This is a genomic window from Pseudohaliea sp., assembly GCF_040217025.1.
Lineage (GTDB): Bacteria > Pseudomonadota > Gammaproteobacteria > Pseudomonadales > Halieaceae > Pseudohaliea.
In genome coordinates, this window is the sequence record NZ_JAVJOA010000004.1 from 457024 (window position 1) to 504958 (window position 47935).

52 protein-coding genes (1 of these 52 cut by a window edge) are annotated in these 47935 nt (G+C 67.0%); 44 read left to right on the top strand and 8 right to left on the bottom strand.

The genetic code is table 11. The features are described from left to right. From rsmG to glmS, 15 genes are all read left to right on the top strand, one after another. Positions 1–329, top strand: partial view of a 16S rRNA (guanine(527)-N(7))-methyltransferase RsmG gene (gene rsmG / locus RKE50_RS03035; protein ID WP_350034311.1) — the 3' portion only. The gene continues 304 nt to the left of window position 1, outside the view; 329 of the gene's 633 nt are visible here — the last part of the coding sequence; its start codon lies beyond the left edge, outside the window; it ends in the stop codon at positions 327–329. Then, positions 326–1117: a ParA family protein gene (locus tag RKE50_RS03040; RefSeq protein ID WP_350034313.1), complete on the top strand. Its 792-nt coding sequence runs from the start codon at positions 326–328 to the stop codon at positions 1115–1117. The genes rsmG and RKE50_RS03040 overlap by 4 nt, the downstream gene beginning before the upstream one ends. Then, entirely contained in the window at positions 1117–1998 is an 882-nt protein-coding gene (locus tag RKE50_RS03045) for a ParB/RepB/Spo0J family partition protein (protein ID WP_350034315.1), read from the top strand. The genes RKE50_RS03040 and RKE50_RS03045 overlap by 1 nt, the downstream gene beginning before the upstream one ends. Positions 1999–2194: 196 nt before the next feature. Then, positions 2195–2623 (top strand): ATP synthase subunit I, encoded by a 429-nt coding sequence (locus tag RKE50_RS03050; protein WP_350034317.1) that lies wholly within the window; start codon positions 2195–2197, stop codon positions 2621–2623. Positions 2624–2664: 41 nt separating this feature from the next. Next, the gene (gene atpB, locus RKE50_RS03055; protein ID WP_350034319.1) at positions 2665–3543 is read left to right on the top strand and encodes a F0F1 ATP synthase subunit A; all 879 of its coding nucleotides are present in this window, start codon (positions 2665–2667) and stop codon (positions 3541–3543) included. Positions 3544–3584: 41 nt separating this feature from the next. After that, on the top strand, positions 3585–3812 hold the full coding sequence (atpE, locus tag RKE50_RS03060; protein WP_117319281.1) for a F0F1 ATP synthase subunit C: 228 nt from the start codon (positions 3585–3587) through the stop codon (positions 3810–3812). A 61-nt stretch (positions 3813–3873) separates the two neighbouring features. Beyond that, positions 3874–4344 (top strand): F0F1 ATP synthase subunit B, encoded by a 471-nt coding sequence (locus tag RKE50_RS03065; RefSeq protein ID WP_350034321.1) that lies wholly within the window; start codon positions 3874–3876, stop codon positions 4342–4344. Positions 4345–4356: 12 nt separating this feature from the next. Then, positions 4357–4893, top strand: a complete 537-nt coding sequence (locus RKE50_RS03070) for a F0F1 ATP synthase subunit delta (RefSeq protein ID WP_350034322.1) — start codon at positions 4357–4359, stop codon at positions 4891–4893. A 16-nt stretch (positions 4894–4909) separates the two neighbouring features. After that, positions 4910–6454, top strand: a complete 1545-nt coding sequence (gene atpA, locus RKE50_RS03075) for a F0F1 ATP synthase subunit alpha (protein WP_350034324.1) — start codon at positions 4910–4912, stop codon at positions 6452–6454. A gap of 15 nt (positions 6455–6469) precedes the next feature. Then, a complete protein-coding gene (atpG, locus tag RKE50_RS03080) occupies positions 6470–7333 on the top strand; it encodes a F0F1 ATP synthase subunit gamma (protein WP_350034326.1) in 864 nt (287 codons plus the stop codon). Positions 7334–7412: 79 nt separating this feature from the next. Beyond that, positions 7413–8810: a F0F1 ATP synthase subunit beta gene (gene atpD, locus RKE50_RS03085; protein ID WP_350034328.1), complete on the top strand. Its 1398-nt coding sequence runs from the start codon at positions 7413–7415 to the stop codon at positions 8808–8810. A gap of 28 nt (positions 8811–8838) precedes the next feature. Next, on the top strand, positions 8839–9267 hold the full coding sequence (locus RKE50_RS03090; protein ID WP_350034329.1) for a F0F1 ATP synthase subunit epsilon: 429 nt from the start codon (positions 8839–8841) through the stop codon (positions 9265–9267). A gap of 177 nt (positions 9268–9444) precedes the next feature. Then, the gene (locus RKE50_RS03095; protein ID WP_350034331.1) at positions 9445–10122 is read left to right on the top strand and encodes a TIGR00153 family protein; all 678 of its coding nucleotides are present in this window, start codon (positions 9445–9447) and stop codon (positions 10120–10122) included. Between the two features lie 129 nt (positions 10123–10251). Continuing rightward, positions 10252–11625: a bifunctional UDP-N-acetylglucosamine diphosphorylase/glucosamine-1-phosphate N-acetyltransferase GlmU gene (glmU, locus tag RKE50_RS03100; RefSeq protein WP_350034333.1), complete on the top strand. Its 1374-nt coding sequence runs from the start codon at positions 10252–10254 to the stop codon at positions 11623–11625. A 2-nt stretch (positions 11626–11627) separates the two neighbouring features. After that, positions 11628–13457, top strand: a complete 1830-nt coding sequence (gene glmS, locus RKE50_RS03105) for a glutamine--fructose-6-phosphate transaminase (isomerizing) (protein ID WP_350034335.1) — start codon at positions 11628–11630, stop codon at positions 13455–13457. A gap of 19 nt (positions 13458–13476) precedes the next feature. Here the strand turns inward: glmS and RKE50_RS03110 are convergent, their stop codons facing one another. Then, positions 13477–13827: a UrcA family protein gene (locus RKE50_RS03110; RefSeq protein ID WP_350034337.1), complete on the bottom strand. Its 351-nt coding sequence runs from the start codon at positions 13825–13827 to the stop codon at positions 13477–13479. 259 nt (positions 13828–14086) lie between these two features. Here RKE50_RS03110 and RKE50_RS03115 point away from each other — a divergent pair, with 259 nt between their 5' ends. The 16 genes from RKE50_RS03115 (at position 14087) to RKE50_RS03190 (ending at position 30350) form a co-directional block, all read left to right on the top strand. Continuing rightward, positions 14087–15745, top strand: a complete 1659-nt coding sequence (locus tag RKE50_RS03115) for a tetratricopeptide repeat protein (protein WP_350034339.1) — start codon at positions 14087–14089, stop codon at positions 15743–15745. 46 nt (positions 15746–15791) lie between these two features. Then, positions 15792–15977 (top strand): hypothetical protein, encoded by a 186-nt coding sequence (locus RKE50_RS03120; protein ID WP_502937861.1) that lies wholly within the window; start codon positions 15792–15794, stop codon positions 15975–15977. Then, positions 15968–16402: an RrF2 family transcriptional regulator gene (locus tag RKE50_RS03125; RefSeq protein WP_350034341.1), complete on the top strand. Its 435-nt coding sequence runs from the start codon at positions 15968–15970 to the stop codon at positions 16400–16402. The genes RKE50_RS03120 and RKE50_RS03125 overlap by 10 nt, the downstream gene beginning before the upstream one ends. Positions 16403–16692: 290 nt before the next feature. Continuing rightward, positions 16693–18999: a Sec-dependent nitrous-oxide reductase gene (gene nosZ / locus RKE50_RS03130; RefSeq protein ID WP_350034343.1), complete on the top strand. Its 2307-nt coding sequence runs from the start codon at positions 16693–16695 to the stop codon at positions 18997–18999. A 92-nt stretch (positions 19000–19091) separates the two neighbouring features. Further along, positions 19092–19415 carry a c-type cytochrome gene (locus RKE50_RS03135; RefSeq protein WP_350034344.1) on the top strand — a complete coding sequence of 108 codons (324 nt, stop codon included), beginning with the start codon at positions 19092–19094 and terminating at the stop codon, positions 19413–19415. A 166-nt stretch (positions 19416–19581) separates the two neighbouring features. After that, the gene (locus RKE50_RS03140; RefSeq protein ID WP_350034346.1) at positions 19582–20301 is read left to right on the top strand and encodes a c-type cytochrome; all 720 of its coding nucleotides are present in this window, start codon (positions 19582–19584) and stop codon (positions 20299–20301) included. A gap of 54 nt (positions 20302–20355) precedes the next feature. Continuing rightward, the gene (locus RKE50_RS03145; protein ID WP_350034348.1) at positions 20356–21534 is read left to right on the top strand and encodes a PilN family protein; all 1179 of its coding nucleotides are present in this window, start codon (positions 20356–20358) and stop codon (positions 21532–21534) included. A 6-nt stretch (positions 21535–21540) separates the two neighbouring features. Then, positions 21541–22884: a nitrous oxide reductase family maturation protein NosD gene (gene nosD / locus RKE50_RS03150; RefSeq protein WP_350034349.1), complete on the top strand. Its 1344-nt coding sequence runs from the start codon at positions 21541–21543 to the stop codon at positions 22882–22884. A gap of 6 nt (positions 22885–22890) precedes the next feature. Beyond that, positions 22891–23766 carry a 4Fe-4S dicluster domain-containing protein gene (locus tag RKE50_RS03155; protein ID WP_350034351.1) on the top strand — a complete coding sequence of 292 codons (876 nt, stop codon included), beginning with the start codon at positions 22891–22893 and terminating at the stop codon, positions 23764–23766. Then, a complete protein-coding gene (locus RKE50_RS03160; protein WP_350034352.1) occupies positions 23763–24740 on the top strand; it encodes a NapH/MauN family ferredoxin-type protein in 978 nt (325 codons plus the stop codon). The genes RKE50_RS03155 and RKE50_RS03160 overlap by 4 nt, the downstream gene beginning before the upstream one ends. After that, a complete protein-coding gene (locus RKE50_RS03165; protein ID WP_350034353.1) occupies positions 24733–25659 on the top strand; it encodes an ABC transporter ATP-binding protein in 927 nt (308 codons plus the stop codon). The genes RKE50_RS03160 and RKE50_RS03165 overlap by 8 nt, the downstream gene beginning before the upstream one ends. Continuing rightward, positions 25656–26216 (top strand): hypothetical protein, encoded by a 561-nt coding sequence (locus tag RKE50_RS03170; protein ID WP_350034355.1) that lies wholly within the window; start codon positions 25656–25658, stop codon positions 26214–26216. The genes RKE50_RS03165 and RKE50_RS03170 overlap by 4 nt, the downstream gene beginning before the upstream one ends. After that, on the top strand, positions 26213–27040 hold the full coding sequence (locus RKE50_RS03175; protein ID WP_350034356.1) for an ABC transporter permease: 828 nt from the start codon (positions 26213–26215) through the stop codon (positions 27038–27040). The genes RKE50_RS03170 and RKE50_RS03175 overlap by 4 nt, the downstream gene beginning before the upstream one ends. Next, on the top strand, positions 27037–27381 hold the full coding sequence (locus RKE50_RS03180; RefSeq protein ID WP_350034357.1) for a hypothetical protein: 345 nt from the start codon (positions 27037–27039) through the stop codon (positions 27379–27381). The genes RKE50_RS03175 and RKE50_RS03180 overlap by 4 nt, the downstream gene beginning before the upstream one ends. A gap of 3 nt (positions 27382–27384) precedes the next feature. Then, on the top strand, positions 27385–28887 hold the full coding sequence (locus RKE50_RS03185) for a metal ABC transporter solute-binding protein, Zn/Mn family (protein WP_350034358.1): 1503 nt from the start codon (positions 27385–27387) through the stop codon (positions 28885–28887). An 86-nt stretch (positions 28888–28973) separates the two neighbouring features. Continuing rightward, positions 28974–30350: a glycerophosphodiester phosphodiesterase family protein gene (locus RKE50_RS03190; RefSeq protein ID WP_350034359.1), complete on the top strand. Its 1377-nt coding sequence runs from the start codon at positions 28974–28976 to the stop codon at positions 30348–30350. A gap of 33 nt (positions 30351–30383) precedes the next feature. Here the strand turns inward: RKE50_RS03190 and RKE50_RS03195 are convergent, their stop codons facing one another. Next, the gene (locus tag RKE50_RS03195; RefSeq protein ID WP_350034361.1) at positions 30384–32501 is read right to left on the bottom strand and encodes a TonB-dependent copper receptor; all 2118 of its coding nucleotides are present in this window, start codon (positions 32499–32501) and stop codon (positions 30384–30386) included. A gap of 175 nt (positions 32502–32676) precedes the next feature. Here RKE50_RS03195 and RKE50_RS03200 point away from each other — a divergent pair, with 175 nt between their 5' ends. From RKE50_RS03200 to RKE50_RS03215, 4 genes are read left to right on the top strand one after another with little or no spacing between them, the layout of a single operon-like run. Further along, positions 32677–33693: an arginine N-succinyltransferase gene (locus RKE50_RS03200; RefSeq protein WP_350034362.1), complete on the top strand. Its 1017-nt coding sequence runs from the start codon at positions 32677–32679 to the stop codon at positions 33691–33693. A 2-nt stretch (positions 33694–33695) separates the two neighbouring features. Continuing rightward, a complete protein-coding gene (gene astB, locus RKE50_RS03205; protein ID WP_350034364.1) occupies positions 33696–35051 on the top strand; it encodes an N-succinylarginine dihydrolase in 1356 nt (451 codons plus the stop codon). Positions 35052–35071: 20 nt separating this feature from the next. Further along, complete coding sequence (locus RKE50_RS03210; RefSeq protein WP_350034366.1) at positions 35072–36469, top strand: hemolysin family protein; 1398 nt, start codon at positions 35072–35074, stop codon at positions 36467–36469. After that, the gene (locus RKE50_RS03215) at positions 36459–37727 is read left to right on the top strand and encodes a hemolysin family protein (protein ID WP_350034368.1); all 1269 of its coding nucleotides are present in this window, start codon (positions 36459–36461) and stop codon (positions 37725–37727) included. The genes RKE50_RS03210 and RKE50_RS03215 overlap by 11 nt, the downstream gene beginning before the upstream one ends. On the opposite strand, the gene RKE50_RS03220 is transcribed toward RKE50_RS03215, so the two are convergent. The 6 genes from RKE50_RS03220 to RKE50_RS03245 all read right to left on the bottom strand — a co-directional run bounded on the left by RKE50_RS03220 (position 37724) and on the right by RKE50_RS03245 (position 40523). Then, positions 37724–37999 carry a RidA family protein gene (locus tag RKE50_RS03220; RefSeq protein WP_350034369.1) on the bottom strand — a complete coding sequence of 92 codons (276 nt, stop codon included), beginning with the start codon at positions 37997–37999 and terminating at the stop codon, positions 37724–37726. The genes RKE50_RS03215 and RKE50_RS03220 overlap by 4 nt on opposite strands. After that, positions 37954–38544 carry a DODA-type extradiol aromatic ring-opening family dioxygenase gene (locus RKE50_RS03225; protein WP_350034371.1) on the bottom strand — a complete coding sequence of 197 codons (591 nt, stop codon included), beginning with the start codon at positions 38542–38544 and terminating at the stop codon, positions 37954–37956. Before RKE50_RS03225 ends, RKE50_RS03220 begins: the two co-directional genes overlap by 46 nt. Positions 38545–38557: 13 nt before the next feature. Further along, positions 38558–38683 (bottom strand): hypothetical protein, encoded by a 126-nt coding sequence (locus tag RKE50_RS03230; protein WP_502937862.1) that lies wholly within the window; start codon positions 38681–38683, stop codon positions 38558–38560. Between the two features lie 79 nt (positions 38684–38762). Beyond that, on the bottom strand, positions 38763–39359 hold the full coding sequence (locus RKE50_RS03235) for a Crp/Fnr family transcriptional regulator (protein WP_350034372.1): 597 nt from the start codon (positions 39357–39359) through the stop codon (positions 38763–38765). Positions 39360–39377: 18 nt separating this feature from the next. Next, complete coding sequence (locus RKE50_RS03240) at positions 39378–39575, bottom strand: YgaP family membrane protein (RefSeq protein ID WP_350034374.1); 198 nt, start codon at positions 39573–39575, stop codon at positions 39378–39380. A 108-nt stretch (positions 39576–39683) separates the two neighbouring features. Further along, positions 39684–40523 carry an alpha/beta fold hydrolase gene (locus tag RKE50_RS03245; protein ID WP_350034376.1) on the bottom strand — a complete coding sequence of 280 codons (840 nt, stop codon included), beginning with the start codon at positions 40521–40523 and terminating at the stop codon, positions 39684–39686. A gap of 142 nt (positions 40524–40665) precedes the next feature. Here RKE50_RS03245 and RKE50_RS03250 point away from each other — a divergent pair, with 142 nt between their 5' ends. The 9 genes from RKE50_RS03250 to RKE50_RS03290 all read left to right on the top strand — a co-directional run. Further along, on the top strand, positions 40666–42345 hold the full coding sequence (locus tag RKE50_RS03250) for a sigma 54-interacting transcriptional regulator (RefSeq protein ID WP_350034378.1): 1680 nt from the start codon (positions 40666–40668) through the stop codon (positions 42343–42345). A gap of 176 nt (positions 42346–42521) precedes the next feature. Then, entirely contained in the window at positions 42522–42806 is a 285-nt protein-coding gene (locus tag RKE50_RS03255) for a phenol hydroxylase subunit (RefSeq protein WP_350034379.1), read from the top strand. Positions 42807–42853: 47 nt separating this feature from the next. Next, the gene (locus RKE50_RS03260) at positions 42854–43834 is read left to right on the top strand and encodes an aromatic/alkene monooxygenase hydroxylase subunit beta (protein ID WP_350034381.1); all 981 of its coding nucleotides are present in this window, start codon (positions 42854–42856) and stop codon (positions 43832–43834) included. 13 nt (positions 43835–43847) lie between these two features. Further along, positions 43848–44114, top strand: coding sequence for an MmoB/DmpM family protein (locus RKE50_RS03265; protein ID WP_350034383.1), 267 nt, complete (start codon positions 43848–43850; stop codon positions 44112–44114). Between the two features lie 22 nt (positions 44115–44136). Continuing rightward, entirely contained in the window at positions 44137–45669 is a 1533-nt protein-coding gene (locus tag RKE50_RS03270; protein WP_350034384.1) for an aromatic/alkene/methane monooxygenase hydroxylase/oxygenase subunit alpha, read from the top strand. A gap of 24 nt (positions 45670–45693) precedes the next feature. Beyond that, a complete protein-coding gene (locus RKE50_RS03275) occupies positions 45694–46056 on the top strand; it encodes a phenol hydroxylase subunit P4 (protein WP_350034385.1) in 363 nt (120 codons plus the stop codon). 33 nt (positions 46057–46089) lie between these two features. Continuing rightward, positions 46090–47148 (top strand): NADH:ubiquinone reductase (Na(+)-transporting) subunit F, encoded by a 1059-nt coding sequence (locus RKE50_RS03280; RefSeq protein ID WP_350034386.1) that lies wholly within the window; start codon positions 46090–46092, stop codon positions 47146–47148. A 3-nt stretch (positions 47149–47151) separates the two neighbouring features. Next, positions 47152–47505, top strand: a complete 354-nt coding sequence (locus RKE50_RS03285; protein WP_350034387.1) for a 2Fe-2S iron-sulfur cluster-binding protein — start codon at positions 47152–47154, stop codon at positions 47503–47505. Positions 47506–47509: 4 nt separating this feature from the next. After that, the coding region (locus RKE50_RS03290) for a VOC family protein (protein ID WP_350034388.1) at positions 47510–47935 on the top strand (426 nt) is incomplete at its 3' end.

Here is a 47935-nt window from a genome sequence, read left to right on the forward strand (position 1 = left end):
AGAAGACCCGCTTCCTGTTCCAGGTGAAAACGGCCCTGGCCTTGGCTAACATACGCATCGCGGCGGAGCGTGCCGAAGATCACCGGCCGGAGCAGCCCTACACCGGCGTTCTCAGCCGGGCCTTCGCCGCGTTGCCGGCAATGCTCGAGCGCTGTGGCCACCTGCTCGCGCCCGGTGGCGCGTTCTACGCCATGAAGGCGCAGGTCGGCGCCGACGAGCTGGCGGCCGCCGAGGCCCTGGGCTACCGGGCGACGGTGACGGCCCTCGCCGTGCCCGGCCTCGATGAGCAACGCTCCCTGATCACCCTGCGGCCGGAGACCAGCGCGTGACACGAACCATCGCCATCGCGAACCAGAAGGGCGGCGTCGGCAAGACCACGACCTGCGTCAACCTCGCCGCGTCCCTGGCCGCGATGAAGAAGCGCGTGATGCTGGTGGACCTCGATCCGCAGGGCAACGCCACCATGGGCTGTGGCGTCGACAAGTACGCCATCGAGCAGAGTATCTACGACGTGCTCGTGCACGAGGCGCCGGTTGCAGACGTCCGCTGCACCGCCGGTGAAGCCGGCTTCGACGTGCTGCCGGCGAACGGCGATCTCACCGCTGCGGAGGTGGAGCTCCTTCAGGTAGACGGCCGCGAGCGCCGGCTGCGGGCGAGCCTTGCCCGGGTCAGGGAGGACTACGACTACATCCTCGTCGACTGCCCCCCTTCGCTGAACATGCTCACCGTGAACGGCCTCGTCGCCGCCGACGGCGTGATCGTCGCCATGCAGTGCGAGTATTTCGCGCTCGAGGGCTTGTCCGCGCTCCTCGACACGATCCGCCGGGTCGCGGAAAGCGTCAACCCGGCGCTCGAGGTCGAGGGCATCCTGCGCACCATGTACGATCCCCGCAACAGCCTCACCAACGAGGTGTCCTCGCAGCTGCATGAACACTTCGGTGACCGCGTTTTCCGTACCGTGGTACCGCGCAACGTCCGCCTCGCCGAGGCGCCCAGCCACGGTATGCCGGCGATGTATTACGATAAGTACTCCCGCGGTTCCCGAGCTTACCTGGCCCTGGCGGGAGAGATGATCCGGCGCGAGGAACGCCTCGCCGCGGCGGGAGGAAGTGACTGATGGCTGGCAAGAAAGCGCGCATGGGCCGAGGCCTGGACGCCCTGCTCTCGTCCTCCGCGCAGGCATCGAGCCGCGAGCAGGCCCCCGCGGCGGCGGAGAGGGACGGTGAGCTGCGGGAAATCCCCGTCGACCTGATCCAGCGCGGCAAGTACCAGCCGCGCCGGGACATCGAGCCCGAATCCCTGCAGGAGCTCGCCGACAGCATCAAGGCCCAGGGGCTCATGCAGCCCATCGTGATCCGGCCGATCTCGGACAAGCGCTACGAGATCATCGCCGGTGAGCGCCGCTGGCGCGCCGCGCAGCTCGCCGGCCTCGGCGAGATCCCCGCGCTGGTGCGCGATGTCACCGACGAGGCGGCTATCGCCATGGCGCTGATCGAGAACATCCAGCGCGAGGACCTGAACCCGATCGAGGAGGCGGTGGCCCTGCAGCGGCTGCAGCAGGAGTTCGACCTCACCCAGCAGGAAGTGGCCGAGGCCGTGGGCAAATCGCGTTCAACCGTTGCCAACCTGCTGCGCCTGATGAGCCTGGAGCCGGAGGTGCGGACGCTGCTCGAGCATGGCGATATCGATATGGGCCACGCTCGCTGCCTCCTGTCCCTGGCTGGCGCGGCGCAGTGCCAGGCGGCCCGGCAGGTGTCTTCCCGGGGCCTGTCCGTGCGCCAGGCCGAGGCCCTGGTCCGGCGCCTGCTCGCGGAAGCGGAGCGCGGGCCGGACGAAAAACCGGCGCTGGACCCGGACATCCGCCGGCTCCAGGATGATCTCTCGGAGCGGCTGGGCACCCGGGTCCAGATCCAGCACGGCAAGGGCGGTAAGGGCAAGCTGGTACTGGCCTACGGCAGCCTGGAGGAGCTCGACGGGATTCTCGGACACATCCAGTAGGCCGATGCGCACTATCTTTCTTCTTTATATAGGGTCCCCGTAGGCACATAATGCGTCTTGGGGGCCGGGCCACCCCCAGATGCTGTGGTTCCTCTTCCGATGGCCGGGAACACGCCGTCGAGGGTCTGCTCGCTCGGTTGATGGGCCTTCGCATACCCCCTATTAATGCGCGCGCCCGAAACGAGGACCCACTTGCGTGGCTGACGGCAAAGGGGGAGCGAGCGGGATCGCGCCGACAGGGGCCAGGCTGAAGCCGCCACCGGTTTACCGCATCACGCTGGTCCAGCTAGCGGTCCTCGGTCTCCTGTCTATCGTGACCCTGGCGTTGGCGGACACCACGACCACCGTGTCGCTGGCCGCCGGCGCGGCCTGCAGTGCCTTGCCGCAGGCCTGGTTCGCCCTGCAGTTGTTCGGGCGCGGAGGACGGCGCGGTGCCGAGGTGGCCCGGGCCGGCTATGCCGCGGAAGCGGGCAAGTTCCTCCTGAGCGCGGTGGGTTTCGCCCTGGTTTTCGCGCTGTTACGGCCGGTGGTACCGCTGGCCGTGTTCGGCGGCTTTGCCGCCATGCTGCTCGTGCAGGTCGCGGGTGGCGTCTGGCTCCTGCGCCGCGGGCAGGCGAGCCGGTAACAGACAACCCCGCGGCGAACGACGAGCAGAGAGCGAGTTGCATGGCAGGCGAGACGCAGACGGTTTCCGGATACATCGTCCACCACCTGACGAATCTCACCTATGGCAAGCTGCCGGCGGGCTACCACCGCCACGACGGCAGCACCATCGGTGAAGGCGGCGCCTGGGTCATGGCTCACGGTGGCGACGAAGCCGCCGCGATGGGCTTCACCGCGATCCACGTCGACTCCATGATCTGGTCCATCGGCCTCGGTATCTTCTTCTGCTGGTTCTTCCGCCGCATGGCAAAGAAGGCCAGCGCCGACACCCCCTCCGGCGCGCTGAATGCCGTGGAGATGATCGTCGGCTTCGTCGACAACACCGTGCGCGACAGCTTCCACGGCCGCAACCCGCTGGTCGCGCCGCTGGCCCTGACGGTCTTCGTCTGGGTCTTCCTGATGAACCTCATGGACCTCATTCCCGTGGACCTCATTCCGCACACGCTCGCGCTGCTCGGCGTGGAGTACCAGAAAATCGTGCCGTCCACGGATCCGAACATCACCATGGGCATGGCCGTGGGCGTGTTCATCCTGATGCTCTACTACTCGATTACCGTGAAGGGCTTCGGCTTCGTCAAGGAGTTGACGCTGAACCCCTTCAACCACCCCGTTTTCATCCCCGTGAACCTGTTCATGGAAGTGGTCGGACTGCTCGCCAAGCCCTTCTCGCTGGGCCTGCGGCTGTTCGGCAACATGTACGCGGGCGAGATGATCTTCATCCTCATTGCCGCGCTGTTCAGCGCCGGTATCGCCTGGCTGGTACCCGCCGGTCTCATGCAGGTCGGCTGGGCGATCTTCCACATCCTGATCATCACGCTGCAGGCCTTCATCTTCATGGTGCTGACGATCGTTTATCTCAGCATGGCCCACGAGGATCACTAAGCAACCCCCTACTGTCAGGCAATCAACGCTAGGAGAAAACCATGGAACTGATTTACGTTGCCGCTGCAATCATGATGGGCCTCGGTGGCCTGGGCGCCGCCATCGGCGTCGGTCTTCTCGGCGGTAAGCTGATCGAAGGCTCTGCACGCCAGCCGGAGCTCGCTCCGAAGCTGCAGACCACCTTCTTCCTCGGCGCCGGCCTCGTGGACGCCATCCCGATTATCGGTGTCGGTATCGCCATGTACCTGATCTTCGTGGTCGCCGGCTGAACCGGGACACCCGTAGCACGGGGCGCCGCCCGCGGCGTCCCCAACACGTGAGGAGAAGGTTGTGAACATTAACCTTACGCTGATCGGGCAAATGCTGGCGTTCGTCGCTTTTGTCGTGTTCTGCATGAAGTACGTCTGGCCGCCGATCCTGGCCGCCATGCAGGAGCGCGAGCAGAAGATCGCCGAGGGCCTGGCGGCTGCCGAGCAGGCCGAGCAGGACCTGGAGCTGGCCAAGGAAAAGGCCGTCGAGCGCCTGAAGGAAGCCAAGGAAGAGGCCTCCTCCATCGTCGACGCGGCCAACAGGCGCGCCAGCCAGATCGTCGAGGAGGCCAAGGATACGGCCCGCCTCGAGGCCGAGCGCGTCAAGGCTGCGGCCCAGGCCGAGATCGAACAGGAGGCCAACCGAGCGCGCGAGCAGCTGCGCAGCCAGGTCGCCGTCCTGTCCGTCGCCGGCGCCGAGAAGATTCTCGGTGCTTCCATCGACCAGCAGGCACACGCCGACCTGGTCGACAAGCTGGCAGCAGAGCTGTAACGAGAGGTCGCGATGGCTGAACTAAGCACGCTGGCCCGCCCCTACGCGAGAGCGGCGTTCGAGTACGCGAGCGACAAGGGCGACCTGGAGAGCTGGCTCGCGCAACTGCAGCTCGCCGCCGCCGTTGCCGCCGAGCCCCGGGTCGTAGCGCTCCTTAATGACCCGGCGCTCACCGCGGACGAGCAGTCCGAACGGTTCCTCGGGCTCCTCGGCGACAACGCGAGCGCACCGGTCCAGAACTACCTCCGGGTCCTGGCAGCAAACCGCCGTCTGCCCCTTCTGCCCCAGGTCTGCCGCCAGTTTGCAGAGCTGAAGGCCGAGCGGGAGCGGGTTGTCGAGGTACAGGTCTTCTCCGCTTTCGACCTGCCCGAAGACGTGCGCGACCGCATTGCCGCGGCGCTGGGCAAGCGCCTGGATCGCGAGGTCGTGGTCAGCAGCGAGACCGACCCGGCGCTCCTGGGCGGACTACTGATCCGGGCTGGCGACACGGTCATCGACGGCTCCGTGCGCGGCCGGCTGAACAAGCTGGCCGAAGCACTGACACACTGAATTTGAGGAACAGAGCATGCAGCAACTGAACCCATCGGAAATCAGCGACATCATTCGCCAGCGCATCGACCAGCTCGATGTGGGCAGTGAAGCGCGCAACGAGGGCACGGTCGTCTCCGTCACCGACGGCATCATCCGCATCCACGGCCTCCAGGACGTGATGTACGGTGAGATGATCGAGTTCGACGGCGGCATCTACGGCATGGCCCTGAACCTCGAGCGCGACTCGGTCGGCGCCGTGATCCTGGGCGACTACAAGGGTCTCGCGGAAGGCCAGTCCTGTCGCTGCACGGGCCGGATCCTGGAAGTTCCGGTCGGTCCGGAGCTGCAGGGCCGCGTGGTCGACGCCCTCGGCACTCCCATCGACGGCAAGGGCCCGATCGACGCCGGCATGACCGACGCCCTGGAGAAGGTCGCACCGGGCGTGATTGCCCGCCAGTCCGTCGACCAGCCGGTGCAGATCGGCCTCAAGGCCATCGACGCCATGGTCCCCATCGGCCGCGGCCAGCGCGAGCTGATCATCGGTGACCGCCAGATCGGCAAGACGGCCATCGCCGTGGACGCGATCATCAACCAGAAGGGCACGGGCATTAAGTGTATCTATGTTGCCGTCGGCCAGAAGGCGTCCTCGGTCGCCGCCGTGGTGCGCAAGCTCGAAGAGCACGGCGCCATGGAGCACACCATCGTGGTTGCCGCGACCGCGTCCGATCCGGCCGCCATGCAGTACCTCGCGCCCTTCGCCGGGTGCACCATGGGCGAGTACTACCGCGACCGCGGTGAAGACGCGCTCATCATCTACGATGACCTCACCAAGCAGGCCTGGGCCTACCGCCAGATCTCCCTGCTGCTGCGCCGCCCGCCGGGCCGCGAAGCCTACCCCGGTGACGTCTTCTACCTGCACTCGCGCCTCCTCGAGCGCGCGGCGCGGGTCAACGCAGACTACGTCGAGCAGTTCACCAATGGCGAGGTCAAGGGCAGGACCGGTTCCCTGACCGCCCTGCCGGTGATCGAGACCCAGGCCGGCGACGTGTCCGCCTTCGTACCGACCAACGTGATCTCCATCACCGACGGCCAGATCTTCCTCGAGACCGACATGTTCAATGCCGGCATCCGTCCGGCCATGAACGCGGGCATCTCCGTATCCCGGGTAGGCGGTTCGGCGCAGACGAAGATCATGAAGAAGCTGTCCGGCGGCGTGCGGACGGCCCTGGCGCAGTACCGCGAGCTGGCGGCGTTCTCGCAGTTCGCCTCCGACCTCGACGAAGCCACCAAGGCCCAGCTGGACCACGGTGAGCGCGTCACCGAGCTCATGAAGCAGAAGCAGTACTCGCCGCAGAGCATCGCCGAGATGGGCATCATGCTCTACGCCGCGAACGAGGGCTTCCTGAAGGATGTGGAAGTCGACAAGATCGGCGCCTTCGAGGACGCGCTCCTGTCCTACATGCACGCCGAGCACGGCGAGCTCATGGGCAAGGTGGTCGAGACCGGCGCGTGGGATGACGAGATCGAGGGTGCCTTCAAGGGCGCCATCGAGTCCTTCAAGTCGACGCAAACCTGGTAAGCCCCGGAGGCCCCGATGGCAGTCGGTAAGGAAATCCGCACCAAGATCTCGAGCATCCAGAGCACGCAGAAGATCACCAGCGCCATGGAAATGGTCGCGGCGAGCAAGATGCGCAAGGCCCAGGATCGCATGGAGGTCGGCAAGCCCTACGCGCGGCGCATGCGCGACGTGGTCGGCCACCTGGCCAACTCCGCGCCGGAGTACCGCCACGTGTACATGGAAGAGCGCGATCCGAAGCGCGTCGGCTTCATCGTCGTCGCCACGGACCGGGGGCTCTGTGGCGGCCTGAACATCAACCTGTTCAAGGCCACCGTCCGCGCCATGAAGGCGTGGGACGAGCGCGGCTGCGAGATTGACCTCTCCCTCATCGGTGCCAAGGCCTCGGCGTTTTTCAACAGCTACGGCGGCAACGTGGTGGCGGCGACGCGGGATATCGGTGAGGAGCCCTCCCTCGAGGACCTCATCGGCGGTGTGAAGACCATGCTCGATGCCTACGCCGCGGGAACCATCGACCGGCTGTTCCTGGTGAGCAACGAGTTCGTCAACACCATGACGCAGACCCCGACGGTGGAGCAGCTGCTGCCGCTGCCGGCGGACGACAGCGACGAGATGAAGCATCACTGGGACTACATCTACGAGCCCGACGCCCGGGAACTGCTGAACCGGCTGCTGGTGCGCTACATCGAGTCCCAGGTCTACCAGGCCGTGGTCGAGAACGGCGCCTGTGAGCAGGCGGCGCGGATGCTGGCCATGAAGAACGCGACAGACAACGCCGGTGAGCTCATCGACGACCTGCAGCTGGTCTACAACAAGGCCCGCCAGGCGGCCATTACCCAGGAGCTCTCGGAGATCGTCAGCGGCGCCGCAGCCATCAGCTAGCGCCGCCGACGGCAAGAGACAGGCACTAATTCAAATACAGAGCTCAGAGACAGAGCTTTCAGAGACAGAGGATCCGGACATGAGTAGCGGACGAGTCGTTCAAATCATCGGCGCGGTCATCGACGTGGAATTCCCGCGCGACAGCGTCCCGAAGGTCTACGATGCGCTGACGGTCACCGAGAAGGGCCTGACCCTCGAGGTGCAGCAGCAGCTCGGTGACGGCGTCGTGCGCGCCATCGCCATGGGCTCCTCGGAAGGGCTCTCCCGCGGCCTCGGCGTGGAGAACACCGGCGCGCCGATCTCCGTGCCCGTCGGCGGCGAGACCCTCGGCCGCATCATGGACGTGCTCGGCAACCCCATCGACGAGCGCGGCCCCATCGGCGAGCAGGAGCGCGCCTCCATCCACCGCGACGCGCCCAGCTACGAGGAGCTTGCGGCCTCGAGCGAGCTGCTGGAAACGGGGATCAAGGTGATCGACCTGGTCTGTCCCTTCGCCAAGGGCGGCAAGGTCGGCCTCTTCGGCGGCGCCGGCGTGGGCAAGACCGTGAACATGATGGAGCTCATCAACAACATCGCCATCCAGCACTCCGGCCTCTCCGTGTTCGCCGGTGTCGGCGAGCGGACCCGGGAAGGTAACGACTTCTACTACGAGATGCAGGAGTCGAAGGTCGTGGACATCGAGAACCCGGCCAACTCCAAGGTGGCGATGGTCTACGGCCAGATGAACGAGCCGCCGGGCAACCGCCTGCGCGTGGCCCTGACCGGCCTGACCATGGCGGAGAAGTTCCGCGACGAGGGCCGCGACGTCCTCCTGTTCATCGACAACATCTACCGTTACACCCTCGCCGGCACCGAGGTGTCCGCACTGCTGGGCCGGATGCCCTCTGCCGTGGGCTACCAGCCGACGCTGGCCGAGGAAATGGGTGTACTGCAGGAGCGGATCACCTCCACCAAGGTAGGCTCGATCACCTCGATCCAGGCCGTGTACGTACCGGCGGACGACCTGACCGACCCGTCCCCGGCCACGACCTTCGCCCACCTGGACTCCACCGTGGTACTGTCCCGGGACATCGCTGCCAAGGGTATCTACCCGGCCGTGGATCCGCTGGACTCCACCTCCCGCCAGCTCGACCCGCTGCTCATCGGCAACGAGCACTACGACACGGCGCGCGGCGTGCAGAACGTGCTGCAGCGCTACAAGGAGCTCAAGGACATCATCGCCATTCTCGGCATGGACGAGCTGTCCGAGGAAGACAAGCTGACGGTGGCCCGGGCGCGGAAGATCGAGCGCTTCCTCTCCCAGCCCTTCCACGTGGCGGAGATCTTCACCGGTGCGCCGGGCAAGTACGTGTCCCTCAAGGACACGATCGCCGGCTTCAAGGGCATCCTCGCCGGTGACTACGACGACCTGCCGGAGCAGGCCTTCTACATGGTCGGCACCATCGACGAAGCCGTCGAGAAGGCAAAGAAGCTGTAAGGGCACCCAGGAGCAACGAGGCTCGCACATGGCTATGACAATTCACTGTGACATCGTCAGCGCCGAGGAGGGCATCTTCTCGGGCCTGGTCGAGTCCCTGGTCGCCACCGGCGACATGGGCGAGCTCGGTATCAACTACGGCCACGCGCCGCTGCTGACCGCGCTGCGCCCGGGGCCCGTCCGCATCGTGACCCAGCAGGGCAATGAAGAGGTCTACTACGTCTCCGGCGGCTTCCTGGAAGTGCAGCCGGGCGTGGTGACGATTCTCGCCGACACGGCGCTGCGCGCCGACGACGTCGACGAGGCCGCCGCCGAGGAAGCCCGCCGCGAGGCGGAGCAGGCGCTGGCCAACCAGTCCGGTGACTTCGATTACGGCCGCGCGTCCGCGCAGCTTGCCGAGGCCGCCGCCCAGCTCGCGACGCTGCGCAAGATGCGCAATCGCGCCGGCCGCGGCTGAGTCCGCCCTCGCCGCCCCGGTGGGGCGGCGCATCCGGCGCTTCTTCCGGCACTTCGCCGGCCTATTCTTCTGTGCTTTCCCGGCCTTGTTGCCGGTCGGCAGCATTGCGTGCACACGTTTACTGTTACACTGGTGTGACAGTTCGATGACAGCGGCCCTCGCCGCGGGAGAACGCACGTGTTACCCAACCTCGTTGGAGAGTCGGTTCTACGCTCGCCGATGCTCGCCCTCATGGAGCACATGGCCGTGGTTCTGCAGGCGGTGGAGGCGCTCGGCGACTTCGCCGCGCTCGCCCAGGATGGCGCCTGGGACCGCGCCCTGCAGGCCCAGCAGCGGGTGGCCGACCGCGAGAGCGATGCGGACCACCTGAAACAGCAGCTCCGCGGCGACATGCCGAAGAGCGTCTGGATGCCCGTAGCCCGCAGCGACCTCCTCGACCTGCTCTCCGCGCAGGACAAGATCGCCAATCGCGCCAAGGATATCGCCGGCCTCATGCTCGGCCGCCAGCTCGCCTTTCCCGGCACGCTGACCGAGGGGGTCAGGGACTACGTCGCGCTATCGGTCCAGGCCACGGCCGGTGCCCTCGCCGCCGTCGAGGCGACCCAGGTGCTGTACCAGAGTGGGTTCGGCGATCGCCAGGCCGCCGAGGTCGAACGGCTGATCGTGGACGTGGAGCGGCTCGAGCGCGCGTCGGACCGCAAGCAGGTGGAACTCAGGGCGCAGCTGTTCCAGGTCGAGAAGGACCTGCCGCCGGTCGATGCCATGTTTCTCTACCAGGTCCTCGACTGGATCGGCAGCGTGGCCGACCGGGCGGAGAAGGTCACCCACCGCCTGCTCCTCGTCATCAAGTCCTGAGCACTCTGTGATTCAGCGCACGGTCCGGCGCTTTGCCCGGCCGCCGCGGCGTTGTATTGGCGACCGGTAAGGCTAAGATGAAGGCCTTTCGACGCGCCCCGGGCGCGGGCCGGGGAACAGGGTATCGCCATGAGTCTCACTGTCGTCATTCTCGCCGCCGGCCGGGGCAAGCGCATGCGCTCGTCCCGGGCCAAGGTGCTGCACCCCGTCGCCGGCCGCCCCATGCTCGCCCATGTCCTCGACCTCGCCCGCCGTCTTGACCCGGTGCGGATCTGCGTCGTCGTCGGACACGGTGGCGACGCGGTCCGCGAAGCGCTCGCCGCCGACGATGTCGTGTGGGTGGAACAGCGCGAGCAGCTCGGGACCGGACACGCGGTGCTGCAGTCCCTGCCGCAGGTGCGGGAGGACGACGGCCGGGTACTGGTGCTCTACGGCGATGTGCCGCTCCTGCCCGAAGCGCCCGTGCGCGAGCTGGTCGCGGCGGGCAATGCCCTGCTCACCGCCCGGCTGCCCGATCCCGCCGGCTACGGCCGGATCTGCCGGGACGCCGCTGGCGCGTTCACCGGCGTGGTCGAGGAGCGCGACGCGACGGACGCGCAGCGTGCCCTCGACGAGATCAATACCGGGGTCCTCGCCATCGACGCCGCGTTGCTGCGGCACTACCTGCCCGCCGTCGGCAACGACAACGCCCAGGGCGAGTACTACCTGCCGGACGTGCTGCCCCTGGCCATGGCCGACGGTCACCGCGTGCACACGGTGTGCACCGAAGACCCCGGCGCGGTGCTGGGAATCAACGACCGGCTCCAGCTTGCAAGCGCCGAGCGCGAGTTCCAGCGCCGTTCGGCCGAGGCGCTGCTGCGCGGTGGCGTAACCCTCGCCGACCCGGCGCGGCTCGATGTGCGCGGCAGCCTGCAGTGCGGCGAAGACGTGTTCATCGACGTGGGTGTCGTGATCGAGGGCGCGGTGACCCTCGGCGACGGTGCGCGCGTCGGGGCCCACTGCGTGCTCCGCGATGCCACGGTGGGTGAGGGCAGCGAGGTGCACCCCTTCAGCCACCTGGACGGGGCCACTGTCGGGGCCGGCTGCAGCGTCGGGCCCTATGCGCGCCTGCGCCCGGGAACGGTGCTCGCCAACCGGGCCCGGGTCGGCAACTTCGTCGAGACCAAGAAGGCGACGATCGGCACGGGCAGCAAGGTCAATCACCTGAGCTACGTGGGCGACGCGACGCTCGGCGCTGGCGTAAACGTCGGCGCCGGAACCATCACCTGCAACTACGATGGTGTCGCCAAGCACCACACCACCCTCGGCGACGGTGTCTTCATCGGCTCCAACAGCACCCTGGTCGCGCCGCTGGACGTCGACGAGGGCGGCTTTGTCGCCGCCGGCTCGACCGTGACCCGCGACGTGGGCAGGGACCAGCTCGCCGTGGGCCGCGGCCGGCAGCGCAACATCGACGGCTGGCGCCGCCCCGGCACCGCCGCGGACGAGAAAGGAGGGCACTGATCGTGTGTGGCATCGTTGCGGCGGCCGCCCGCCGGGAAGTATCGGAGATTCTCCTCGAGGGGCTCAGGCGCCTCGAGTACCGCGGCTATGACTCCGCCGGCATGGCCCTGGTCGACAACGAGGGCCAGCTGCAGCTGCACAAGGCGCAGGGCAAGGTCGCCCGCCTCGAGGAGGCCCAGGCCCTTGACCCGATTCTCGGCTGCACGGGGCTCGCCCACACGCGCTGGGCAACGCACGGTCCGCCGGCCGCGGTCAACGCGCATCCCCACATCTCCACCGAACGGGTCGCGCTGGTCCACAACGGCATCATCGAGAACCACGAGGAGCTGCGGGAGGAGCTGGCGGCCGGCGGTTACGATTGCGTTTCCGCGACCGACTCGGAAGTGGTGGCCCACCTGCTGCACCGCGCCCTCGCCGGCGGCGACAGCCTGTTCGACGCCCTGCGCGGCGTCGTCGCCAGGCTGCGCGGCGCCTACGCCATCGCCGCCCTTGACAAGGAGCACCCCGGCACGGTGGTCGCGGCGCGCGAGGGCAGCCCGCTGGTGATCGGTGTCGGCATCGGCGAGAACTTTCTCGCCTCCGATACGCTGGCCCTGCGCCAGGTAACGGACCGCTTCGTCTACCTCGAGGAAGGCGACGTCGTGGAGCTCACGGCGTCCTCCCTGCGCGTCGTCGCCGTTGACGGCACGGCCGTCGAGCGGCCGGTCAAGCGCGTCGCCAGCGGTATCGAGACCGTGGACCTCGGCGATTACGAGCACTACATGCTCAAGGAAATCCACGAGCAGCCCCAGGCCCTCGCCGCCACCTTCAGCGCCGGTAACGGTCACAGCATCCACGATGGCGCCTTCGGCGAGGGTGCGGCGGCGGCCTTCGACCGCACCCGCTGCGTGCAGATCGTGGCCTGTGGCACCAGCTACCACGCCGGCCTGGTCGCCCGCTACTGGCTGGAGGAGCTGGCCGGCATCCCGTGCCAGGTGGAGGTCGCCTCCGAGTTCCGCTACCGCCGGCGCGTGCAGCACCCGGATACGCTGCTGGTGACCGTGTCCCAGTCCGGCGAGACAGCGGATACGCTGGCGGCGCTGCGCCACGCGGCGCCCGGCGAGTTCATCGCCAGCCTTGTGATCGCCAATGTCGACAACAGCTCGCTGGTGCGCGAGAGCGACTTCAAGTTCCTCACCCGCGCCGGCACCGAGATCGGCGTTGCCTCCACCAAGGCTTTCACCACCCAGCTGGTCGCGCTGCTCATGCTCACGATCGCCCTCGGCCGGCGCCGCGGCATGTCCGACCTACAGCAGCAGGCGCTCATCGACGGTCTGCGCGCCCTGCCGGACCTCGTCGACCAGGTGCTCGCGCTGGACGGTGCCATCGAATCGCTCGCGGGCGCTTTCATCCAGAAGCAGCACGCCCTCTTCCTGGGCCGCGGCATCGAGTACCCGATCGCCCTCGAGGGCGCCCTCAAGCTGAAGGAAATTTCCTACATCCACGCCGAGGCATATCCCGCCGGCGAGCTCAAGCACGGGCCGCTGGCCCTGGTCGATGCGGACATGCCCGTGGTCGCCGTGGCGCCCACGGACGACCTGCTGGACAAGCTGAAGTCGAACCTCGAGGAGGTGCGCTCCCGCGGCGGCGAGCTGTACGTGTTCGCCGATGGCAGCGCCGGCTTCAGCGATGCGCCGGGCATCCACGTCCTGTCCATGCCCCACGCCCCGGCGGTGCTGAACCCGATCATCTACACCGTGGCGCTGCAGCTGCTGGCCTACCACGTCGCCGTGCACAAGGGCACGGACGTCGACAAGCCGCGCAACCTGGCCAAGTCCGTCACCGTGGAGTAGGGTGCACGGGCTGCGCCGCTCAGTCGGCGCGGGCCAGGGTCCCGGCATTGGCACTGACAGCAGTCAGCGCTTCGGCCACCGCTTCGTCGACGCAGCGGCGGCTCACCGTTGCCTGGCGCACGCCGCCGGCGCTGCGGAAGCTCGTGCTCCCGCAGACTTGCCGTGCCGCACTTTCGATGCGCCGTGCCAGCGTGTCTCTCCCTGTTTCGGAGGCGAGGTTGAGATCCGCGTAGGAAATGGTCTGTTGTGCCTTGCCTGCGCCCGCGGGCTGCGCGCCCGCGGGCCCGGCCTCTGCCATGGCCTGCGAGGCAATGGCGCTGAAGGCGATGGCGGCGACGACCTGCTTGCTTCTGGAGACTGCTGTTTTCATGGGATTCACCTGTCCTGACCGGACATTTTCAGTGCCGGTCTATGCCTGGGATGCCTTCCCGCAGTGACGGTCCGGCAGAGACCACGCAGCGCGGCCTCCCGGTCAGCGTGGTCGCCCGGCGCTGTTCGCGCACCGTGACGGTGGGGGACATTCCGTGTCTGTCACGGTGACATTCGGGAAAAAGGTGCATCGCCGAGTGCTACACTGACGTAACGAAACGCATTGCAAGAAGCAGTGTCGGCGTCGAGGCATCCCAGCAGTGGAAAGAAGCGGTTATGACCCCCAGGACCCGCAGGATGCCCGCGGCGGCTTCCCGGAAGCTGCGATCCGTCAGCAGCTGGATCGTCTCAGGAACAGTGACACCTTTGCCCGGGCGCATCGGCTCCAGAACCTGCTCGCTTATCTCGTGGAGCATTCGCTGACACCGGGCGACCGGGAGCTGCACGAAGCCATCATCGGTATCGAGCATTTCCAGCGCGGCAGCGACTTTGACTGTCAGTCCGACACCATCGTGCGGGTCAATGCCCGCCGGCTGCGGGATCGTCTCGCCGACTACTACCGGCAGGAAGGTGCGGCCGACGCCATCCGCTTCGAGATACCCAAGGGCCGTTACCGGGTGGTTTTTCATCCGGGCCTTGCGGGGGCCGGGCCGAAGCAAGAGGCAACGCCCCAGGCAGCACCGCCCGCGCCGCTTCCCTCTGCTGTCCAGGGGGGCCCCGCACTTCCTTTGTCGGAGCCTTCAAGGACAGTCGCGCCCGCCAGTCCCGGCAGCGCGGCCCCGCGACCGCAAGCAAAGTGGCGGCCGGGTTCCCTCGCGGCGCTTGCCGCTCTCCTGCTGGTAGCCGCCGGCCTCGGCCTGGTCGTCCCCGACGAGCGTGGCTTGGATCAGCGCAAGGGTGCTACCGGGCCGATGCCGGCGCTCACCCCGCCCGGGGTGGAGGAAGAGCTGCGGCTTGGCGCGTTTTTCTATGGGCGCCGTGCCGACGGTGACATCGCTCTTGCGCTCAGTCACTTCGAGCGCGCAGTCGCCCTGGACGAGAGCGTGCCCGATGCCTGGGTCGGTGTTGCCAAGTGCATACGTCTGCTCTGGCTGAACGAGCATGCCCTGCCTACCCAGGAGGCGCTGGCCCGGCAGGTTGTAGCCCTGCGCACAGCCTTGAGCCTGGAACCGCTTCACGCTGAAGCGCACGCGCGCATTGCGACGGTCTACCGGTGGCTCGGCGACCGCGAGGCGGCAGCGCGCGCCATGGCCCTGGCCGAGCGGCACGGCAGGGAGAACCCTGAGGCTCTTTCCATGATCTCGGGCTACCGGGCTTTGCAGGGCGATCTCGACGGGGCCATCGCGGCGGTGACAGCGGCGCGGACCCTGGAGCCCACCAATGCTGTCTATCGCATCAACCTGGGCCAGCTGCTCCTCGACACCGGCCGCCGCGAGGAGGCCCGGGCGGAGCTGTTGAACGCCAGGCGCCTGACTCCCGGCGTCGGGGAGACCGAGCGCGGGCTTGTCGAAGTGCTCCTCGAACTCGGTCGACCGGAGGAGGCCAGGGAGGTAGCGGACGCCATGTCGCCGGGAGCCGACGCGACCCTGGCCGCGGCGCTGGTGGCGGGGAACGAGGGCCGTTTCGACGCGGCCTTCGCCGCCCTCGAGGACCTGGCCAGGGGTGCGGCCAGCGACTCGGCGCTGGCAGTGCGGGGCTATCTCTACCTTGGCGAGCTGGAGCGCGCCGTTGCCTGCCTGGAGAGGGAGCGGGATCAGCTCCTTGCCCGCGAAGGACCGGGGGTGCCTGCGATCTATCATCTCTACGGAATCCGCCTGTCACAGCTCGGCGCTCGCGCCAGCGGCCATCCCGGCTGGGAACGCTGGTGGCAGGGCGCGGGGCTCGTGGCCCGGGAGGACGGCAGCCTCGCGCTGCTCTAGCCCAGGCAAGCTCGCGGCGCTGGCGGTACCGTGGTGGGCGGCGGCCGTGACCGGTGCGGTCCCCGTGTCGATGCACCCGGCCTGGCACGCACACGAGATGCTCTACGGTTTCCTCCCCGCCGCCATCGCGAGTGCCCTGACCGGGTTCATGGCCTTCGCCCTGTACCTGTGGTACTACAGCGCAATTCTCTGGAACCCTGGACCGGATGGAAGGCCTGGCGGATGCGGCTGACACAACACACGGACTTCGCGCTGCGGACCCTGATCTACCTCGCGGTCTCGGACGCGCCGCGTGTGCGGGTTGCGGATATCTCCAGCGCGTACGATGTCTCCCACCACCATCTCACCAAGGTCGTGCAGAAGTTGCAGCGCGCGGGGTTCGTCGAGACCGCCCGGGGACAGCAGGGGGGTGTCTCGCTGGCGCGGCCGCCCGAGGAGATCAACATCGGTGCCGTGGTGCGGCAGCTCGAGACCGTGGACCACCTGGTTGAGTGTTTTCACCCCGACGGGCGCTGTGCGATCCACGGCGCCTGCGCCCTGCCGCGGGCCCTGGCGCAGGCGGTCGAGGCGTTTATGAGCGAGCTCGACCGGCAAACCCTGGCGGACATCTGCGCGATCAATACGGACCGACTCCGCACTTCGCTGAAGCTGTCCTGATCCTTCCAGGGTCGCCGGGGCGTCCACCCGGGACCCGGGTCACTTGCCCCCTACCCCCGCAACCACCCCCGCAACCACCTCTGCAGCCACGCTCCGAACGCTCAACCAGACCCTTGCGCTGCGACAATGTGTCGCAGTTTTGTCTATCATTGATCTGCGTCAAAGAGGTCTCCTCGACCCGGCGCGCCTTTTTGATACTTTGATTACTACATTGGCTGGCGGTGTCCACGCACCCTGCGCGTTCCCCGCCTGGCATTCGTCCAAAGGCCTATTCCTGGGGGGAATCAGAGATGCAATTCACACGCAAACTGCTCACGACCGTCGTTGGCGCCGCCTTCGGCGCCGGCCTCGCGAGTGCCAGCCTTGCCCAGGGCAAGCTGGAGGAGGTCATGGCGGAGCGCGGGCTCACCGAGAAGGATGTGCTCGCCGCCGCGAAAACCTATACGCCCACGGGCGGGCGCGATGAATACCTCGCGTTCAGTTCCGGCGGCCAGTCCGGCCAGGTCATCGTCTACGGGATTCCGTCCATGCGGATTCTGAAGTACATCGGTGTGTTCACGCCGGAGCCCTGGCAGGGCTATGGCTTTGACGACGAGTCGAAGGCCGTGCTTGCCCAGGGCAAAGTGCGCGGCAAGGCAATCAACTACGGCGATACCCACCACCCGGCCATCTCTGAGACCGATGGCGACTACGATGGCCGCTGGCTTTTCATCAACGACAAGGCCAACCCCCGCGTGGCGGTGGTCGACCTGCATGACTTCGAGACCAAGCAGATCGTCGTCAACCCGGTGTTCAAATCCCAGCACGGCGGCGCCTTCGTCACGCCTAACACAGAGTACGTGATTACCGCGGCCCAGTACGCGGCGCCCTTCGCTAACGAGTTCGTTCCGCTGGGCAAGTTCAACGACGAGTACCGTGGCGGTATTACGTACTGGAAGTTTGATCGCGAGGCGGGCCGCATTGACCAGCAAGCCTCCTTTACCGTCGAGGCACCGCCCTACAGCCAGGACCTTTCCGACGCCGGCAAGGGTCCGTCCGATGGATGGTCCTTCACTAACTCCTTCTGTTCCGAGCGCTATGTCGGCGGCATCGAGCGCGGCCGCCCGCCCTTCGAGGCCGGCTGTTCCGCGAAGGACACGGACTTCCTCCACGTGATCAACTGGAAGAAGGCCGAGGCACTGTTCAAGGCAGGCAAGACCGTCAAGGTCAACGGCGGCAACATCCTGCCCATGGACGTGGCCGTCAAAGAGGGCGTCATGTTCCTAATCCCTGAGGTGAAGAGCCCGCACGGTGTCGACGTGACGCCCGACGGCAAGCACATCATCATCTCCGGCAAGCTGGACACCCACGCCACGGTCTACAGCTTCGATAAGATCCAGGCCGCCATCAAGGCCGGCAAGTTCGAAGCGAAGGACGAGTACGGCATCCCGATCATCGCCATGCAGGACGCGATGGCTGCCCAGGCGGAACTCGGCTTGGGGCCTCTGCATACACAGTTCGACAGCAAAGAGTGCATCGCCTACACCTCCCTCTACGTCGACTCCATGGTCGCCAAATGGGACTACTGCGAGGGCGAGGTGCTGGACAAGATCGCCATCCATTACAACGTGGGTCACCTCATGACCATGGAGGGCGACACCGTCTCTCCGGACGGCAAATACCTGGTGGCGCTGAACAAGCTGGCCATCGACCGCTTCAATCCCGTGGGGCCCCTGCACCCGCAGAACCACCAGCTGATCGACATCAGCGGCGACAAGATGAAGCTGCTCTACGACATGCCGATTCCCCTCGGTGAGCCGCACTACGTTGCGGCCATCAAGGCGGACAAGCTGCAGCCGGTGGTGCGTTACAAGTCCGGCTGGGACAGCCGCACGGACCAGCGCTCGGAGTACGCTACCCGCGCCGGCCGGGAGCGCACGGAGCGCACCTGTGACGACAACGGCAACTGCGTGACCGAGGTCTGGGGTACGGTGATCCGTTCCCACATCACGCCGGAAATCATCGACGCACGCGTCGGTGACACGGTGAAAATCCACCTGACCAACCTCGAGCGGGCCCAGGATGAGGTGCACGGCTTCGCTATGTATGGGCAGAACGTACAGCTGTCCATCGAGCCGGGCAAGACCGCGTCGGTGACCTTCACGGCAGACCAGGAAGGGGTCTTCCCCTACTACTGCACGGAGTTCTGCTCCGCGCTGCACCTCGAGATGCAGGGCTACCTGCTGGTGGCACCCACGGACTACCAGGCCACCAGCGGCGGCATGCAGGAAGGTACGGCCTACAGCAAAGCGGACTACGAAAAGCAGGTGAACACGAACCTGGAAACCCAGGCCGTCATCGACCAGGTGGTCACCTACATCACCAGCCACAACTACAAGGACTTCCCGACGGTGGTTGCCTTGGTGGAAGACGCCACGGACCAGCTCACCCGCGCCCAGGGCGCCCGCGAAAAGTCCGAGGCTGCGGCGAAAAAGGGTGACTGGCAGAACGCCATGCTCTGGGCCAACCAGTGGTGGCAGTACCAGGTGAAGACTGCGGACCTCGGCCTGCGCGCCAAGAATGCCCTCGAGGAGTTCGGTGCCAAGCGGGTCAAGTGAGCCCTGCGGTACTACTACGGCAACTGGCGGGGGGCACGAGCTCCCCGCTTTTTTCTTAGCGGGCAGAGCGCCCGAGGTATGGAGACATTCACATGTTCAAGACGAAACTTGCAATTGCGTTTCTTGCCAGCGCCAGTGCCACCCTCGCAGTGCCCGGGGCCCTGGCCCTCGATGGGGAGCAGCTCTACAAGACCAAGACCTGTGCCGCCTGCCACGGCAAGGACGGCAATACCCCCATGATGCCCAGCTACCCGAAGATCGCCGGTCAGAATGCCGCCTACGCGGTGCAGCAGATGCAGGACATCAAATCGGGTGCTCGTGCCAACGGCAATTCGGCGGCGATGAAGGGCGTCATGCACCTCGTCAGCGACGAGGAGATCGAGGCAATCGCCGCCTGGCTTGCCACCCTGGAATAGGGCTGGAACGGTCATCGGCGCTGCGTCCTTTGACGCTCGTCAAGGAAAACGTTGCCGCTGGCGGCTATCCTGTATTTCAGATGCTGATATGCCGGTCAAGCCATGACGCAGTCAGCGATAGCTAGCCGAATGGCGCGAAAGAAAGAGAGCATGAGGAGTTAGAGCCATGCACACCTACAACACAAAGTTTACACTCGCGGCTGCTACCTTGGCCTTCGCGCTGGCCGGACCGGCCCTGGCCGAATGGAACGAGGGTGGCGGTGAGCAGGAAGAAGCTCTCAGTCTGACCCCGAACCTCGAAAACGGGCGCGAGGTCTATGAAGTCTGTGCCGCCTGTCACCTGCCCGAGGGCTGGGGCATGGAGGATGGCACGTTCCCGCAGCTCGCCGGCCAGCATGCGGTGGTGAGCATCAAGCAGCTGGCGGATATCCGCTCCAAAAACCGCGACAACCCGACCATGTACCCTTTCGCCCTGGAGAAGTCCATCGGCGGCCCGCAGGCTATCGCCGATGTAGTGGCCTACATGGAGAAGCTGCCCATGAACCCCGATTGGGGCAAGGGCCCCTACAACGAGCTGTTCCCTCAGTATGCGAAGGGCAAGGAGCTCTATGAGGCGAATTGCGTGGAATGCCACGGAGAAAACGGGATGGGCATTCCCGAGAAGTTCTATCCGCGCATCAATGGTCAGCACTATGAGTACATGCTGCGGCAGTTCGAGTGGATCCGCGATGGCAAGCGCCGGAACGCCAACCCCGAGATGGTTGAGCAGATTGAGAACTTCACCGACGAGGATATGAAGGCAGTGATCAATTACGCATCGCGGCTGCCGGTGCCGGAGGAGGATCTTGCCGAATCCGCCGACTGGCGCAACCCCGACTTCGATTAATCGCCTCCCCGGCCCGGGTTCGCCCGGGCTTTTCTTCACCAGAGAGCCGGAGCCATGAGCCAACCCATCACCCTGCGCCAGAACCTCCCGGTGCTTGGCCTGGGCGTTGTCGCCCTAGCCCTGTTGCTGGTGGTCTATTTCTCGCCCATCTGGTGGGTCTCCCTCAAGGCGCCCAATTACCCGGAAGAAGCCTTTCCGAGTGGCGTTCGCATCGAGTTCCAGATGAACGGCGTCTTCAACGGCTGCAGGAAAGTCGAGAGCACCGAGATCCGCGAGGATATCGCCCTGGACTGCGTCCACGAGATGGATACGATCAACCACTACGTCGGCATGTACCCCATTGCCGCCGGCGGCGTGCTCGAGCGCGCCTTCTCGCCTTTTCTCGTCAGCATGCTCGGCGTGATGATCCTGGGCTTCGCCCTTCCGGGCCGCGGGCCGCGGGTCGCGGTGCTCGCTGTCGGCTTCGGCGCCATTGCCACCTGGATGTGGCTGACGTTCTACACCGAGGGCGGCCTCAAGTACCAGAGCGCCGGCTACATCGAGGCCACGGTGAAGTCCATGGACCAGGAGGCCGGCGAGATCCCCGAGCCCGAGGTTTCCGGCATTGTGGCGCGGCTGCGGGCGGAAATGGCCGAGGTCGAGGCGCGTGAGCGCGGTGAGGAAGTGGTGCAGGTGGAGCGCAGCGAGAAGCAGCGTTTCCTCGACGACCTCGAAACGTCCTATGCCAATGACCGCCGCCGCCTCGGGGCCGACGAGCTCGCGTCCTGGGACGGCAGCGGGCAGCAGATGCTGCTCTGGCACTACGAGCAGACGCTCGGCCGCTACTTCAATAACCCGGAAGAGATCAAGCCTATGGTCTCGGCCATCGGCACGACGCTCCACGTGGTGTTCTACGGCGTCCTCGCGGCCATGATCGCGCTGGTCGCCGGTGCGGCCATCAACTTCCGGCCGCTGGTCTGGGTGCTTGCGCTGGCGCCGGCGCTGCTGCCGGTGATCTTCATTCTCGACTACTCGGCCTGGCTCTGGTGGTACGGCCACAACCTGAACCCCATGGGGGCCTTCTCGGTGAAGCCCTTCATGCCCACGGTCTTCGGTGACGGCAAGGTGGCGCAGTTCTCCACCCACTCCTACCCGTCCATCGGCTTCGGCATCATGCTCGCCCTGAGTGCGGTGATTGGCACCATGATGATCCTGCGGCGCAAGCAGCTTAACCGTGCGGCCCGGGCGGCCTGAGCCCCCGTGGGCGCGCCCTGGCAAGGAGCGGCGGCAGCCGCGCTTACCCTGGCGACGCTGTTCCCCGGGGAGCTGCGCGCGGATGTGCTTCCGCCTTTCCAGGCGCTTGTCGACGCGGCCGCCGTCGACAGCACGCTGAAGCCGCCCGCCGGCCGCTATGCGGGCCCGCTAATCGTCGACAAGCCGCTGATCATCGACGGCGGCAACGGTGTCACGATCGACGGCGGCGGCAAGGGTTCGGTCGTCGTGCTGAAGACCGATGGCGCCACCCTGCGCAGTCTGCGCCTGGTCAACTCGGGCAACTCGCATAACGATATCGACGCGGCCGTGCAGGTGCGCGGCAACTTCAACCACGTGATCGACAACGAGATCGTCGACTGCCTCTTCGGCGTCGACCTCCAGCAGTCGGAATTCAACGTGGTACGGGGCAACCGGATCCGCTCCAAGGACGTGGACCTCGGCGTGCGCGGCGACGCCATCCGCCTCTGGTACAGCTTCGACAACCGGGTGGAGGATAACGTCATCAGCCGCTCCCGGGACGTGGTCGTCTGGTACTCGAAGAACAACATCATCAGCGGCAACCGCTCGAGCGGCGGGCGCTACTCCCTGCACTTCATGTATTCGCAGTACAACCTGGTCGAAAACAACGACTTCCGCGGCAATTCCGTGGGCATCTTTCTCATGTACAGCGACAGCGTCACCATCCGCGGCAATCACATCTCCCATGCCGTGGGTGCCGCCGGCGTCGGCATCGGCTTCAAGGAGACCAGCGACGTCGACATCATCGACAACGAGATTCTCTACTCGGCCACGGGGCTGCACCTCGACGTTTCACCCTACCAGCCGGACACGACGAACCGGGTGCGCGGCAACCTCATTGCCTACAATGGTATCGGCATCCAGTTCCTCAACGACTGGAAGGGCAACGTGTTCAGCGACAACCTCCTGAAGGGCAACCTGACCCAGGTGGCCGTGCTGGGTGGCGACACGGCCCGGCGCAATGACTGGGCAGGTAACTACTGGGACGACTACGCGGGCTTCGATCGCGATGGCGATGGCTTGGGTGACACACCCTACGACAAGTATGCCTATGCGGACCGGCTCTGGATGGACGTGCCCTCGGCGCGCTTCTTCAAGGGTACGCCGATGCTGGAGGTCCTCGATTTCCTCGAGCGGCTGGCGCCCTTTTCCGCGCCGGCGCTGCTCCTGCGCGATGAGAAGCCCCTGATGCAGGCGGCTTTCCGTGGCCAACCCGACGACGAGCGCAGAGAAGCAGACTCCGCGGTGAAAGAGGCCGCGCCCGGTGAAAACGCCCTCGAACAGCTCCGGCGCTCGCTGGAGCGGGACTGAAGGACCATGAGCAAGACAAGCAACAAGCGGGCGAAGAGCCCGCGGCAGCGCGCGAAGACGCGGCGCGAGTTCATCGCCTCCACGGCCCTGGCCGGCGCTGCCACCCTGGTCGCCCTTGCGGGCCTCGCGCCCGTGGCCGGCGGCGGCACCCACCGGCTGCGGCCGCCGGGCGCGCTCAAGGATGCGCAGCTCGACGAGGACGATTTCCTCGCCGCCTGCATCAAGTGTGGCCAATGCGTACAGGTCTGCCCGGTGGAGGCGATCAGGCTCGCCGATATTACCGACGGCGCTGGCGTGGGAGTGCCCTATATCGAGGCCCGGGAGCAGGCCTGCGATTTCTCCTGTGACGGGCTGCAGTGCGTACTGGCCTGTCCGACCGGTGCACTGACCCATGACCTCGACTACCCGGCGGACACGCGCATGGGCTTTGCCCGCGTCGCCCGCCCGAACGCCTGTCTCGCCGGCCAGGGCAAGGGCTTCACGGGTCTGACCCGGGGCCCGGACTTCGAGGGCACGCTGCGCTACGACGAGATCGACCGCTGGAACCCGATTCCCGTGGCCGAGCACCCCTACGACCTGGAGCTCTGCGACCTCTGCGTGCGCCAGTGCCCGATCGAGATCCGTATCGCCCAGTGCGCCGAGGGTGCGCCGCCCTCCGGAGATCCGAACCAGTGCCCGCCGCGGCACGCGATCGCCCTGGAGCCAGTGGACGACGACGGCCGCATGCTGCCGGTGATCGGTGAGGGCTGCGTCGGCTGCGGCGTCTGCGAGATGATCTGCCCGGTGGAGCCGACGGTGATCGTTATCGACATCGACGAGACCGCCGACACCCTCAAAGCGGCCAGCGCCAGCAACGTCATCAGCATTCAGGGGGGCGCATGAACCGTTTTGTTGAATCCCTCCGCCAGCTTCTCGGTGCCGAGCCGCGCCGGCCCAGCCGCGAGGACCTGACGCCGGAAGTCGTGCGTATCTACGACGAGAAGCGTCAGCACAAGTTGACCAAAGAGGATCTCGAGGCCAACGCCGCCGCGCATGAAAAAAGTGCAAAGCGGCACAAGTGGCGTAACCGGCGCTGGGCCGTGCTCATCGCGGTGAACCTGCTGTTCGTGCTGTCGTTCCAGCTCGACGTGCAGCTGGTCGAGGGCTCGCTCACCGCCTCGCGCGTGCTCGGCTTCCACATGGCCGACCTGAACGCGGCGCTGCAGATCATGCTGGCCTACAAGCACGTGGTGCTGAACCTGCTCATCGGCACGGCCACGGTGTTCCTGCTCTGGCTGCTTCTCGGCGGGCGTTCTTTCTGCTCCTGGGTCTGCCCCTATCACCTCGTCGCCGAGCTCACTGAGAAGATCCACCTCAAGCTCGTGGACAAGAAGCTCATCAAGGGCCGCAGCTTTCACCGCGGCGTGCGCACGGTGTTCTACGTGATCTTTGCCCTGCTTGCCTTCGCCACCGGCTACACGGTCTTCGAGACGATCTCCCCTACCGGCATTCTAAGCCGGGCGGTCATCTACGGGCCGACGCTGGCCCTGCTCTGGGTCCTGTTTCTGCTGCTGTTCGAGATCTTCGTGTCCCAGCGCGCCTGGTGTCGCTACGTCTGCCCCATCGGCCTCACCTACGGCATCGTCGGCAGCATGTCGCCGGTGCGCGTCAGCTACAACATGGTCGACTGCAAGCACGAGGGCGACTGCCGCAAGGTGTGCCTGGTACCGCACGTGCTGGATGTAACGATCCGCAACCGATCCACGGATATCGACGTACCCCTGGGCGCGGACTGCACGCGCTGTGGCCTGTGCGTGGATGTGTGCCCGACCAACTCCCTCAACTTCGAATTCGCCGGGTCGAAGAAACTTGACTGAAACGACCCCGATGATCGCTGTCCGGCAGCTACGCAAGCGTCTGGGCCGGCGCACCGTGTTGCAGGGCCTGGACCTCGAGGTGGCGCGCGGTGAGCGCGTGGCGCTGATCGGCTCCAACGGTGCCGGCAAGACCACGCTCATCCGCTGCCTCCTCGGCGAGTATCACTACAGCGGCAGCGTGGCCGTGGCCGGCCGGGACCCGCAGCGAGAGCGCACGGCGGTGCTCGGCCGCATCGGCTTCGTACCGCAGCTGCCGCCGCCCCTGCGCATGCCCGTGGAGCAGCTCGTGCGCTACGTGGCCGCGGTGAGCGGCGCCGATTCGCAGCGTATCAAGGCTGTCGCGGGACGCCTTGGCTTCGAACCTGACCGTTTCCGCCATCAGCCCTTCGTCCGCCTGTCCGGCGGGCAGAAACAGAAGCTGCTCATCGCGGCGGCGCTCGGCCGGGATGTCGACCTCCTCGTCATGGACGAGCCCGCCGCGAACCTCGACCCGGAGGCCCGGGCGGTGTTCTTCGAGCTCCTCGCCGCCCGCCAGGACGATGCGGCCATGCTCATCTCCAGCCACCGCCTCGACGAGGTCGCGCCGCTGGTGAACCGCGTGCTCGAGTTGGACCAGGGCAGCGTCGTGCTCGACGATCGCGTAGCCGACGACGTCGATCTCGGCGTCCGCCTCGCCTGCGAGCTGCGCCTGGTCCGCCCCGAGGCCGCCTTCGCCAACGCCCTGGCGCCCTGGGGCTTCACGGACGCGGGTGGCGGCCTGCGCTGGCAGGGAACCATTGCCGGTGCAGACCGGTTGCGTTTCCTCGGCGTGCTCTCGCGCTACGCCGGCCTGCTCGAACACGTGGAACTGGGGCGGCAAAACGACACCGATGCCATGACGGCTCCTCCAGGGAGCGCCATCAAGGGAGCAACATCATGAAAGCCCTGTGCAAGCTGCGGCGCCCCGCGGCCGCGCTAATGGCCCTGCTTTTCCTCGCCGCGTGCAGCGGTGACCCGGGCACCGGACCCGTCGAGGTGACCTGGGACCGGGACCCGTGCACGCGCTGCGGCATGGTGCTCTCGGACCGCGGGCACGCGGCGCAGGTTCGCGTTCTCGGTGCCAAGGGGCGCGACGCGGTGCACCGGTTCGATGACCTCGGCTGTGCCGTGGTCTGGCTCGAAGACGCGGGCCTTGCCGACGACGCGGTGGAACTGTGGGTGGCGGATCATCGCGCGGACGGCTGGCTTGACGCGTTCAGTGCCCACTACGTCCTCGGCAACCCCACCCCGATGCAATATGGCGTGAGCGCGCAGGCGTCGGCCGGCCCGGACACCATCGATTTCAAAGCGGCACGCGAGCACATCCTGCGCGTGGAGCGCGAGACCAATATTCACGGCGGCAATCTCGACAGCGCCCGGGGCCCTGAAGGCGCCGGCGGGCACCACCACCACGGCGCCATGGGCGGGACCCGCACCGGGGAAGACGACGCCGGATGAGAATGCTGGCCCTTACCGCCTGGACGGACATCCTCGAGTCCCTGCGTGCACGCTGGTTTGTCGTCTACACCCTGGTCTTCGGCGGGCTGGTGGTGCTCCTGTTCGTGCTTGGCCTCACCGAGTCGCGGGTCATGGGCTTTACCGGCCTGTCGCGGCTCATGCTGACCTACATCCAGCTGTCCATGGCGATCCTGCCGATCTTCGTGCTGATCACCACCGTGCGCTCCCTCGCCGGTGACCGCGAGGCCGGCGTCTTCGAGTACCTGCTGTCCTTCCCGGTGCCGCTGGCGGCCTGGTACTGGGGCAAGCTGCTCGGGCGTTTCGTGGTGGTGTTCACGCCGGTGTTCCTCGCCATGGTGTTGGCCATTGCCTGGGGGGCGCTGCGCGGGGCCGCCATTCCCTGGGGCCTGTTTGCCTATTACACGGGCCTGCTCGTGGCGCTGGCCTGGTGCTTCCTCGGCATCGGCATCCTGATTTCCTCGCTGGCGCGCTCCGTGGACGTCGCCCAGGGCGCGGCCTTCCTGGTCTGGCTGCTACTGCTGCTGTTCCTCGACCTTATCCTCCTCGGCGCGCTCATCCAGGAGCAGCTGCCGCCGGAGCAGGCCGTGGCCATCGCCCTGGTGAACCCGATGCAGGTGTTCCGCACCGGCACCATGCTCCTCTTCGACCCGCAGCTGGTGATGCTCGGGCCGGCCGCCTACCTGATCCTCGATACCTTCGGCCGCGTCGGCTACATGGTCTTCGCGCTCGCCTACCCGGTGGCCTTCGGCACGCTGGCGGCCCTCGTCGGCTACCGCGTCTTCCGGCGGGGGGACCTGGTATGAGGGCGCTGGTTTTGCTGCTCCTTGCTGCTGCGACTGTCACTGCCGGCGCCGTCCAGGCGCAGGACCTCGCGGCGCAGCGCCGGGTCGTGTCGGAACTGGGCCTGCTCAACGGCCAGGCGCTCGCCTGCCGCTATCTCGACGAGGTGCGCCGCATGAAGCAGGCGGTGATCGCCCATGCCCCGCAGGAGCGGGTCTTCGGCGCCGACTTCGACAAGGCCACCAACGACGGTTTCCTGCGCTTCCGCAGCGAGGGCGGTAGGTGCCCGGCGCCGGCGGTTTTCGCCGGCCGGGTGGATGCACGCATCGAGGCGCTGGCGGCCAGCTTTGCCGGGGAGGGTTAGCCTGTGAAGACGTCTTGTGTGCTGCGCCGCCTGGCCGCGGTGGTCCTGCTGTTACTGGCGGGGGAGCAGCCCGCACTGGCCGCCGAGGCGCCGCGGGTCGTAGTCAGTGGTCGGCCCATGCACGCGATTGCCGCCGGGTTGCTCGCCGGCGTTGCCGAGCCAGTGCTCCTGTTCCCGGCCGGCGGCGATCCGCGCATCCGCGAGCCCTCCGCTGCCGACCGCGAGGCGCTCGCGGAGGCCGACCTCTTCCTCTGGGCGGGTCCCGAACTGGAGCCGGCGCTGGCACCGGCTATCGCCGCGCTGGAGGATGCGGTACCGGTCTACGAGGCGCTTGCCACTCCGCGCCTCAAGATCCTGCCGGACCGCCGCGATGAGACCCGCCGCGACCCGTTCTTCTGGCTCGACAGCCGCAACATGCTCCTGCTGCTCGACGAGCTCGGCCGCCGCCTGGTCGAGCTGGACCCAGCGCACCGGGCCAGCTACGAGCGCAACTGGCGCGAGCTCGCCGACGCCCTCGGCGACCTCGACCGTTCGCTCGAGTTCGAATACCGCGCCGTGAGCGGTGCGCCCATGTTCTTCTATCACGACACGCACCAGTACTTTGCCCAGGCCTATGCCATGAATGTCGCCGGCACCTTTACCGGCTACGCCAGCGATGCCGGCGCCGGGGAGGCGCTCCTGTCGCTGCGCCGGGCGCTTGCCGACACGGACAAGCCCTGCCTGTTCACGGACCGCGCCCTGCCGGCGGCCAATCTTGAACTCCTTGTCAGTGGCCTCGACGTGCGCGTGGTGCCCCTGGATGTCTTCGGCCAGCGCCTCGAGGCCGGCCCCGGTCTGTACAGAAAACTCATGAGGGACAACTTCGCGGCGCTGGCAGGCTGCAGCAGCGGCAGCGACACCGCGGCGGCCCCGGCGATGGACTTCCCCCCGGAACCCGAGGTGGATCGCTTTCCGCCAAGGGTGCTGCCGCGCTACATGCTCTCGGACCAGTACGGGCGCACGATCACCAACCAGGATTTCCCGGGCAGGCTGCAGCTGGTGTTCTTCGGTTTCACGTCCTGCCCGGACGTCTGTCCCACCACGCTGTCAGTCATGACCCGGGCCATGAAGCTGCTCGGGGACCTTGCCGACGGCGTGCAGCCGATCTTCATTTCCGTGGACCCGGCGCGCGACACGCCGGAACAGATGAAGGAATACCTCGGCTTCTTTGATCCGCGGATCATGGGCCTGCGCGGCAGCGCAGAGGCCACGAAACGGACCGTCGAGCTGTTTCGGGCCCAGTACCGCTTTATGCCCACCGCCGATGGCGAGGACTACACCGTGGACCATACCGGCAGCCTTTACCTGCTGGGCACGGATGGCGAGTTCATCACCAAGTTTGCCTACGGCATGACGGCGGCCGAGGTCGCGGACCGGCTGCGCGGCTACCTCACCGGGGAGTCTGACCTGGGGACCCTGCCTCTTCCGGGCAACGACGATACGGGGTCGGGCCTCTTCGATCGCTGATCGCTGAACGGGAGGGCTGCGCAGTCATGACGTCGTCATGACCGCACGGTATGCTGCGTGCGGCTTAACAAGAACGAAGCAGCGCCATGATCCCTTCTGTCCGCCCCCTGTTCGCCGCCGTTGCCCTGCTCGCCGCGTGCTCCGATGGCGACACCCTGCTCATCGAGCCGCCCCCGCCATCCTTCCTCACCGTGTTTCCAACGGCGGCGCCGGAGGGCCTGCCCGGCGAGTTGCGCACCCTGTCCTTCAAGGTGGCGCTGGTGGAAACGCAGCCCCGGGACGTGGTGGTGAACTGGCGCACCGAAGCGGGGACAGCCACGCCGGGAGAGGACTACTACGACGCCAGCGGCGAGGCGGTGATTGCCGCCGGCGACCTGGAAACGGCTATCGAGGTCGAACTGCTCGGTGACGCCGAGCCGGAACCGGCGGAGACCTTCCACCTGCGCGTCGGCACCACGGCCAATGCCGCGCCCACGGCGACGACGGTCCTCGGGACTATCGCCAACGACGACGTCGACTGCAGCGCACCCTATACGAAATCGGACCCCAATCGCTGGCGCGTCGCGCCGGGTGCCGACCCCCTCAACTACGCCCACCGCGGCGGCGTGATCGATTTCCCGGAGAACACGCTCTTTGCCTACGGCGAGGTCGCGGCGCTGGGGGCGGACGTGCTCGAGATGGACGTCTACCAGACGGCGGACAACGAGCTCGTCATCATTCACGACCTGGACGTGGACCGTACCACCGACGGCACCGGCAACGTGGTCGACCTGACCCTGGCGGAGCTCAAGGCGCTGGATGCCGCCTACTGGTTTGTGCCCGGCGAGGGTACGCCCCATGGCCGGCCGGAGAGCGATTATGTCTACCGCGGCATCGCCACCGGCGACAGGCCGCCGCCGCCGGGCTACTCGCGCGCCGACTTCCAGGTGCCGACGCTGCGCGAGGCGCTGGAGCGCTTCGCCCCCTATCTCATCAACGTCGAGCTGAAGCCGGACCTGGATGGCGAGGGCGACTACGAGCGGCTCATCGCCGACGAACTGCTCCGCTTCGGCCGCGTCGATGACGTGATCGCCGCGTCCTTCGTGGACGCCGCCGCCAACCGCTTCAAGGAAGCCGCTCCCTGCATCCACACCTCCGTGCCCCTGGACCAGGGCACGGGGCTGGTGCTCGCGGGCCTCGGCGACGGCATCATCCCGCCGGTGCCGGAACACGTGGCCTTCCAGGTGCCCCCGGACACGAGCCAGATCAGCCAGATACCCGATGATTTTCAACTCGAGGTAGTCACCGAGGACTTCGTCGCCGATGCGCACGCCGTCAACCTCGCCGTGCAGGTGTGGACCGTGAACAGCTGCGAGGAGATGCTGCGCATGATGGCGCTGGGGATCGACGCGATCATGACGGATCGCCCCGTGCTCCTCGAGGAACTCCTGAATACCCCCCCGGCGGAGCGCAGCTGCGACTGACCGGGGGCGGCACGCAACCGGGGGGCCAGCCCCTCAGAAGCGGTACTCGTAGCGGGCCCAGAGCACCCGGCCCGGCTCGTTTACGCGGATCGCCTCCGGGTTGAAGGGATCGAGGTTGCTCCGGTTCAGGTGCTCGGCGTAGCGGCGGTCGAAGAGGTTGTCGACCCCGGCGCGCAGGTCGCCGAAGCTGCCGAGGCTCATGCTGGCGTAGAGGTCGAGCACGGCCCAGTTCGGCGTTTCCCCGGCATCGAGACCGCTGTTGACCATGGGGTTGGCTTCCACCCGGTCCTGCTCCGCGGCCCAGCGCAGGCTGGCGCCGGCGCGCCAGCGGCTGGCGTCGTAGTCGAGGTTGACGCTGCCGTTCAGCGGCGGGGTCTGGGCGATGTCCCGGTTCTCGCTGGTGTTCTCGGCGCGCACCCAGGCGAGGCTCGCGGAGGCTTCCCAGCCGCCGCCTACGGCCCAGGTCCAGCTGCCTTCCACGCCGTAGAGCGTTGCGTCGACGTTGCGGTAGACGGAGGCATTGTCATCCTGAAGCACATCGCCCTGGCCGTGGGCGCGGTCGCGGAGGATGTAGTCGCTCACGTCGTCGTAGTAGACGACGCCGTCCAGCCGGTGGTCGCCGGCCTGGAATACGAGGCCGGCATCGGCCTGGCGGTGGGTCTCCGGGTCGAGGCCCGGGTTGCCGACCCAGCGCATCATCGGGTTGGGGTTGGCGGCGGCCAGGAAGCGCTCGGAGGCATCGGCGGTACGGACCGTCTGGCTGAGCCCGGCAAAGCCGGTCCAGTGCTCGCCCACGCGCTGCTCGAAGCGCAGCAGCCCGCCCCAGTTGTTCTCGTTGATCTCGTCGTCATGGGTCACGCCGTAGTACTGCGCGTAGAGCCCGTTGGGCCCCGGCAGCATGGGCGACGGCGGGTCGGCATCGACGGCGTCGGCATCGGCGCTGACCCGGTCATAGCGCAGCCCGGCCTTCAGGCTGCGCCCGGCGCTCAGGGCCCAGCGGACCTCCGCGAAGGCGCCGGCCTGCTCGAGGCTGGCGTCCGGCCAGAGGTAGCTCTGCACCATCTGCACGTTGTCGGTGGTCGGACCCATGAAGCGGGTCGCGCTGCGCTCGTTGCGCTGGTAGTCGAGGCCTACCGTCCACTCGACATCGCTGCCGGTGGTGAACTCGCCAACGATGCGCGCACCGGTTGTGTCCGAGCGGGACGGGACGCGCAGCGCCATGGGCATGGTGAGCGGGCGGTTGCTGTAGTTGTCCATGAGGTGCTCGACGTCGGTGCGGTAGAGTTCCACGGACAGTTCGTCGAGGCCGGCGAGGTCGTACGCGCGGTAGCGCAGGCGCACCTGGTCGCTGGTATCCTCCGGTGCGTCCATGCCGGCACCCGGGAACAGCGCGTCCGTGGTCTCGGTACGCTCCAGCGCGAGCTCCAGCCGGTCCTGGTCACGGAAGCGCAGGCCGCCGGCGAGGTAGATCGAGTCCTCGGCATAGGCGGAGCGCACTTCGTCACCGCCACCGTCCTCGTAGTTGTCCGCGGAGCGGTCCTCGATGTTCAGGCGCAGGTAGCCGGGTTCCCCGGACCAGGCGAGCTCTGCGGCGATGTCCCGCTCCAGGCCGTTGCTGGTGGTGCCCGCGCGCAGGCCGCCGCTGAAGCCCGCCTTGCCCGGCTCGTTCTCGCGCTCGAAGAGCAGCGTGCCGCCGCTGCCGCCGCCGCCGTAGCGCAGCGTCTGCACACCCTTGAGCACGACGATGCGTTCGTAGGTATTCACCGAGGCGAAGGAGGTGGGCGGGTCCATGCGGTTCGGGCAGCCGCCATGCAGGTAGGCGCCGTCGAGGAGCACGTTGATGCGCGACTGGCTCTGGCCGCGCAGCGTGGGCTCGAGTCCGCGGCCGCCGAAGCGGCCGAGGCTGAGGCCATTGACGGAGCGCAGCAGCTCGGCGCCATCGGCGGCGGGCGCGCCGTTTTCCTGGTCCAGGTCGAGTACATCCTGCCCCAGCGGCGCCTCGCGGACGCCGATGACGATGATATTCGGGAGGTCATCGCCGGGGGTCGTTTCCGCGCCGGAGGCGGTGCTGGCGGAGAGCGCGCCCGCAGAGAGAAAGGCGGCGAGGCTGCTCGCGACGAGTGTGCGGCTGGACGGGGGGGATGGTTGCATGACTGGCTGACTTCGATTCGGATTGGAAAGGCGAAGGAGTATATAGAGAACCGGAATGCTTTCCGTGTGGCATAGTGTCGCAGGCGCCTGCGACAGGCGGGCTGCACGGGGGCGCCATGGCCCAGGCCGGCGCCGCCGGTGTATGCTGTGCGCCCTCATCGAACCGGGTCACACCATGATCATCGTCCGTCCCGTCCGCGAGGACGATCTCGACAGCCTGTACGACCTCGCCCGGGAAGCCTACCCGGGCATGACGACGCTGCCGCCGGACCGGGACGCACTCGCTGCGAAGATCGAACTGTCCAGCACCAGCGTGGCGAAGGCCGTGGAAAAGCCCGGCAACGAGGTCTACATGCTGGTCATGGAGGACACCGCGACCGGCGCGGTGGTGGGTACCGCCAGCGTGATCGCCAGCCTGGGCGAGGTCGAGCCCTTCTACTCCTACAAGCTGAACAAGGTCACCCACAAGTCCCGGGTGCTCGACAAGAAGGTCACGGTCGCCACCCTCAACCTTTCCAACCACTTCGAGGGCTTTGCCGAGGTCGCCACCCTGTTCCTGTCCCCGGCCTACCGCAGGGACGGCAACGGCAAGCTCCTCGCCCGCAGCCGCTACCTGCTCATGGCCGCGCACCGCCAGCGCTTTCCGAAGGAAGTGATGGCCGACCTGCGCGGGCACTACGAGGACGGCGGCCGCTCACCTTTCTGGGAGGCCGTGGGCCGGCATTTCTTCGAGATGGAATTCGCCGAGGCGGACGTCTTCGGCGCCCTGCATGGCAACCAGTTCATCGCGGAGCTCATGCCGACGCAGCCGGTCTACGTGAACCTGCTCCCGGCCGATGCGCAGGCGGTGATCGGACGGGTGAACAGTGCCGGCGAGCCAGCGCTGGAGCTGCTGGAGCGCGAGGGCTTCCGCTGGCAGGGGCACGTCGACATTTTCGACGCGGCGCCAAGCGTGGACGCGGAGATCGACAACCTCGCCACGGTGGCCGCCACCCGCCGCGGGACCCTGGCGGGGCCACTGGAGGACGACGCGGCGGCGCTGCCCACACTGGTTGCCGCCGGGTCCATCGACCGCTTTACGGCCTGCCTCGTGCCCGCCCTGGAAGCCGACGGCGGGCTGAGGCTGCCGGCCGAAGCGATTGAGGTCCTGCCCGTCGGGCCGGGCGAAGCACTCTGGTACACGGAACTCTGAGCATGGCACAGCAGCAGGACGGCACTGCAGCGGCGATCGAGTCCAATTTCGACGGCATCGTCGGCAATACGCACAACTACGCGGGGCTATCCCCCGGCAATCTCGCCTCGGCGAAGCACGCGCAGAAGTCCTCGCACCCGCGGGCCGCGGCGCGCCAGGGGCTGGCGAAGATGAAGCGCCTGCACGACCTGGGCCTGGTGCAGGGCTTCCTGCCGCCGCACGAGCGGCCGCACCTGCCGACGCTGCACGCCTTCGGCTTCAGCGGCAGGCCGGCGGAGGTGCTGGCCCGGGCGGCGAAAGACGCCCCGGCGCTGCTGGCCATCGCCTGCTCCGCCTCGCCCATGTGGGCGGCGAACGCAGCCACCGTGTCACCCAGTGCCGACTGTGCCGACGGCCGCGTCCACTTCACCCCGGCGAACCTCGCCAGCATGGCGCACCGGGCCATCGAGCCGGCCTTCACCGGCCGTGCCCTGCGCGCGATCTTCGCCGACGAGGCGCATTTCGCGCACCACCCGCCGGTACCGGCGGGCAGCCGTTTCGGCGACGAGGGCGCCGCCAACTACGGCCGCCTGTGCAGCGCCCACGGCGAGGCCGGTGCGGCGCTGTTCGTCTACGGCCGCGCGGGCGGTGACGAGGCGGGGCCGACGCGGCACCCGGCGCGCCAGGCCCTGGAGGCCTCGGCCGCCGTCGCGCGCGCCCACGGCCTGAACCCGGCGCGCGTGGTCTTCGCCCGGCAGAACCCGGTGGCCATCGACGCCGGTGCCTTCCATAACGACGTCGTCTCCGTGGCCAACCGGCACGTGCTGTTCAGCCACGAGCAGGCGCTGGCGGAGCCGGCGGCGGTCGCCGAGGCGCTGCGCGCCGTGGTACCCGCCTTCGAGGTGGTCACGGTACCCGCGGCAGAGGTCTCTCTCGAGGATGCGGTGGGCAGCTACCTGTTCAATTCCCAGCTCGTGGACATCCCGGGCCGCGAGGGCATGACGCTGGTGCTGCCCGAGGAGAGCCGCGAGAACCCGCGGGTGCTGGCAGCGCTGGAGGCGGTGCGCGACGGCGACAATTCCATCGCGCACCTGGAGTTCGTGGATGTGCGCCAGAGCATGGACAACGGCGGCGGCCCCGCCTGCCTGCGGCTGCGGGTGGTACTGACGCCCGCCGAGCGGGCCGCGGTGAACCCGGCCTTCGTCCTCGACGAGGCGCGTTACGCGACGCTCTGCGACTGGGTCGACCGCCACTACCGGGACGTGCTCACGCCGGCGGAGCTGGCCGATCCCGCGCTCCTCGACGAAACCTACACGGCGCTCGACGCGCTGACGCAGCTCCTCGGCACCGGTTCGCTGTATGATTTCCAGCGAGCCTGAGCGGGCCGTGTCCTGCGGGCGTGGATAGGCTCGCCGCCGCCTTCTCGGTCCCCCTCGCCGCCCTCGGCGAGTTCCTGGCCTTCGACCCGGCGCTGCTCGCGGCCCCGGACATGGTCGTCCGCCTCGTGCTCATGGTTCTGCTGCTTGCCGCATCGGCGTTTTTCTCCAGCGCCGAGACGGCGCTTTTCTCCCTGTCCCGCCTCCAGCTGCAGGAGCTCCGGCACGGCGGCCACGGCAGCGCCGATACGATCCATGAGCTTCTCGACCAGCCGCGCCGGCTCATCATTTCCATTCTCTGCGGCAACGAGCTGATCAACGTTGCCGCTACGGCGAACATGGCCTCCATTCTCCTGGCACTGTATCCGCCCGACGTGGTGATCGTGGTGAACTTGCTCATCATGGTGCCGCTGCTGCTGCTCTTCGGCGAAGTCACGCCGAAGACAATCGCCGTGACCAACCCATCGCTGGTGAGCACCCGCATCAGCGCGCGCCCCATGAAGACCTGGGTGCGGCTCGTGGCGCCGCTGCGCTGGCTCGTGCGCCTGCTGTCCGAGCGGATCACCACGCTGCTCGTCGGTGCGGAGCGGGCGCCGGAGAACATCCTGCGGGTCGACGAGTTCCGCACCCTGGTCGAGGAAGTGGTCGAGAGTGGCGAGCTGCACGCCATGGAGCGAGAGCTCATCGACAACATCCTCGCCGCCGGTTCGACGGAAGTCCTCGAAATCATGCGGCCGCGGACGCGGGTGGACTTCGTCGACGGCGACCTTGCGATGGCGGAGATCGTCGAGGAAATGCGTCGGCTGCGGCACCGGCGGCTCCCGGTTTACCGCGGCGCGCACGACAACGTCGTGGGCATGCTCCATGCCGAGGACCTGGCCAACCAGCTGCTCGACGGCGTTGACCCGGCAGAGCTTTCCCTTGCGGACCTGCTGCACCCGGTCGCGGCGGTGCCACCGACGAAGAAGGTCGATGAGCTCTTCGCCTACTTCCTGGCGCAGGAAACCCACGCGGCGGTGGTCGTCGACGAGTTCGGCGGCGTCGAGGGCCTGGTCACCCTGGGCGACGTGATCGACTTCGTCTTTGGTCGCGCACCCCGGCAGGCGGCGGCGGACCAGGCGGTGATCGACACCGGCGATGGCGCCTGGGAGGCGGACGGCGCGCTCAAGCTCGGCAGGTTCTGCAGTCTTGTTCGTATCGAGCTTGCAGAAAAGCGCGTGACCACCGTTGCCGGCCTGCTGCTGAAGCGCCTCGACCGGCGCCCGGAGGTCGGCGACATCGTGCGCGTCGACGGGGTGACCGTGCGCATCATCGCCATGGACGGACTGCGCATCGCCCGGGTCCGCATCGAGCCACCCGGCTACGAGGCGCCGACGGCGGAGCCGGGCAGCGCCGGCGAGGAGGGCGGCGATGACGGGTGAGAGCGCGGCCATCCTCCTGTGCATGGTGATCCTGCTGCTGCTGCAGGGCTTCTTCTCGGGCTCGGAGATCGCCCTGGTCAATGCCGACAAGCTCAAGCTGCGGCACCTCGCCGCCAGCGGGCGCCGCGGCGCGCAGCACGTGCTGCGGATGTTCCAGCACCCGGAAGTGCTGCTAGGCACCACCCTGGTCGGCACCAACGTCTCGCTGGTGGCCTTCACCACGCTGGGTACACTGTTGCTGAGCCGGGTCTTCGGCGGGTTCGCGGAGGTGGCGGCGCTGCTGCTGCTCACGCCGCTGACGCTCATTTTCGGCGAGATCGTGCCCAAGAGCGTCTACCAGCAGAGCGCCGATGCGCTGGCACCGCGCCTTATCTACCCCCTGCGCCTGTTCTCGCTCCTGTTCTACCCGGTGGTGCTGGTTTTCTCGGGCCTCGCGCGCCTTGCCGTGCGGCTCACCGGCGTCACGCCGCCGCGGCAGGGCCTGTTCACCACGCGGGAGCAGGTGCGGCTGATGCTCGAGGGCGCGGAGCAGGCGGCGAACGTCGACGTCTTCGACCGCGACCGGCTGCTGCGGGCGGTGCGCTTCGCCAGCATCACCGCCGGCGAGGTCATGGTGCCCATCGGCGAGGTGATCATGGTCAGCCGCCGCGACACGACCGAGGAAGCCATCGAGATCGCGCGCTGCCACGGTTACTTCCGCCTGCCGGTCTACGTGGACGAACCCGGGCAGATCGCCGGCGCCGTCAGCCTCGACCTGTGGGACCTCATGGACCCGGCGCTGCCGCAGCGGCCCCTCGACGCGCTCTGCAAGCCGGTGCATTACGTGGTCAAGGACCAGCTGGTGGACGAGATCGTCGGCAGCCTGCAGGGCCGCGACGATCACATGGCGATCGTGGTCGACGAGTTCGGGTCGGCCATTGGCATGATCACTCTGGAGGACATCCTGGAGCAGGTGGTCGGCGAGGTGGCGCAGCTCAATCACCGCATCGCCGAGCACCCGGTGACCCGCCGGCCGCGGATCGAGCGGCTGGGCCCGGAGAGCTTCAGCATCGATGGCCGTGCCCTGCTTGCCGACGTCGGCGAGTTGATCGGCATCCCGCTCGAGGAGCCCGGGGTCAACACCATCGGCGGCCTGCTCATCAGCCGCCTGCGGCGCCTGCCCCGCGAGGGGGACAACGCCCTCGTCGCCGGCTACCGCTTTACCGTGACGGCAATGAAGGATCGCGCCGTACGCACGGTGGTGGTGGAGCCGGACTAGGCCTGGGCCGGCAGGTAGGCGACCGCCTTGATCTCGATGAGCAGCTGGGGGTGGGGCAGCTGGTGCACGGCGACGGTGGTACGCGCCGGCCCGGCGTAGTCGAAGAACTCGCTGTAGACTGCGTTGTAGCCACCGAAGTCGTTCATGTTGACCAGGAAGGTCGTGATTTCGACGATGTCATCGAGCTCCGCGTTCACTTCCCGCAGGATGTCGCGGATGTTCTCGATTACGGCGCGGGTCTGCACCCGGATGTCCAGCGCAACGGTGCCCATGGCGTCGACCTCGGCGCCGCCGGCGCCGTAGAGAGGACCGTAGCCGTGGACCTTGGCACCGGAGAAGCTGCCGCCGCGATGCGCCCGAGGGTCACGGTCAGGGTCCAGTCGTGATAGACGTTGTTCGAGGTGATGACCAGCGGGCGCTTCTTGTCGGCGTTGAGAAAGTTCGAGGCGACGATGGTGCCTGTGTCGATGGGAACCTTACCGTAGTCCACGCCCTTGGACTTGATCCCGGCCGCGTTGGTCGCCGAAATGGCCGCTTCCGCCAGCGCCGTGTCGATTGTGATGTCGAAGGGCAGCTCGCCGTATTCGTGCCAGTTCTCGTCGACGTGCACGTCCTTCAGGTGCGGCCGGGCCTGCCACAACTGGTCCAGCACTGCGATCCACTGGGTTGAATAGACGACGATGGTGTCCGGCGCGGCTTCGGCGAGGGCCCGCCCGGCGGCGTCCATGGCGTCTGCGAGAGCGCCCCAGGGCGGGTTGTCGCGCCGTACCTGGGGCAGGGGCGAGCCGGGAACGAGAAAGGCAGCGACTACGGTCATGCGGGTTACTCCGTCAGGCCGCGCGGGCGAGGCCTGCCTTGACCAGGTCCCACTCCATGACCGCGTTGCCGGTGCCGATCACCGTGCCGTAACCGTGCAGTTCACCGGGAATCTCCGGGTAACCCATGGCGAAGAACATCCAGGTGAAGGCGCCGGACTTTCAGGCCGGCAAGCCGTTTGCCGGGGCGGTGCGCCTGGCGCGCGCAGCGATGCCCGCTTCAGGCGCCGGGCTCGGCGGCTGTCCTGACCAGGGCAGCGCGGTCGAGGATGGTTACGCTGCCACGGTCTGGGCGCACCAGGCCCTGCGCGGCGAAGCGCGCGAGCTGGCGGCTGACCACAGCGCGGCCGGAGCCGGTTTCTGCGGCGAGCTGCGCATGGGTGGCATTAACCGTGTCATCGTGCCCGGCCAGCCGCAGGAGGGCGCGCGCGAGGCGGGCGGGAAAGCCGGTCAGGGCGATGTCTTCCACCAGCCGTTCGAAATCCGCAAACCGTCGTGCAACGGCCTCGAAAACCCGGATGCGAAAGCACTCGTCGGCACCCATGGCGCGGTGAAAGTCTGCCGCGGGGATGATCTCGGCGAGAAGATCCGTTTCGGCCACGCCGCGCGCCGAGTAATCCCGCCCCTGCACCAGGCAGGAGTAGGTCTGCAGGCACAGCTCTCCCGGCGTGACCCGGTAGAGGACCACTTCGCGACCATTGGCCGCGGTGAGGGTGACGCGTAGCGATCCCTCCCGGAGCAGCACGAAGCCGCGGCAGGGGTCGCCGGCCCGGAACAGCACCGTGCCCGCGGGAATGTGCCGGGGCGCGGCGCTCACGGCCGCCCCGGCAGGTGTTTACTGCTCTCGCGGTGCCGGGCAGGTGCGGATGCCGACCAGGCTGTACGCGGGGCAGACGCCGACGACCCCGGTGACCAGCGGGACCAGGCCCAGCCAGCCCGCGGGGGTCTGCGGGCCGACAAAGGCGAGGGACAGGATGCCGAGACCGGCGATAACCCGCACGGCGCGATCGATGGTGCCTTCATTGCGTTGCATAGCGTTCTCCTTCCGGTGCTTACCGGTGTTGCCGCAGCATGTGTTGGCGAAGCATGGCGCATGCGGGCGGCATAGGTCGGTGATAAAGTCACCGAGTCCGCGGCGGGTTTATCCGTCGGCATGGTCGGCATCCAGGAAGTCCCTGAGCAGGCGCTGGAACGCTGCGGCGTGCTCGATCTGCGTCCAGTGTCCGCAGCGGCCGAAGACATGCAGCTGTGCGTCGTCAATCCACCGCAGCAGTGTCAGCGAGGTCTCCAGGGGGATAACGCGGTCGTCGCGGCCGTGGATGAGCAGGGTCGGCTGGCGGATACCGCGCACGGCTGCCTCGTCGTGCGCCATGGCGTCGACCCAGCGCTGCCTCGGCGCCGGAAACATGCGGCGGTAGGCATCCTGTACCCCGGGGCGGGTGCTCGCCGCGTGGCGAAGGGCGACCAGCTCATCGGTGATGCGCGACTGGTCGAAGGCGAAGATGCCTATGAGCTCACGCATGCCCTCGAGCGAGGGCGTATAGCCCCAGACGGCGTCCAGCCCGGGCGTCAGCTCGAAGGGTACGCCGACGCTGCCCATGAGCACCAGCCGGCGCACCCGCTCGGGATGCCCGATCGCCATGGCGAGAGCCATGGACCCGCCGAAAGAGTTGCCGACGACGTCGACCCTGTCCAGGCCGAGGGCGTCGAGAAAGCCGACCAGCTGCGCGAGCCAGCCCTCGCGGCTGAAGCGATAATCCGCCGGTACGGCGCTATAACCGAAGCCGGCGAGATCCGGTGCCAGCAGGCGCATTTGTGGAGCCAGCCCCTCGATCACCAGCCGCCAGTTTGCCCAGGCGGAAACGCCCGGCCCGGAACCGTGCAGGAGCAGCACGGGCCGCCCCGTGCCGCGGTCGTGGAAATTGGTTTCGACGTTGCCAGTGGTGATGCGCTGGCCGATCTCCGGATTGTCGGTGGCCACGGGTGGCTCTCCTGTATGCTCAAGCGGCCCCTTTTTAGCACGAGCTCTGCCCGGAACCTAAGCCGCTTGAACCGTCCGGGTCGCTGTGGTCCTATCAATCACTCGCATTGTGCGCGCTGCAGGATAACGAGAGGCTCCCACGATGAGCTCGCCGCCCGCAAAGGACGATGGCCCCTGCCTGCCCGAGATGCAGGATATCTGGAACCTGCTTCGCTTCGAGGCGCAGGAGGGCCGTATCTGGCTCGACGAGGAGCGGGTCGTCCTGCTCCGTTCCAACGAGCTTCGGGGTCTGCGCCGGGAGCTCATCGACGCCCTGGGCATGCAGCGCGCCAAGGGCCTGCTTACGCGCATGGGCTATATCTCCGGGAAAATGGACGCCGAGCGCGCGCGTCGCCTGCGCCCGGATGCCTCTCTCTTCGACGTTTTCTCCGTGGGGCCGCAGTCGCACATGGTCACCGGCCAGGTGAAGGTCATCCCGCAGAAGCTGGACTGGAACGAGCAGGAAAACTACTTTCACGCCATCTTCGACTGGGAAAACTCCTTCGAGGCGGAGATCTTCCTGAGCGAGTTCGGCGCCGGCTTTGAGCCCGTGTGTTGGGCCCAGCTCGGCTATGCCAGCGGCTTCACCACGCAGTTCATGGGGCGGCAGATCTACTTCAAGGAAACCTGCTGCACGGCCTGTGGCCATGAAACCTGCCGCATCGAAGGCCGCCTGGTCGAGGACTGGGAGGATGCCGAGGAGGCCTTCCGGCACTACCAGCCGGACCGGATCGCCGACCAGCTCTTCGAACTGCAGGAGCAAATGGCGGAGCTGCGCTCCCGGGTCGATGCCGAAGAACACTTCGGCCAGCTGATTGGCTCCTCCCCCCGCTTCCTCGAGGTCCGCGACCTGCTGTCGCGGGCGGCCCGGAGCAAGGTCACCGTGCTGCTCCTCGGCGAGACCGGGGTCGGCAAGGACATGTTCGCGCGCGCGCTGCACGAGGCCAGCGACCGGGCCGACAAACCTTTCGTCGCCGTCAACTGTGCTGCCATTCCCCGGGACCTGATCGAGGCAGAGCTTTTCGGTGTCGAGCGCGGCGCCTTCACCGGCGCCGAGAAGACCCGGGCCGGGCGCTTCGAGCGGGCCGATACCGGTACGCTGTTCCTTGACGAGGTGGGCGAGCTGTCGCTGCATGCGCAAGCGGCCCTGCTGCGTGTGCTGCAGGAGGGCGAACTGGAGCGGGTTGGCGGCTCCGAGGTAAAGACGGTGGACGTCCGGCTCATTGCCGCCACCAACGAGGATCTTGACGAGGCCGTGCGCGAGGGGCGCTTCCGCCAGGATCTGCTCTACCGCCTCAATGTCTACTCCACGACCGTGCCGCCGCTGCGCGAGCGCATCGAGGACCTGCCCGATCTCATCAGCCACTTCCTCGACAAGTACGGCACGCTGCACGGCAAGACCGGCCTGTCGGTGACGGACCGCGCCATGACGCTGCTGCGTGAGTACGACTGGCCGGGGAACATCCGCGAGCTGGCCAACGTGATCGAGCGCGGCGTGATTCTTACGGATCCCGGTGGCCAGATCGAGGCGGCCCACCTCTTTCCCGGTTTCCGCGGTCAGCAGGACGAAGAAGGCGACGCGCCGGAGCAGCGCCCCCTGTCCGAGCTCGTGGCCGGAGCCATCGACGCCGGCCACCCCCTCGAAGCGGTGGAGCAGCAGCTCATCGACGCGGCCATGGCACGGTCGGGCAACAAGGTCAGCGGGGCGGCCCGGCTGCTGGGACTGACGCGCGCGCAGCTCGACTACCGGCTGAAAAAACGCCAGGACGCCGAGAATTCATGAAATCATGAACCTCGTGACCTCAAGAATTCACCATTTCATGAAAGTTGCTACCCGCTCCGGCATACCCCCAGCGCAAAAAAATTTATAACTAGCTAAAAAATCTCGATTTTCTGCTTTGTTGGCATGGCCCCTGCACCCTGAGGGATGACAGTGTCATAGCTAACAAAGAGATAACCATGACAGAGTTGAAAGCCGTCGGCCCGGCGCCGACCGCCGATAGCTTCGAGCGCCTCACCCGCTATGTCCGCGTTCGCGGTGAAACGGCGAGCGGCTTCATCGAGTTCGATTTCGCCATCGGCGATCCCTCCCTGTACGTCGAGCTGGTGCTTCCGAAAGGCGCCTTCGACATCTTCTGCGAGCGTAACGGCGTCGTCTTCATGTCCGAGGAGGAGGCTGCGGCCGTGGATGCGGACATGGAGAAATGGCGCTACGGCGATCTTCGCGGGGCCGCTGACGAGTAGCGCAACCGCCCCGGGGCTCAACCCATTCCGTAACGAGCAGGTGTCCCATGACCATTGAAATCAAGACCTCGACGATTCAGCCGATCCGCAACACCTTCGCGCACATCGAGCGCCGCTTCGGCGACAAGCCGGCTTCCCGCTACCAGGAAGCCAGCTACGATCTCGCCCCGACCACCAACTTCCACTACCGGCCGCTCTGGGACCCCGAGCGGGAGCTCAACGATCCCGGCCGCACGGCGATCGACATGGAAGACTGGTACGCCTTCCGCGACCCCCGGCAGTACTACTACGGCAGCTACGTGCAGGCGCGGGCGAAGCTGCAGGAGATCACCGAGAGCAATTACGCTTTCTTCATCCGCCGAGACCTCGCCAGCCGCCTGCCTGGGGCGGCCCGGGAAAAAATCGTTCGCTGCCTGCTGCCCCTGCGCCACCTGGAGATGGGCGCGAACATGAACAACGTCTTCGGCTCTGCCTACGGCATCGGCACGGTGCTGACCCAGGCCTTCCTCTACAACGGCATGGACCGGCTGGGCATCGCGCAGTACCTCTCGCGCATCGGCCTCATCCTGGACGGCAACAGCGGCGACACGCTGAAAGCGGCCAAGACCAGCTGGATGGAAGACCCGCTCTGGCAGGACCTGCGGCGCTATGTCGAGGATGTGCTCGCCCAGAAGGACTGGTTCGAGGTCTTCGTCGCCCAGGACGTCGTTCTCGATACGCTCGTCTACGACATCTTCTACCGCCAGTTCGACGAGACGATGACCGATGCCGGTGCCGGCGACCTCGCGATGCTCATCGAGTTCATGCAGGAGTGGCACAAGGAGACCTCACGCTGGGTGGATACGGTGATCAAGATCGCCGTTGCCGAGTCCGACGCCAACCGCGAGCAGATCGCCGCCTGGGTGAGTGACTGGAAGCAGCAGGCCCTGGCCGCCCTCGGTCCACTGGCGGCGGAGGCCGTAGGCCCCGACGCCATCAACGCAAGTGCGGAAGTCCTCAACAAGCGCCTGGCCAAGGCCGGCCTCTAAGGGAGTAAAGACAATGTCGAAAGTCTACATGGCACTGCAGGACAACGAGGAGGCGCACTATCTCGTGGAGGCGCTGGAAGAGGACAACCCCGACGTCACCGTCGACTACCAACCGGCGATGATCCGCATCGAGAACGAGGACCGGCTCGTGCTCAAGCGGGAAACGGTCGAGGAAAAAATGGGCCGCGACTGGGACCTGCAGTCCCTGCACGTGAACCTGGTCACTATCGGCGGCAACGTCGATGAGACCGACGACGAATTCACCCTGAGCTGGAATTAACAGATAACACGGAGCGACTGACATGGCCGCAAGGAAACTGAACCTCAAGGAGCGCTACAGCCTGCTCACCCGCGATCTCGACTGGGAGTACAGCTACCGCGACAAGAAGGAAATCTTCCCCTATGAAGACTTCGAGGGCATCAAGATTACCGACTGGAGCAAGTGGGAAGATCCTTTCCGCTTGACCATGGATGCCTACTGGAAGTACCAGGCGGAAAAAGAAAAGAAGCTTTACGCCATCTTCGACGCCTTCGCCCAGAACAACGGCCAGCAGAACGTCACCGACGCCCGCTATGTCAACGCCATCAAGGTCTTCCTGACCGGCGTTTCCCCGCTCGAGTACCAGGCCTACTCCGGCTACGCCCATGTAGGCCGCCAGTTCAGTGGCGTCGGCGCGCGTACCGCCTGCCAGATGCAGTCCATCGATGAACTGCGTCACGTGCAGACCCAGGTGCACGCGATGAGCCACTACAACAAGTTCTTCGACGGCTTCCAGGACTTCTCGCACATGCACGACCGCGTCTGGTACCTGTCGGTGCCGAAGTCTTTCTTCGATGACGCGCGCAGCGCCGGGCCCTTCGAGTTCATGGTGGCGATCAGCTTCTCCTTCGAGTACGTGCTGACCAACCTGCTCTTCGTGCCCTTCATGTCCGGTGCCGCCTACAACGGCGACATGGCCACGGTGACCTTCGGCTTCTCCGCGCAGTCCGACGAGGCCCGACACATGACGCTCGGGCTGGAGGTGATCAAGTTCCTCCTCGAGCAGCACCCGGACAACGTGCCCATCGTCCAGCGCTGGATCGACAAGTGGTTCTGGCGCGGCACCCGCCTGCTGGCCATCGTCGCGATGATGATGGACTACATGCTGCCGAACCGCGTCATGTCCTGGAAGGAGGCCTGGGAGGTGTACTTCGAGGAGGCCGGCGGTGCGCTGTTCAAGGACCTGGCCCGCTACGGGATCGAGATGCCGAAGTACGCGGCCACGGCCATCGCCGAGAAGGACCACATCTCGCACCAGGCCTGGAGCATCTTCTATAACTACGGCCACGCTGCCGCCTTCCACACCTGGATGCCCGGCGAGAAGGAAATGGACTGGCTGTCCGAGAAGTACCCGGACACCTTCGACAAGTTCTACCGCCCGCGCTTCGAGCACTGGCGTGAAAAGGAGCAGGCCGGTGAGCGTTTCTACAACCCGACGCTGCCCATGCTCTGCAACACCTGCCAGATTCCCATGGGCTTCACGGAAATGGACGACCCGTCACTTATCGCCTACCGCCAGTCGGTCTACAAGGGCGAGCGCTACAACTTCTGCTCCGATGGCTGCAAGGACATCTTCGACCACGAGCCGGAGAAGTACGTGCAGTCCTGGCTGCCGGTGCACCAAATCTACCAGGGCAACTGCGGCGGCGCGGATATCGAGAAGGTCCTCAGCGAGTACTACCGGATCAACATGGGCAGGGACAACCTCGACTTCCACGGCTCGCCGGACGAAGCGCGCTGGAACGAGTGGCACAACCTGCAGTCCGCCGAAGATCGGCTGAAGAAGGCCGGCTGAGCAGCAAACAAGGAGTAACTGACCATGGCAGTAGCAGCAATCACGCCGGATTACACCGGCGAGCGGCTGGACCGGGTGGAGAATTTCCACGGCAATATCGTCGTCTACATCGGCTGGGACCGGCACCTCATGTTCTGCTCCCCGATCGCCTTTGCGATGCCGCCGGACACGACCTTCGGCAAGCTGCAGGACGAGATGATCGCCGGCGCTTATTCGCAGCACCCGGATTTCGCCAGGATCGACTGGGGGCAGGTGTCCTGGCTCCTCAACGGCGAACCGTTTACGCCGGACCGGGAGGCGACGCTGGAGGCGCAGGGCGTCGATCACAAGTCCATCATCCGCATGCAGACGCCGGGGCTCGAGGGCATCGGCGGGTCCCACAGCTGATGAGAGCGGCAAGCGTGGCAGGAGGGTCGGGCCATGTATGAGGTCACCATTGAACCGACCGGCGACGTGGTCGAGGTCGAGGAGGGTCAGACCCTTCTGGACGCCAGCCTGCGCCAAGGTGTCTGGTTGCCCTTCGCCTGCGGGCATGGCACCTGCGGTACCTGCAAGGTGCAGATTCTCGAGGGCGAGGCCGACCCGGGGGACGCGTCGCCCTTCGCCCTCATGGACGTGGAGCGCGAGGAAGGCAAGGTGCTCGCCTGCTGTGCCCTGCCGCAGAGCGACCTGGTCATCGAGGCGGATATCGATGTCGACCCGGACTTCCTAGGCTACCCGGTGGAGGACTACGAGGCGACCGTGGAGTCCATCACCGATCTCTCGCCGACCATCAAGGGCCTGCGCCTTCGCCTGGACCGGCCCATGGCGTTCCAGGCCGGGCAGTACATCAACCTGCAGCTACCCGGAGTGGATGGCGCGCGGGCGTTTTCCATCGCCAACAAGCCATCGGATAACGAGGTGGTGGAGCTGCACGTCCGTCACGTTCCGGGCGGCGCCGCGACCAGCTACATTCACGAGCAGCTTGCGGAGGGGCAGACCCTGCCACTGTCCGGGCCCTATGGGCAGTTCTTCGTGCGCAAGTCGGCGAGCGAGGACCTGATCTTCATTGCCGGCGGCTCCGGCCTGTCCAGCCCCCAGTCCATGGTTCTCGATCTCCTCGAGCACGGCGACACGCGCAATATTACGCTGTTCCAGGGCGCGCGCAACCTGGCAGAGCTCTACAACCGGGAGCTGTTCGAGGCGCTCGCTGCCGAGCACGACAACTTCACCTACGTGCCGGCGCTCGATGCCCCGGAAGATCCCGATAGCTGGACCGGCTTCATCGGCTATGTCCACGAGGCAGCGAATACGCACTTTGATGGGCAGTTCGGCGGCCACAAGGCCTACCTCTGCGGGCCGCCGCCGATGATCGACGCGGCGATCACCGCCCTCATGCGCGGCCGCCTGTTCGAGCGCGATATCTACATGGAGCGCTTCCTGACGGCCGCCGACGGTGCCGAGGGTGGCACGCGCAGCGCGCTGTTCAAGCGGATCTAGCCCATGGACACGCGCCACAGGATCACGCTCGCGCCCGAGGGCCTGGCGTTTTCCTGCGGGGTTGAGGAGAACCTCCTGCAGGCACTGCAGCGGGTCGGCGTGGCGCCGGCCCTGCTGGCGGCCATACCCGTCGGCTGCCGCGGTGGCGGCTGCGGCGTGTGCCGGATCCGCGTGCGCGCCGGGCAGTTCCGTACCGGGCGCATGAGTCGCAAGCACATCAGCGAGGCGGACGAGGCGGCCGGCACGGTCCTCGCCTGCCGTGTCTTTCCCGAGAGCGACCTGGAGATCGAGGTGGACCTGTCGGCGGCCAACCCGATCACCCGCTCATCCACCATAGCGAAACGACAAGGGGGATAAACCCATGCAGAAAGGCGTCATGCGTCCGGGTCACGTGCAGATCCGCGTCCTGGACATGGAGGCGGCGGTAACTCACTACCGCGACCGGCTCGGTCTCATCCACACCCACACGGACGGCGAAGGCCGCCACTACTTCAAGGGCTGGACGGAAGTCGATGCCTTCTCGGTGGTGCTGCGCGAAGCCGACGAGCCGGGCATGGACTTCATGGGCTTCAAGGTGACGGACGCGGCGACGCTGGCGGCGCGCAAGCAGGACCTCATTGCCCACGGCTGCCAGGTGGAGACGATCCCCGCCGGCGAGCTCGACGGCTGCGGCGAGCGCGTGCGTTTCGACTCGCCGACGGGCCACTGGTTCGAGCTGTTCGCGGAGAAGGAGCAGACCGGCAAGTGGGGCGTGGGCGAACGCAACCCGGACGCCTGGCCGGAAGAC

What these genes read in the sequence shown, in the direction of transcription:
- RKE50_RS03045 (WP_350034315.1), top strand. Translation starts at nt 1,117, where the DNA reads ATGGCTGGCAAGAAAGCGCGCATGGGCCGAGGCCTGGACGCCCTGCTC.
- atpB (WP_350034319.1), top strand. Translation starts at nt 2,665, where the DNA reads ATGGCAGGCGAGACGCAGACGGTTTCCGGATACATCGTCCACCACCTG.
- atpE (WP_117319281.1), top strand. Translation starts at nt 3,585, where the DNA reads ATGGAACTGATTTACGTTGCCGCTGCAATCATGATGGGCCTCGGTGGC.
- RKE50_RS03070 (WP_350034322.1), top strand. Translation starts at nt 4,357, where the DNA reads ATGGCTGAACTAAGCACGCTGGCCCGCCCCTACGCGAGAGCGGCGTTC.
- atpA (WP_350034324.1), top strand. Translation starts at nt 4,910, where the DNA reads ATGCAGCAACTGAACCCATCGGAAATCAGCGACATCATTCGCCAGCGC.
- atpG (WP_350034326.1), top strand. Translation starts at nt 6,470, where the DNA reads ATGGCAGTCGGTAAGGAAATCCGCACCAAGATCTCGAGCATCCAGAGC.
- atpD (WP_350034328.1), top strand. Translation starts at nt 7,413, where the DNA reads ATGAGTAGCGGACGAGTCGTTCAAATCATCGGCGCGGTCATCGACGTG.
- RKE50_RS03090 (WP_350034329.1), top strand. Translation starts at nt 8,839, where the DNA reads ATGGCTATGACAATTCACTGTGACATCGTCAGCGCCGAGGAGGGCATC.
- glmU (WP_350034333.1), top strand. Translation starts at nt 10,252, where the DNA reads ATGAGTCTCACTGTCGTCATTCTCGCCGCCGGCCGGGGCAAGCGCATG.
- RKE50_RS03110 (WP_350034337.1), bottom strand. Translation starts at nt 13,827, where the DNA reads ATGAAAACAGCAGTCTCCAGAAGCAAGCAGGTCGTCGCCGCCATCGCC.
- RKE50_RS03125 (WP_350034341.1), top strand. Translation starts at nt 15,968, where the DNA reads ATGCGGCTGACACAACACACGGACTTCGCGCTGCGGACCCTGATCTAC.
- nosZ (WP_350034343.1), top strand. Translation starts at nt 16,693, where the DNA reads ATGCAATTCACACGCAAACTGCTCACGACCGTCGTTGGCGCCGCCTTC.
- RKE50_RS03135 (WP_350034344.1), top strand. Translation starts at nt 19,092, where the DNA reads ATGTTCAAGACGAAACTTGCAATTGCGTTTCTTGCCAGCGCCAGTGCC.
- RKE50_RS03140 (WP_350034346.1), top strand. Translation starts at nt 19,582, where the DNA reads ATGCACACCTACAACACAAAGTTTACACTCGCGGCTGCTACCTTGGCC.
- RKE50_RS03145 (WP_350034348.1), top strand. Translation starts at nt 20,356, where the DNA reads ATGAGCCAACCCATCACCCTGCGCCAGAACCTCCCGGTGCTTGGCCTG.
- RKE50_RS03155 (WP_350034351.1), top strand. Translation starts at nt 22,891, where the DNA reads ATGAGCAAGACAAGCAACAAGCGGGCGAAGAGCCCGCGGCAGCGCGCG.
- RKE50_RS03160 (WP_350034352.1), top strand. Translation starts at nt 23,763, where the DNA reads ATGAACCGTTTTGTTGAATCCCTCCGCCAGCTTCTCGGTGCCGAGCCG.
- RKE50_RS03170 (WP_350034355.1), top strand. Translation starts at nt 25,656, where the DNA reads ATGAAAGCCCTGTGCAAGCTGCGGCGCCCCGCGGCCGCGCTAATGGCC.
- RKE50_RS03175 (WP_350034356.1), top strand. Translation starts at nt 26,213, where the DNA reads ATGAGAATGCTGGCCCTTACCGCCTGGACGGACATCCTCGAGTCCCTG.
- RKE50_RS03180 (WP_350034357.1), top strand. Translation starts at nt 27,037, where the DNA reads ATGAGGGCGCTGGTTTTGCTGCTCCTTGCTGCTGCGACTGTCACTGCC.
- RKE50_RS03190 (WP_350034359.1), top strand. Translation starts at nt 28,974, where the DNA reads ATGATCCCTTCTGTCCGCCCCCTGTTCGCCGCCGTTGCCCTGCTCGCC.
- RKE50_RS03195 (WP_350034361.1), bottom strand. Translation starts at nt 32,501, where the DNA reads ATGCAACCATCCCCCCCGTCCAGCCGCACACTCGTCGCGAGCAGCCTC.
- RKE50_RS03200 (WP_350034362.1), top strand. Translation starts at nt 32,677, where the DNA reads ATGATCATCGTCCGTCCCGTCCGCGAGGACGATCTCGACAGCCTGTAC.
- astB (WP_350034364.1), top strand. Translation starts at nt 33,696, where the DNA reads ATGGCACAGCAGCAGGACGGCACTGCAGCGGCGATCGAGTCCAATTTC.
- RKE50_RS03215 (WP_350034368.1), top strand. Translation starts at nt 36,459, where the DNA reads ATGACGGGTGAGAGCGCGGCCATCCTCCTGTGCATGGTGATCCTGCTG.
- RKE50_RS03220 (WP_350034369.1), bottom strand. Translation starts at nt 37,999, where the DNA reads ATGGGCACCGTTGCGCTGGACATCCGGGTGCAGACCCGCGCCGTAATC.
- RKE50_RS03225 (WP_350034371.1), bottom strand. Translation starts at nt 38,544, where the DNA reads ATGACCGTAGTCGCTGCCTTTCTCGTTCCCGGCTCGCCCCTGCCCCAG.
- RKE50_RS03230 (WP_502937862.1), bottom strand. Translation starts at nt 38,683, where the DNA reads ATGTTCTTCGCCATGGGTTACCCGGAGATTCCCGGTGAACTGCACGGT.
- RKE50_RS03240 (WP_350034374.1), bottom strand. Translation starts at nt 39,575, where the DNA reads ATGCAACGCAATGAAGGCACCATCGATCGCGCCGTGCGGGTTATCGCC.
- RKE50_RS03250 (WP_350034378.1), top strand. Translation starts at nt 40,666, where the DNA reads ATGAGCTCGCCGCCCGCAAAGGACGATGGCCCCTGCCTGCCCGAGATG.
- RKE50_RS03255 (WP_350034379.1), top strand. Translation starts at nt 42,522, where the DNA reads ATGACAGAGTTGAAAGCCGTCGGCCCGGCGCCGACCGCCGATAGCTTC.
- RKE50_RS03260 (WP_350034381.1), top strand. Translation starts at nt 42,854, where the DNA reads ATGACCATTGAAATCAAGACCTCGACGATTCAGCCGATCCGCAACACC.
- RKE50_RS03265 (WP_350034383.1), top strand. Translation starts at nt 43,848, where the DNA reads ATGTCGAAAGTCTACATGGCACTGCAGGACAACGAGGAGGCGCACTAT.
- RKE50_RS03270 (WP_350034384.1), top strand. Translation starts at nt 44,137, where the DNA reads ATGGCCGCAAGGAAACTGAACCTCAAGGAGCGCTACAGCCTGCTCACC.
- RKE50_RS03275 (WP_350034385.1), top strand. Translation starts at nt 45,694, where the DNA reads ATGGCAGTAGCAGCAATCACGCCGGATTACACCGGCGAGCGGCTGGAC.
- RKE50_RS03280 (WP_350034386.1), top strand. Translation starts at nt 46,090, where the DNA reads ATGTATGAGGTCACCATTGAACCGACCGGCGACGTGGTCGAGGTCGAG.
- RKE50_RS03285 (WP_350034387.1), top strand. Translation starts at nt 47,152, where the DNA reads ATGGACACGCGCCACAGGATCACGCTCGCGCCCGAGGGCCTGGCGTTT.